The sequence below is a fragment of the Nonomuraea sp. SBT364 genome (assembly GCF_001083785.1).
GTDB lineage: Bacteria > Actinomycetota > Actinomycetes > Streptosporangiales > Streptosporangiaceae > Nonomuraea.
On the sequence record NZ_LAVL01000060.1, the window covers coordinates 1 to 47973 of the forward strand.

The following is a 47973-nucleotide window of genomic DNA, read 5'->3' on the forward strand; positions in this document are numbered from 1 at the left end:
CACCAGCAGATCGTCATCCCCGCACGCCTCACGCACCTGCGCCAGGGACACCAGCTCCCGCACACCCCCCGCCCCACGCAGAGCAGCGGGCGCCGGCAGCCCCGACGTCACAGGATCGCGCCCGGCCGGTAAGCCGCCGCCTCCGGATGAGCCGCCACCACCTCACCCACCTGCCGCACCACCGACGCCACCTGACCCGCCGCCGCACCCGTGAACGACACCCGGTCCGCCAGCAACCCCTCCAGCTCCGCCCGATCCAGCGGGAACCGCTCATCGGCCGCCAGCCGCGCCAGCAACTCGTTGGCCGCCCCCCGCGACCGCATCGCCAGCGCCGACGCCACCGCATGCTCCTTGATCAGCTCATGCGCCTGCTCACGCCCCACCCCGGCACGCACCGCCGCCATCAGCATCTTCGTCGTCGCCAGGAACGGCAGATACCGGTCCAGCTCCGCCGACACCACCGCCGGGAACGCCCCGAACTCCTCCAGCACCGTCAGCATCGTCTCCACCAGCCCGTCGAAGGCGAAGAACGCGTCCGGCAACGCCACCCGCCGCACCACCGAACACGACACGTCACCCTCGTTCCACTGGTCCCCCGCCAGCTCCCCCACCATCGACGCGTAACCGCGCAACACCACCGTCAGCCCGTTCACCCGCTCACACGAGCGCGTGTTCATCTTGTGCGGCATCGCCGAGGAGCCCACCTGCCCCTCCTTGAACCCCTCCGTCACCAGCTCGTGCCCCGCCATCAGCCGGATCGTCCTCGCCAGCGACGACGGCGCCGCCGCCAGCTGCACCAGCGCCGTCACCACCTCGAAATCCAGCGACCGCGGATAGACCTGCCCCACACTGGTGAACCGGTCGGCGAACCCCAGATGAGCCGCCACCCGCCCCTCCAGCTCCGCCAGCGCCCCCTCATCACCGCCCAGCAGATCCAGCATGTCCTGAGCCGTCCCCACCGGCCCCTTGATCCCCCGCAGCGGATAACGCGCCAGCAGCTCCTCCAACCGCCGATACGCCACCAGCAACTCATCGGCCGCCGACGCGAACCGCTTGCCCAGCGTCGTCGCCTGCGCCGCCACATTGTGCGAACGGCCCGCCATCACCGTCTCGTCATAGCGCGCCGCCAGCTCCGCCAGCCGCGCCAGCAACGCCACCACCCGGTCACGCACCAGCAGCAGGCTGTCACGCACCTGCAACTGCTCCACGTTCTCCGTCAGGTCACGCGAGGTCATCCCCTTGTGCACCTGCTCATGCCCCGCCAGCGCGTTGAACTCCTCGATCCGCGCCTTCACATCGTGCCGCGTCACCCGCTCACGCGCCGCGATCGAATCCAGATCCACCCGCTCGACGACCTTCTCGTAATCGGCCGCCGCCCCCTCCGGCACCGCCACGCCCAGCTCCGCCTGGGCCCGCAGCACCGCCAGCCACAGCCGGCGCTCCGCCACCACCTTGTACTCGGGAGACCACAGGCGCGTCAGCTCCGCGGAGGCGTAACGAGCGGCCAGAACGTCAGGGATGCGAGGCTTCGAAGTCACGTTGGACAAGTGTATTCACCCCGCTCAGCCCGCACCGCACCGAGGAGACCCACCACCCCGCAACGCCCGCGGGCGCCTCCCCGAGAAGGGAAGACGCCCGCCACGACCACACCGGAAGATCAGGCCGGCTCCAGCACCTTGCCCGCCTTCGGCTCCTGCGGCGTCCCCCGCAGCCGCTCCTTGGCCCGCTCCACCATCGTGTACAGCGTCGGCACCAGCACCAGCGTCAGCAACGTCGACGTGATCAACCCGCCGATCACCACGATCGCCAGCGGCTGCGAGATGAACCCGCCCGACCCCGTCACGCCCAGCGCCATCGGCGTCAGCGCGCAGATCGTCGCCACCGCCGTCATCAGGATCGGACGCAACCGCCGCCGGCCACCCTCGATGACCGCCTCCACCACACCCATCCCCTGATCCCGATACTGATTGATCAGGTCGATGAGCACGATCGCGTTCGTCACCACGATGCCGATCAGCATCAGCATGCCGATCAACGCCGGCACACCCATCGCCGTGTCCGTCGCCACCAGCAACCCCACCGCGCCCGTCGCCGCGAACGGCACCGACACCAGCAGGATCAACGGCTGCACGAAACTCCGGAACGTCGCCACCATGATCATGAACACGATCGCGATTGCCGCCAGCATCGCCAGCCCCAGATCCGCGAACGCCTCCTGCTGATCCGCCGACGCGCCCCCGATCTCGTACGACGCACCCGCCGACAACCCCAGACCGTCCAGCTTCTCCGTCAACGCCTGCGTCACACTGCCCAGATCCGCGGCAGTCGCCTTCGCCGACACCGTCGCCGACCGCTCCCCGTCGATCCGCGTCACCTGCGTCGGACCCGCGACCCGCTCCACCTCCGCCACCGACGACAACTTCACCAGCCCCGCCGCCGTCGGCAGCCGCAGACCCTCCACCGCCTTGACATCCTCCGGCGCGTCACCACCCCGCAGCACCAGATCACTCGCCCGGCCGTCCAGCGTCAGCTGACCCAGCGGCGCACCACGGAACGCCTGCGCCACCGCCTGACCCACCTGCGCCTCCGACAGGCCACGCTCGGCAGCCTCCTCCCGGTCGACCCGCACCTCGATCCGCGGCGCGCTCGACTCCAGGTTCGACGCCACATCACGCAACCCCGGAACCTGACCCATCGCCGACGCCACCGCGTCCGCCGCCGACCGCAACGCCTGCGAGTCCGGCGCCCGTACGATCACCTCGACCGAATCGGAGGAGAACCCGCCCGCGCCCGCGCCGCCGACCGTCACCTCACCGATCCCCGACAGATCCGCCAGCCGGTCACGCAACGCCCGCTCCACAGCCGGCGTGTCCGCACCCTCCGCCAGCGTCACCGAGTACGACGCCCGATCCGCGCCACCCCCGGCCCCGCCCATCATCGCGTTCCCGCCACCCACCGTCACCTGGTACGACTCCACGCCCTCCACACCGGAAAGCACGTCCTCCACCTTGGCCGCGGCCTCGTCCGTCGTCTCCAGATCCGTCCCGACCGGCATCCGCTGACTCAACGAGATCGAATTCTGCCCCGACGAATCCAGGAAGTTCGTCTGCAGACCGCCCGCCAGCCCCATCGTGCCGACGAACACCGCCACCCCGATCAGCACCGTCACCAGCTTGAAGCGGGTAGCGAACCGCAGAACCGGCAGATAAGCCCGCTGCAACGGACTGCGCAGCTCCTTGGCCTCCGCCTCCTCACGCTGCTTACGCGCCTCCTCCGGCGACAGCGCCGGCGCCTTCAGGAACCAGTACGCCATCACCGGCACCACCGTCAGCGACACCACCAGCGACGCCAGCAACGCCACCGACACCGTGATCGCGAACGGGCTGAACAACTCACCCACCATGCCGCCCACGACCGCGATCGGCACGAACACCGCCACCGTCGTCAACGTCGACGCCGTCACCGCCCCCGCCACCTCACGCACACCCGCGAGGATCGCCGACAGCTTCGCCTCCCCGTAGCCGAGATGACGCTTGATGTTCTCCAGCACCACGATCGAGTCGTCGACCACCCGCCCGACCGCGATCGTCAACGCGCCCAGCGTCAGCATGTTCAGCGAATAGTCGCCCGCCCACAGCACCAGCAGCGCGATCACCACCGACAGCGGGATCGACACCGCCGTCACGATCGTCGACCGCACCGACAGCAGGAACACCAGGATGACCAGCACCGCGAACGCCAGACCCAGCAGGCCCTCCGTCGTCAGGTTCTCGATCGACTCCTCCACGTAGGGAGCCTGGTCGAAGACCACCTCCACCGCCGTGTCCGAACTGTCGCCCAGCGCCCGCGTCAGCTCCGGCAGCTTGTCGCGCACCGCGTGCGAGATCGTCACCGCGTTGCCGTCCGGCGTCATCGTCACCGACACGCCCAGGCTCGTCCTGCCGTCCGTCCGCGTGATCGTCGTCGCGGCCGCCAGGCCACGCTCCACCGTCGCCACATCACCCAGCTGCACCGGCTTCAACGGCCGAGGCTGCACCACCGCCTGCGGCTGCCCCTGCGGCTGCTGCCCCTGAGGCCGGCCCTGCGGCTGAGCCTGGGCCTGGCCCGGACGCGCCTGACCGGACTGCGGCTGGCCCGGCTGCGCCTGCGGCTGAGCCGGCGTCAGATACAGGGCCTTCAACTCCGCCAGCGAATCGACCCGCGCACCCACCTGCACCGTCAGCGACTTACCGTCATCCACCAGCGTGCCCGCCGGGATCGGCGTCCCGTTCGCCTTCAGCACCTCGGGAATCTGCGCCGCCGACACCCCCGCCAGCGCCATCTTCTTCGCGTCCGGCGTGATCGTCACGACCTCGTCACGAGTGCCGGTGACCTCCGCCTCCCGCACCCCCTCGACCGACTGGATCTCCGGCACCATGATCTGACTCAGCTTGTCCGCCATCGCCCGCGGATCGCCGCCGTCACCCACCGCCAGCACCAGCACCGGCAGGTCATCGGTGTTACCCGCCACCACCTGCGGCTCCACGTCAGCCGGCAGCCGGCTCTGCACCCGGCTCACCGCCTGCTGCATCTTGCTCACCGACTGCTCGATGTCCGTCCCGAACGTGAAGGCCACCTGGATCTGCGCCAGGCCCTCCTTCGACGTCGACGTCATCGACTCCATCCCGGCCAGCCCCTGGAACGCATCCTCCAGCGGCTCGGTGACCTGCTCCTCCACGATCTCCGGCGAAGCCCCCGGATAAGGCGCCACCACGAACGCGCCGGGGAAGGACAAGGACGGCAGCAACTGCTGCTTCAGCTGCGGGATCGTGAACGCGCCGAAGGCGCTGAGCACGACCGCGATCAGTATCACAAGGCTGCGGTTGGCAAGGCTCAACCGGGCGAGTGCGGTCATGGAGGTCCCCTTCAAGAGTTCGCCCCGAGACTAACACTTCGCCTGATACGAATATTTAGCCCTACATGACTTTCCTGATAACCTTCTCAGGAACCGAGAGGTGCATGTGAACGACGAACGCGAAGACCTGATCCAACGGATCACCGAAACCCAGCGCGGCCTCGGCAGAGTCTTCGCCCAGCACAAATCCCCCCTCTTCACCTCCAACCTCACGATGCGCCAGCTCAAAGTCATCATGCTGGTCGCCGTCAACGGCTCCGCCACCGGCCAGGACCTCGCCCACCACCTCGGCGTCGCCCTCGCCACCGTCACCGGGCTCGTCGACCGCCTCGTCGCCCACGGCCTCGTCAGCCGCCACGAGGACCCCCACGACCGCCGCGTACGCCGCGTCGAACTCACCGATGCCGGCGCCAAGCTCGTCGAAGAGATCAACAACACCGGCCTGCAGCAGTACCGGCGCATCATGGAGCACCTCGACACCGAGACGCTGCGCTGCCTCGACCACGTCACCACCCGCCTGCGCCAGGTCGCCGACAAGCTGTACGGCGACTGAGGCTCTCCCGTCGGCGCTGGTTTTTCGGGCCGGGGCGATTCGATTGAATCGCCCCGGCCCGCCTCCTTTACTTTGTAGATTCATACGTGAGGGCGGACAGCACCTCGGGCAGGTCGCCCTCGTGGGCCACCGTGAGCCGCCGCGTCGCCCGCGTCATCGCCACGTACAGATCCCGCAGCCCCATCGGCGACTGCGCCGCGATGCCCGCCGGATCCACCACCACGACCGCGTCGAACTCCAGCCCCTTGGCCTCCGTCACCGTCAGCACCACCACCGGCGCGTCCAGGTCACCGCCCGGGAACAGCTCCCCGGCCCGCCCCCGCAGCCCGTCCGGCACCAGCACCCCGGCGCGGCCCTCGCCGATCGCCGCCAGCTCCTCCGCCACCAGCGCCGGCAGCTCCGCCAGGCCGCACCGCACCGCCCTCGGCGGCGCGTCGCCCTCACGCACCGACTCCGGCGGCGTCAGCCCCGGGTCGATCGCGCGCAGCACCCCGGCCGCCACCCGCATGATCTGCGCCGGCGTCCGGTAGTTCACCTCCAGCCGCTCCACCCGCCAGCGGCCCCGCAGATGCGGATCCAGCACCTCACCCCACGAACGCGCGCCCGCCGCCGACCCCGTCTGCGCGATGTCGCCCACCACCGTCAGCGACTTGGCCGGCACCCGCCGCATCACCAGCCGCCACGCCATCGCCGACAGCTCCTGCGCCTCGTCGACGATCACATGCCCGTACGCCCACGTCCGGTCCGCCGCCGCCCGATCCGCGGTCGTCAGGTCGTCACCGCCGCCGTCGTGCCGCTCGGCCAGCATCCCGGCCTCCTTGAAGACGCCCTCCTCCAGCAGGCCGGTCGTCGCCAGCACCTCGTAGGCGTACAGCTCCCGCTCACGCCGCTCCCGCTCGGCCAGGCGGCCCGCCGTCCGCTCGGCGGAGTCGTCGTGGCCCAGCAGCGCGGCCGCCCCGTCCAGCAACGGCACGTCGCCCACCGTCCACTCCGCGTCCCGAGCGCGCACCAGCGGCCGCCAGTCCAGCCCCGCCGGCGCCACCGCCTTCAGCGTCCGCGGCGAGGCCAGCAGCTCCGACACCAGCCGCTGCGGCGTCAGCTCCGGCCACAGCCCGTCGACCGCCCGCCGCACCGCAGGCTCGGCCCACAGCCGCTGCGACGCCAGCGCCACGTCGACCTCGTCCAGCTCGTCCTCCAGATCCAGCGGCTCACGCAGCTCCGGATCCTCCAGCTCCATCTCCGCCAGACGCAGCGCCGCCTCCAGCGCCCGCGCCTCCGCCAGGGCCAGCTCCTTCAGCAGCTCGGTCACGTACAGCTTGCGCGCCATGTTGTGCGGCAGCCGGACCGCGCGCGCCCGCTCGCGCAGCCGCTCGCACACCTCGCCCGGCACCCGCAGCGTCAGCCCGTCCGACACCACCTCCAGGTCGCCGCCCGGCACCCGCTGACGTTCGCGCACCGCCGCCGCGACCAGCTCCGCCATCCGCGCGTCACCCTTGACCATCGCGGTGCGCGGCGGGTCGGCCGCCGTCGCCACCACCCCGGGGAACAGCTCGCCGAGCGTCGCCATCACCACCTGCGTCTCGCCCAGCGCCGGCAGCACCTGGCCGATGTAGCGCAGGAACATCGCGTTCGGGCCCACCACCAGCACACCACGCCGCTCCAACGTGTCACGGTGGGTGTAGAGCAGGTAGGCGGCCCGGTGCAGCGCCGCGACCGTCTTGCCGGTGCCCGGGCCGCCCTGCACCACCAGCGCCCCCTGCAGCGAGGCGCGGATCACCCGGTCCTGCTCGGTCTGGATGGTCGCCACCACGTCACCCATCCGGCCCGTACGGCCGCGCCGGAGCGCCGCCAGCAGCGCCGCCTCGCCCACCAGCGAACGCCGGTCGCCGTCGCTCATCCCCTCCAGGTCGAACACCTCGTCGTCCAGCCCCACGACGGTACGCTCACGCGTGTGCAGATGACGGCGCCGCACCACAGCGCCCGGATCGGTCGCGGTCGCCACGTAGAACGGGCGGGCCGCCGGCGCCCGCCAGTCGATCAGCACCGACTCGTGCTCCTCGTCGCGCAGGCCGATCCGCCCCACGTACGTCGCGCGGCCCGCCCGGTCGTCGATCCGGCCGAAGCACAGGCCACGCTCGACCGCGTTCAGCTGCGCCAATCGGCGCGCCTGCTCGGCCGCCAGCACCTCCCGCTCCACCCGCGCCTGCCGCGAGCCGCCGGCGCCACCGGCGTGCAGGTCGCGCAACGTCCGCGCCGCCCGCTGCCGCGTTTCGTCCAGCCTGCCGTACAGCGCCGAGACGACACCCTGCTCGGTGTCAAGGGCCTCGGCAAGAGCATCTTGACGATTAGCCATTCTCTGATATACTCCTAATAGGAGGCTCTGTGGACTGCCGCTGATCTGCTGAGCAGTCGAGCCTACCTGTTCCCGCATCTGCCGCGCAACCGGCCTATGGGCAGCGCCGCGAACACCGGCCCGCTACAGCAGCGTTCCCCCAGAGGCGCCCAGCCAGTGGCCCGTCACCCAGCGGCTGTCGTCGGAAACCGGGTCGGCGGGCGACGGCCCACCTTCCCCCGGTCAACGCCACGGCGAAGGTGTCGTGCTAGCTTCATCGGCCATGTCCGACTACTTGCGTGAGCTGTTCTCCCTCGACGGCCGCCGGGCGCTGGTGACCGGCGGCAGCTCCGGCATCGGCTACGAGATGGCCGAAGCGCTCGGCCGGGCCGGCGCCGAGGTCGTCATCGTCGCCCGCAGGCAGGCCGAGCTGGACAAGGCCGTCGACCGGCTCACCGGGCACGGCGTCGGCGCCACCGCCATCAGCGCCGACCTCGGCGACCGCGCCGCCGTCAGGCGGGTGTGCGAGCAGGCCGGGCGGATCGACATCCTCGTCAACGACGCCGCCAACAACATCCGCAAGCCCATGGCCGAGCTCACCGAGGACGACTACGACCAGACCATCGCCGTCAACCTGACCGCCCCCTATCTGCTCGGCCAGCACTTCGGCCCCCGCATGGCCGAACGCGGCTGGGGCCGCGTCATCAACGTCGGCTCCCAGCAGACCATCAGCGCCTTCGGCGACAGCGGCGTGTACGGCGCGGCCAAGGCCGCCATCGGCGGGCTCACCCGCTCCCAGGCCGAAGCGTGGTCGGCGCGCGGCGTGTGCGTCAACACGATCATCCCCGGGTTCGTGCTCACCCCGCTCACCGAGCCGGTGAAGGCCGTCCCCGGCCGTGTCGAACAACTGGCCGCCCGCCACATGGCCGGCCGCAACGGCGTCCCGGCCGACTTCGCCGGTGCCGCCGTGTTTCTGGCCGGCGATGCCTCGGCGTTCGTCACCGGCCAGATGCTGTACGTGGACGGCGGATTCTCCGTCCACTGAGCGCCTTTACAATGTAGATCACTTACGCCGGACCTGGCGGACGCCCTTGCCCCGGTGCCACATGTCGATGACGAGCTCGTCGCCCTCCACCCGGGTCAGCACCACCTCCGCCACCTCGATCCTGAACAGGTGCGAATCGGTGCCGGGCAGCTCGAACGCGGCCAGCGTCGCCTCGTCGGTGACCTCGACCGCCCGCCCGGCCAGCTTCGCGTCACCCTCCCAGGCCCCGCCGCCCGGCGGCTCGGCAGGCGTGGTCACGTGCAGCGCCATGCGCGGGTCGCGGCGCAGGTCGAGCGCCTTGACGGCGCCCGCCATCGATCCCATCCACAGCTCGCCGTCGCGGAACTGCGACTCCGTGCCGCTCACCCTCGGCGACCCGTCCGCGCGCAGGGTCGCCAGCACCTTGTGCCGCTGCCCTTCCAGCAGCCGGCGCACGGTCGCGGCCAGCCCGGGGGCCTCGGCTTCGACGTCTTTCCATGAAGTCATGGACCACACATTAGTAAATGTATGCTCGTTTATAAACAGGGCGCGAAGGAGACGCATGGCCAGACCCCGTACGACCAGCGACGAAGCGATCCTCCGGGCCTCGGCGCGGGCGATCAGCCTGCACGGGCCGCAGGGTTTCACCCTGGCCGCCGCCGCCCGCGAGGCCGGGCTCGCCGCGGCCACGCTCGTGCAGCGGTTCGGCTCCAAACGCGGGCTGCTGCTCGCCGTCGCCGCCCACTCCGCCCGCACCGCCGGCGCCCCCTTCGAACAGGCCCGGTGCGAGCACGCCTCACCGCTGGCCGCCCTGCACGCGGCCCTCGCCTCGCTCGCCTCCGGCGTCTCCACCCCCCGCGAGCTGGCCGGCAGCCTCGGCTTCCTGCAGCTCGACCTGACTGATCCCGACTTCCGCGAGCACGCCGCCGAGCACACCCGCCGGATGCGGCAGGAGATCGCCGAACTGCTCGCCGACGGCGTCGCGGCAGGCGAGCTCGCGCCCGGCGCCGACGTGACGGCGCTGGCCCGCGCCGTGCAGATCACCTACAACGGGACGCTCATCGTGTGGGCCCTCAGCGGCGACGACACCCTGACGGCCGCCCTTCGCCACGACCTCGCCGAGACCCTGCGGCCCCACCTGGCGGCCGGCCGCACCGGGTCCCGGTCGTGACACGCGGTCAGGAGTGGCCGCAGGTCGCCCGGTAGGCGAGCTCCGGGATGTGCTGCCGCCACTCGGCGGGCGACAGGCCGCCGTCGCGGCGGCAGATCGTGGCCGTGGCCGCGCCCGGATCGACGGTGATCTCGCGCAGGGACCCGTCGGCGGAGGAGATGAGCAGCGCCGTCCGGTTGAAGGCCACGGCGGGCACGGACCGGGAGCCGTAGCTGATCGGCGCGGCGATCCGCTGGAACTCCCGCCAGTCCCACAGCTGGATGCCGTACTCGCCCTCGGCGGCGACGGTGGCGAGGAGTTCACCCCCGAGGTAGGGGACCAGAGCCTCGACCGAAGCCGCGTACGCGGTCTGCGGCGGGGCCAGCGGGCGGCGCAACATCCTGTCCCAGAAGGTCAGGCGCCCGTCCGTGCCGCCGATCGCGGCAGTGCCTCCCGTGACCCCCTCCCCGCTGTCCCCGCTGTCCCCCCTGAACAGGATCCGCCCCTTGGCGCGGGCGTCGGACGGGTGCGGGACCATCTCCCCGGTGGCCGTGTCGACCAGGACCCGTCCCTTGCCGGATCCGTCCACCAGCAGCCGGCGCCCGTCCGGCTCGAAGATCAGCACGCCCGATCCCACGCCGGGGACGGTCCGCATCCATCGCCCGCCTCCGGCGTCCCACAGCTCCAGGTCGTCGACGTGCAGGCCGCCGGTCGCCCGTCCGCCGCCCGGGCCCGCGCCGAGAGGGACGATCGCGATCGTCCGGCCGTCGGGGGAGAAGGCCGCGGTCAGGACCCCGGCGGCCCCCTGCCGCCGGGCACGCAGCGCGCCGAGGCCACGGCCGCTCGCGGCGTCCCACAGGGTCACCACGGGCGACGCGGAATGGGTCAGCGCCAGCGTGCGCCCGTCCGGGCTGAACACCGGGGAGTACGCCGTCTGCGCGGGATCGCTCCCGGGCGGGTCGCCGACGGGCAGCGGCCCGCCCACGGGCGCACGCGCGGCGACGTCCCAGATCCGCACCTCCGGCTCGCCCGCGCGCCGGCGCTCCGTCACCAGGAAACGGCCGTCCGGGCTGAGCAGCCGCCGGCCGCCGGCCGGGCCGAGCACCTCGGCGTGGGTGAAGGGGGAGATGTCCAGCACGTTCACCGTGCCGAACTGGCCGGCCACCCGCAGCGTCCGGGCGTCCGGCGAGAACCGGGGCCCGCCTTTCCCGCCGTCGGAAAGCAGCGAGAAGCCCAGCATCGGCGTGCCGTCGTCCACCCGCCACAGCGCCACCCAGCCTCCGGGCCGCACCCCGGCCAGGAACCGGCCGTCGGCGCTGAACTCCAGCCGCCGCGCGGGCGGGAGCAGCGGAGGCAGGACCTCCTCGCCCGAGGAGATCTCCCACAGCCGGATGCCCTCGCCGGTGGAGAGGGCCAGATGCCTCCCGTCCGGGCTGAACACGCCTTCCGTCGCGGTCCGCGGCAGCCAGGCAGCCCGGAGCGGCGCGCGCCGGCCGAGGTCCCAGAGCTCCACCCTGCCGCCGGAAGCCGGCGAGGCGGCCGCTCCCCCGGGCCTCGCCGTGATCACCAGGGCCAGCCGGCCGTCGGGACTGACGGCGCCGACCGGCTCGTCGAGCACGCGGGCCCGGTCCGCGATGCTCCACGCTTCACTCCTGCCCCCGCGAACCCCGATGAGCAGGCGGCCGTCCGGGCTGAACTCCGCCGGGGCGAGGCCGGGGAACGCCACGCCGAGCTCCGTCAGGCCCGCGGCGCCGACGGCCCACAGCTGGGCGTTGGCGCCGTCGTCCACCGCCAGCGTGCGGCCGTCGGGGCTCCACACCACGTTCGAGACCCGCTGCCCGCTCCAGGCCGCCCGGGCGACCTCCCTGTTCGTGGCCAGGTCGAGCACGCGCAGCGCACCCGGCCCGGCCCCCGTGCCGGGCGTGTGCGCGGCCAGCCGGGCGCCGTCCACGCTGAGCCAGTGCGCCAGATCGGTCCCGCCGTACGGGACGGTGACCACGTCCACCAGCGGAAACGTCATCGAGTCGATCAGCTCGCCCCTGGTCTCGGCAACCGGCGCGATGCGCCAGGCCGCGGCGCTCAGCCGGCGGGCCAGCTTCGGGTCGCTCATCCGCAGGGCGGCGGCACGCCTGGCGGCCAGCCGGGCCGTCGCCTCGGCCAGCCGGTCGTCGGCGAGGCCGGCCTGCCGGACGGCGACTCCCGCCGCGGCCATGGAGGCCACCAGCAGCACCACCAGGACGGCCGAGACGGCGACCCGCGCGCGGGAGGTGCGCCGGGCCAGCGCGGCGCTCGCGTCGGCGAAGTCGCGTTCCAGGGGCGTGAGGTCGGCCCGGTGCCCCGGCTCGGCGAACAGCCTGTCGGCGACGGTCAGGCGGACGCCCCGGTAGAGAAGCCCGGAGTCGCGGCCGTGCGCCTGCCACGCCTGGGCCGCCTCGGTCAGCTGCCGGTGGGCGCGCAGGCGGTCGCGGCCTTCGTCCACCCAGCCGCGCAGCCGTGGCCACGACTCGATCAGGGCCTCGTGCGTGAGCTCCACCGTGTCCCGGTGCAGCGTGACAAGCCTGGCCGCGGCCAGCCGCTCGATGACCGGCGCGGTGTCCGTCCCGCCGTACGGGTCCAGCTCCGCCCGGGCGGCGGGACGGCGCGTGTCCTGGGCCTGCTCGCCCGGGCTGATCAGCCTGAGCAGGATGCGCCGGGCGATCACCGCCTGCGCCGGTGACAGCCCGGCGTACAGCTGCTCCGCCGTGTGGCTGATCGCCCCGTGGACCCTGCCCACGCTCTCGTAGGCGGCCAGGGTCAGGGTCTTCCCGGTACGGCGGCGCCAGACCTCCCGCAGGGCGTGCGACATCAGCGGGAGCGCCGCGGGCTCGTCGGCGACGTCGGCGACGATCGCGGCCGTCAGCGCCCGCTCCACCGTCAGCCCCTCGGCCATGGCGGGCCGGACGATCGCCTCCCTGAGCTCCTCCTGGTGCATCGGCCCCACCAGCAGGTTGGCCCGGCGCAGGGCCGCGGTCAGCTCGCGGTGTTCGGCGCACCGCCCGTAGAAATCGGCGCGAACCGCTATGACCACCCGCGTCAGGCTGCCCGCCTGGCGCGCGGCGAGCAGCAGGTCGATGAACTGCGCGCGCTCGCGCGGGTCCCGGCAGAGCGTGAAGACCTCCTCGAACTGGTCGACCACGATCAGCGTGCCGGAGCCGCCCTCGCCGCCGGTGAGCCGGCCGGCGTGCCGCATCGGGTGAGCGCCGGGGGTGAGGACGCGGCTCTCCCCCAGGGGTTCGCCCGTTTCGCCGTCCGCCGCGGGCACCAGCCCGGCACGCAGCAGCGACGACTTGCCGCTGCCCGACGGGCCGAACACCGCGGCGAAACGATGCCGCCGGAGCAACTCGTACAACTCCCCGACGAGCCGGTCACGTCCGAAGAAGCGACCGCGGTCGTGGATGTCGTACGGGGCCAGGCCGAGGTACGGTCCGGCGGCGGCGTCCTCGTCCTGTCTCGCGCCGGCCAGTTCGTGGGCGATCTGATGCCATCGGCGCTCCCATGTTCCGGCGTCTCCGCCGCACGTCTCCACGAAGGCGAGGACGACGGGCAGCGATGCCAGCCGCTCACCGGCCGCCGCCTGAGACAGCGTGGTGACCGAGTAGCCCGCGCGCGCCGCCATGGCCCGGTAGGTGAGGCCGCCCGCCTCCTTGCGCAGCTGACGCAACTCGGAGGCGAAGCGGGCGACCGGCCCCGCCGCCGGATCCACCGGATTCTCACGACGACCCACCGCAGCGGCACTCCTTCCCCTGGACGACCAAGACCCTTCAGCCGCAAACCCGGTCCATTTTGCCGATAAATGCGTTGTTTGCCTGCTGGATGGGGGCTGCCGAACAATCGCGCCGCCCCGATCCTGGTGGCGCGGACCCGGCGGACGACGCGAAAGGACATCCATGCGCGCGGTTCCTCTGGCGGACCACCTGGCCGAGTGGTCGGCGCGGACCGGGATCACGGTGCGGGTCTGGGCCCTGCCGCGGGAGCCCCTTCCGGCCATGGCGGCCGGGCTCGCGCACGGCATGCTCCGTGACGTCCTGGAGGAGGTGGAGCGGCAGGGCTCGGCCCGTACCGTCTCCGTCGCCCTCACCCTGACGGCCGGCAGGCTTCGCCTGACCGTCAGCGACGACGGCTCGGGCACGTCGGCGGACGCCTTCGAGGCCGTGCTGCGCGACCGGCGGGCCACGATCGCGGGCCTGGGCGGCCGCCTGGCCGTCAACGGGGTACGCGGAGAAGGCACCACGATCAGCGCTGCCGTGCCCCTGACGTGAGACCCGACCGGCGTAGCCGGGTCAGGTGGCCGCCGGTCCGAACAGGCGGTCCAGGTAGTAGTCGATGATCTCGGTGGCGGCCGCGTGGCTGCGCTGACGGCTGAGGACACTGGAGGTCAGGCCGTTGGCGAGAGCCAGCAGACCGGCGACCTCGGTACGCGGGTCACGATCGGGGGCGATGTCCCCGGCCTGCCGCGCTGCGGCGAGCCGGGCGGTGAGGAAGTCCTCCAGCGCGTTGGGCAGGGTGACCCCGACCGCGGCGAGGGCCGGATCGGTGAGCGCGGCGCTGTAGTAGGCGGTCCAGGCCATGGAGTCCAGTTCGCTCTGCTCGTCGAAGGGCAGGATCGCGCCGAGCACGGCGGCGAGCACGCCCCGCGGCGTCAGCTCCCCCGAGGCGGCGGCCCGCTGCTTGACCCGGCGGTCCATGCGGGCGCCCAGTTCGGTGAGGCCGGATTCGAGCAGGGCCTGCTTGTTCGTGAAGTAGTACTGGACCACGCGCAGCGAGACCCCCGCCTCGGCGGCGATCTCCCGCATCGACACCGCCCGCAGACCGCGGGTACTGGCGATCCGCAGCAGCGCCTCGGTCAGCCGGCGTCGCCGCTCATCATGATCCACCTGTCGGGGCATGCCGCTTCCTATCCGTTCGTGCTGTGCTCAGGCGTCGCGGTCTCGGGCCGCGCCTGGCCGGGAAAGGTGAGGATACGGTCGACGACCAGGTCCGGAGCCTCGACGGGCAGCGAGTGCCCGGTCCCGGGCACGATCTCCACGCGCCACGACGGCACGACGGCGGCCAGCCGGGCGGCCAGCGTCTGAGCGTCGAGCAGCGCGCTGCGGGCGCCCAGCAGCACCTGCACGGGGACGGACGCCGCGCGTATCTGATCGTCGGTGTAGGTGGGCGGGATGGGCACCCGCCGCCGGAAGGACCAGCCGGCCCGCATCAGCTCCACCAGCGCGTCCTCGCGCAGCACCCCGTTGCTCACCACGCCGGCCATGCGGTGCCGCAACGTGCGGGGAAGCGTGGAGGCGAGGGCGCCGGCGAGGGCCCACCGGATGAACCGCCTGGGCAGCGGTGCGAAGCCGCCCGGGTCCACCAGCGTCAGCGCCGCGACCCGGCCGCCCCCGCCGAGGTGCTGCTCCATCGCGGCCCAGCCGCCGGCGGAGAACCCCGTCACGTGCGCACGCTCGGCTCCGGCCTCGGCCAGGACGTCGGTGATCCAGCCACCGACGTCGGCGCCGGTCGCGAGCGGCCGCCTCTGCACCGAACGGCCCGGCTCGCCGAGAGGGTCGACGACGAGGACCGGGCGCGTGCGCGCCAGCGGCTCGATGTAGCGGTACCAGGCCAGCGCGTTCGCGCCGGCACCGGCCACGAGGACCACCGGATCCCCCTCGGCGGGCCCGGCCCGGTGGACCCGCACCGTGCCCGCGCGGGTCTCCACGTCGACGGCGTCCACCGGCACCGGCCACAGCTCGCCGAGCACCCGGTCATAGACGGCGTAGTACTTGTCACGGGCGGAGTCACTGGTGAACGCCGACGGCTGGTCGGGTGTGCGCATGAGGGGCCCCTTCACCGGAATGGATACAGTCGTATCCTAACAGCGCCTTCGTCCTGCCGCGTCGCCCACGGAGAGCGTGCGGGCGTGGCCGTGATCATGCGCTGCGGGGCGCCGGCGCGCCGGCTTCGCGCGAACCGGAGAAAGGGCGATTGGCATTTCATGCTGTTTGCCGATAAAGCGGGATTTGCCGTGGCTGTCGATGATCCGGGAAGTAGGTGATTGTTACCTCCGGAACACTGTCGGTATGCCAATCCCGGGCTGGAAGCTTATCGCGCTTGCCGTAAAAGGGAGTGCATATGTCCCATAATGACGCTACCCGTCCTTGCCTGGTGGTCACCAGCCGCAGGATGGCGGGCGCGAGTTTTGAGATCTTCTCCGGGCGTACGGAAATCGGCAGCGCGCAAGGAGCCGGAATTCGGCTCGACATGGACGGGGTCAGCCGCCGCCACGCCTCCATCGACAGCGACGGCCGCCGCACCGTCATCAGCGATCTCGGGTCGCTCAACGGCACCTGGGTCAACGGCCGCAAACTCATCTCCGGCCATGTGCTGCGCGACGGCGACCAGGTGCGCATCGGCTTCGCCACGCTGCGGTTCATGCAGGCCGAGGAGCCCGAGCAGGAGTTCGGCTACCGGGTCGGCGACGTGGCCGGGCCGGTCAACGCCGGGCGCGGGCACATGAACGTCGGCGGCCACCAGCAGATCGCCGGGGGCGACATCTACGGCGACGAGATCCGCCTCACCGACGACTACGACCCGTGGGACGAGGTGTTCCAGGGGCGAGGACCCGGACGCGGCATCGCCGTACTCGGCGCGTGCGTCTCGCTCCTGGGGTTCGCCCTGTTCGCCAGCGTCATCTTCGGCGTGTTCTCGGGCGACCTCTCATCTGATCCGTTCCAGCGGGAATTGCTGGCCGGCATCCCGGCGGCGCCGGCCGGGTTCGCGCTTTTCCTGGGCGGCGGACTGCTCGCCGCCCTCGGCTTGTCCATGGCCAAAGCCGCTCGCAAAAGAGCGGAGACACGCAAAAGACGACGGAGATAGAAAGGCGGCGTTCCATGGCCGGGGAGAGTTTTCGTTTCGGCAACGTCAGCGGGCCGGTCAACGCCGGCAGCGGCAACCTCAACATGCACGGCCACCAGCAGGTGGCCGGGCGCGACCTGCACGCCGGCGCCGCCGACCCGGGCGTGCGAGCCGATCTCGACGTGCTCCGCCGGGCGCTGGGCGAGCTCCGGCTGACCTCGTCCGAACGCCACGGCGCCGAGAGCGAGCTGGCCGCCCTGGAGCAGGAGGCCGGGCAGCCCGAGCCCGACCGCGAACGGATGGGGCAGCACCTCGGCGCGTTCACCTCGGCGCTGGAGCGGGCCGGGGCCCTGGCCGGGGCGGGCGTCACGGTGATCCAGGCCATCGGCGGCATCGCCACCTGGCTCGGCCCGGCCGGTCGCCAGGTGCTCTCCTTCCTCGGCCTCTGACCACCCGGCCTGCCCATCCTGTTCGTGGGTGGGTCAGTGGCTGGACCCGGCTGGGGGCGCCGCGCGATCAGGTGTGGCACACGAACCGGATGTCGTGGCTCCCCTCCCCCGCGGCGGCGAAGCTCAGCAGACGGCCGCCCTCCGCAGTGACGGCGTCCTCGTCGGCCGGCCGCAGCGGCGCGAACAGCTTGATCGTCAGCGTGCCGCCGCGCAGGGACCAGAGCCCCCGGACGAAGCCGTCCACCGTCAGCGCCGCCTCGACGATCGTGTACGGCCGCTGCTCGGGGGTCATCAGCCGGGTACGGTCCGCGTACCCGAGAACGACGTTGTCCAGCGCGGCCAGGAACCGTGCGGGCGCGGGGACGGCGGGGTCCGGGCGCGGCGCGTCCGGCAGGTCGAACAGCTCCTGCCCGTCCTCGCCCCGGAACACCGCCGGCCCCGGCCGCAGCCCCGCCACGACCTCACGCAACCGCGTCAGCCCGCTCCACGCCTGCGCGTCCTTCACCGTGGCCGGTCCGAACGCCGCCAGATACCGCAGCACCAGCGCCTCGGCCGCCGTCCGCCCGGCGGCCGCGATGGCGGTCCCGCCGTTCTCCCCGGAGGGCGGCCCGAGGTCGCCGGGCGGAGTGGCTCCGGGTGGGAGTGACCAGGCGTCGGGGGCGAGGGGCTGGTCGAGGTAGTGGGCGGCGAGGGCGAAGGCCGCGACGCCGCCAGGTGCCGTCGGGCGGCGGGTGGACGATCGGGAGCAGCCCCTGCACCGAGCGGGCGAGCGCCACCGCGTCGTGTCCCGGCCAGCGGGCGGCCAGGGCTCTGCCGAGGTCGGGCCGGTTCAGCGGCCCCCGGCTCAGCAGGTCGTGGGCGGCGGCGGCCAGCTCGGCGGGGTCGATCCCGGCGGTGAGCCTGCCGAAGGAGGCCCGCTGCCACCGGGCGAGCATCGGCTCCAGCAGCGGGCGCAGCCACAGGTAGTCGCGGGCCGGCACGAGATGCTGCGTCCCCCGGAACAGGGTCGCGCGCACCATCTCGCGCCGCTCCAGCAACTCGGTGAGGTCGCCGAGCCGGAAACCATCGATCCTGCTCCACAGGCCGACGTAGGGCGGGTCCGGGTCCTGCGCCTGCAGTCCGACGAGGTGCCCGGCCAGGTCCAGCGCCGGCAGCCGGGTCCGGGTGAGGAGGTGCTGGCGGGCCAGGGTGGCGCGGTTGAGGTGGCGGGAGGTGAGAAGCGGCGCGGGCATCACAGGGTGCCGACGAAGGCGCGCAGGTCGCCGGCCACCAGGTCGGGCACCTCCAGGGCGGCGAAGTGGCCGCCCTGGTCCATCACGGTGTAGCGGGTGACGTCGAAGAAGCGCTCGGCGAACTCGCGGGGCGGGCACCCGATGTCCTTGGGGAACAGCGCCAGCCCGGTGGGCGCCGCGACGCGGCCGGGCGGATCGGCCTGCATGCCCTCGGCGTAGTAGCGGATCGACGACCGGATGGAGTTGCCGATCCAGTACAGCATCACGTTGGTGATCAGGTCGTCGTCGGCGGGCATCGTCTCCGACAGGGCGTGGAAGTGCTGGATGAGCCATGCGGCCAGCCCCGCGGGCGAGTCGGCGAGCCCGTAGGAGAGCGTCTGCGGTTTGGTGGACTGGATGGCGACATATCCGGTCTCGGTGGCCGCCCAGGTGTGCACGCCCTCCAGGAAGCGGCGCTCCGCCGGGGTCGCGGACTCCTCGTCCACCAGGAAGATGCTGGGGAACGGGACGTCCGTCAGGTGCAGTCCCATGACCCGCCCGGGGTGGAGCCGGGCGAGTTCCTGCGCCGTGGTGCTGCCCCAGTCGCCGCCGTGCACCACGTACCGGTCGTACCCGAGCGTCTCCATGACGCCCGCCACGGCTTCGGCCGCGAGCCCGGCCGTCATCGGCACGTCGTGCGGCTGCGCGGAGAACGCGAACCCGGGCAGCGAGGGCACCACCACGTCGAAGTCGCCGAGCCTGCCGATCAGGTGCGTGTACCGGTGGAAGGAGTCGGCCCACCCGTGCAGCAGCACCACGGGCACGCCCGCCCCGCCGGAAGCCCGTTCGTTCACGAAGTGAACGTCCATCCCGCGTACGGGAGTCGTGAAGTGGTTCAACCGGTTGAGGTCGGCTTCGACGGCGCGCCAGTCGTAGCCGTCGAGCCAGTGGCCGACCAGGCGGCGCATGAAGGAGGCCGGCGGCCCGGCGTCCCAGCCGGCCGGAGTGACGGTGTCCGGGATGACGGTGTCCGGGGTGACGGTGTCCGGGGTGACGGTGTCCGGCCAGCGGGTGTCGCGCAGGCGGCGGCGCAGGTCGTCGAGGTCGCGCTGAGGGAAGTCGATCGTGAACGGTCGCACGTTTCCTCCAAAGGTGAAGCGATGTCACGCGCCACCGTAGGGAGGTTCGCGGTCACCTTCCGTCCGCGAATGAACCGATCAGATGGTGTTCGAGCCAGCCGGTGACCTTGGTGATGTAGGCGACCCGGTTGGCGACCTGGCGGATCGTGTGGCCCTCGTCGTCGAACAGCAGGGCGTCGCAGGGCAGGCCGAGCGCGGCGGCGGCCTCCAGCATCTGCTCGGCCTGGTGGAAGGGGACGTTGGTGTCGTGGCGGCCGTGCACGACCAGGAGCGGGGCGCGGAGCCGGTCGAAGGAGCGCAGCGGCGACAGGGCGCGCAGCAGGTCCCGGTCGGTGTCCGGGTGGCCGTACTCGCGGACGGCCGCGGCCGCGACCCACGGGTCCGTACGGGCGTAGAAGGTGCCGAAGTCCGCCATGCCGCACACGTTGACGCCCGCCCGGAACAGGGCGGGATGGGTGACGAGCGCGGCGAGCGTGAGGTAGCCGCCGTACGACCAGCCCATGCAGGCGATCCGCGACGGGTCGGCGGCGCCCAGCCTGACGAGTTCGGCGACGCAGTCGGCCACGTCGTCGATGGCGCGGAAGCGGCGCTCGCGGTCGTCCGCCTCCCGGAAGGCGCGCCCGTAGCCGGCCGACCCGCGCACGTTCGGGGCGAACACGCCGATGCCGCAGGCGAGGAGATGCTGGTAGAGCGGGTTGAAGGTGGGGCGTTCCTGATCCTCGGGGCCGCCGTGCAGATGGACGAGGAACGGCGCGGGCCCCTGCGCCCGGGGCGGCCGGTAGAGCCAGGCGGCCAGTTCGAGGCCGTCGCGCGCCGCGAAGCGCACCGGCTCGGCCTCGACCGCCCCGGGCAGCCGGCCGGCGCCCGCGACGTGCTCGTAGGCGCCGCTCGCCAGGTTGCACACGTACACCTGGGACGGCTGGGCGGCGCCTTCGGCCGCCAGCACGGCGCGGGTGCCGTCCAGCGACACGCGGATGGAGGTCACGACGTCGGCCGGCAGGTGGGACAGCGGGGCCGTGACGCCGGTGCGCGGGTCGAGGAGCTCCAGGCGGGAGCGGCCCCGCTCGTTCCACACCAGGACGGCCCGCCGCCCGTCGGCGCTGAGCGCGAACTGGTCCAGCTCCGCCCCCTCCCGCTCGGCGAGCACCACCGGACCACCGCCGTGCGGCCCCCCGCGCCGGGCATGGGCCTCCAGAGGACCGCCTTCGCCCAGGTGGTTCGCCCCCGGGCCGTCGCCGGGCGGGCCGGGGCCGTCCCGGGGGCCGCCGCCGTACGCGGCCGGGCGGTCCGCCCACAGCTCGTCGCCGTGGACGGCCAGGAGGGCGGTGCGGTCGCGGCCGGCGTCGGTGACCAGGTAGGCGATGCGCCCGTCCGGGGACAGGATGCCGTAGTCGGTCGTCCCCGGCAGCCCCGGCAGCAGCTCGTGCTCGCCGCCCCCCACCCGGCGCACCGACATGCGGCGCGCGCCCCGGGGCCCGTGCCGCACGAGCACGGTGGCGTGGTCGCGGCTCACCGCCGCGGGCCGCAGCAGCGTCCCGGACGCGACGACCTGCCGGCCGCCGGTGGCGGCGTCCACCAGCACCGCGTCGGTGCGGCCACCGGCGTGGGTCTCGGCCACCAGGAGGTCCTCGCCGCGTTCGGTCCACCGGATGAACACCGCCGACCCGCCCGAGGGCGCCGCCAGGGGCCGCAGGTCGCCGCCGTCCGGCCGTACCGTCCAGACCTCGGTGTGCTCGCCGCCGCCGGGGGCGAGCAGGACGGCCAGCCGGGCGCCGGTCGGCGCCCAGTGCACGTCGACGACGGGATGCGGGCCGGTGGGGACGGGCCGGGACGCGCCGCGCGCCGGCTGGATCCAGGCGCGCGGCGTGCCGTCGTGGTCACTGCCGTGGACGACCGCCGAGCAGTCCGGCGCCAGAGCTGGCGCCCAGCACGACCACGGAAGGTGCGTCACATGCCGTGCGCTTGCAGCCATAGCTCCAGCAGCCCGACCTGCCACAGCGCGCTGACGCCGGTGGCGGCCCGGTCACGTTCGGGGCCGGCGAGCAGCCCGGCCACGTACTCCTGCCGGAACAGCCCGCGCGAGCGCGCCGCCGGGCTCGTCAGCGCGTCGCGTACGAGATCGAGGAGCGGCCCGTCCGGGTGCCGGACGGCGGGCACCGGGAAGTAGCCCTTGGGCCGGTCCACCACCTCGGCGGGCAGCAGCTTGCGGGCGGCGTCCTTGAGCACCCCCTTGCCGCCGCCGGCCAGCTTGAGCTCGGCGGGGCAGGCGGCGGCGAGCTCGACCAGCTCGTGGTCGAGGAACGGCGTGCGCGCCTCCAGCCCGTGCGCCATCGTCATGTTGTCGACGCGTTTGACCGGGTCGTCGACGAGCATCGCGGTGGTCTCCAGGCGCAGCACCGCGTCCAGCGCGGTCGCCGCGCCGGGCGCGGCCAGGTGCCGGCGCACGAACTCGCCGCTGACGTCGCGCTCCACCAGGTGCTCGGGCGCGAGGATGCGCGCCAGGTCGTCGTGCGGGCGGTCCCTGAACGCCGCGAGGTACGTGTCGGCCGCCCGGTCCCGCGCCACCCCGGCCAGCGGCGGGAACCAGTCGTAGCCGGCGAACACCTCGTCGGCGCCCTGCCCGGACTGCACGACCTTGACGTGCCCGGACACCTCGCCGGCCAGCAGGTGGAAGGCGACGCAGTCGTGGCTGACCATGGGCTCGCTCATCGCCAGCACCGCCTGCTCCACCCCGGACAGCAGCCGCGAGTCCGGCACGCGGATGCGGTGGTGGTCGGTGCCGAACCGCTGCGCGACCAGGTCGGAGTAGGCGAACTCGTCGCCGCGCTCGCCCCCGGCGGACTCGAAGCCGATGCTGAACGTGGCCAGCCCCGCCTGCCCCTCCTCGGCCAGCAGCGCGACGATGAGGCTGGAGTCCAGCCCGCCGGACAGCAACACGCCCACGGGCACGTCGGCGACCATCCGCCGGCGCACGGCGGTGCGCAGCGACTCCAGGACGGCCTCCCGCCACTCCCCCGCGTGCGCCGGGCGTTCGGCCGGCGTGTGCTCGGGCTCCCAGTAGCGCCGGTCGGTGGCGGTCCCGTCCGGTTCATAGGTCCGTACGGTGGCCGCCGGCAGCTTGCGGACCCCGGCCAGGATCGTGCGCTCGCCGGGCACCAGCGAGTGGAAGGTCATGTAGTGATGCAGCGCGGCCCGGTCGATGGCGGTGTCCACGCCGCCCGCGGCGAGCAGGGCGGGCAGCGTGGAGGCGAAGCGCAGCCGCCGGCCGTCGGCGGCCAGGTAGAGGGGCTTGACGCCGAGCCGGTCGCGGCCCAGAGTGAGCCGGCCGCCGGCGCGTTCGGAGACGGCGAAGGCGAACATGCCGGCGAAGTGGTCCACGCAGGCGGGACCCCACCGGTGGTAGGCCTTGACCAGGACCTCGGTGTCGGAGTCGGAGAAGAAGCGGTAACCGGCGCGGCGCAGCTCGTCGCGCAGCTCGCGGTAGTTGTACAGGCAGCCGTTGAAGACCGCCTCGAGGCCGAGTTCGGCGTCGACCATGGGCTGGGCGGCCTTCTCCGACAGGTCGATGATCTTCAGGCGGCGGTGGCCGAGCGCGATCGGGCCGCGCGACCACAGGCCGGAGCCGTCGGGGCCGCGCTCGTGCATGGCCTCGGTCATACGGCCCACGGCGCCGAGGTCGGCCTTGTGCCCGTCGAAGCGGATCTCGCCGCTCAGTCCGCACACCTCAGGCCGCCGACGGGTAGCCGCTGCCGGTGGTCAGGCCGCCCGGTCTGGTCTCGTCCAGGAGCAGGTCGACCACGTCGGCCAGGGAGCCTCGGCGGGCGAACGCGCGGCGCTGGCGCTCGGCCGAGCCGCCGCGGCCGAGCGCGTCCTCGGCCAGGGCGGAGACGAGCTCCCAGTCGCCGGCCTCCTCCAGGTGCGGGCGCAGCGCGCCGACCAGGCGGGCGACGACGTCGGCGGCCGGCGCGGGCGTGCCTTCGACGGGGTCGACGAGCTCGCCTTCCAGGCCGGAGCGGGCCGCCTGCCAGCGCGCGGCGCGTACCGGGTCGAGCGGCACCTCGCGGCCGGGGTCGTCGCGCAGCTCGGCCAGCTCCCTGGCCACCAGTGCCCGGAACAGGCCGGCGATCAGCACGATGTCGTCCACGCGCGGGCACGAGTCGCAGATGCGCAGCTCGACCGTGGGCACGTGGGCGGACGGGCGGATGTCGTAGTAGATCATGCCGGCGTCGCTGATCACCCCGGACCTGATGAGTTCCGCGATCATCTCCTCGTACTCGGCGGCCGAGCCGAAGCGGGCCATCGGACCGGTGGTGGGCCAGCGCTCCCACACCAGCGTCCGGTAGCTGGCGTAGCCGGTGTCGGCGCCGAGCCAGTACGGGGAGCTGGCGCTGAGCGCGAGCAGCGGCGGCAGCCAGGGCGCCAGCCGGTGCGCGACGGCGATCGCCAGGTCGCGGTCGGCGAGCTCGGCGTGCACCTGGGTGCCGCAGATGAGCTGCTCGCGGGTGAGCACCTGGTAGTCGTCGAGCATGCGCTCGTAGCGGGCCTCGGGTGAGATCTTCATCTGCTCCAGGTCGGCCAGCGGCACGCTGCCGGCGGCGACGATGCCCAGGCCGACCTCCTCGGCGGCGGTGATCGCGGTGCGGCGCATCGCGTTCAGGTCGCGGGCCAGGTCCGCCAGGTTGTGGCAGGGCCGGCTGTTGGCCTCCACGGTGGAGCGTTGCAACTCCTCGGTGAAGCGGTCGTCGGGCAGCATGTCGAGCAGGAGCACGGAGCGGGAGACGAGCTGCCGCGTGCGTGTGTCGACGATGTGGAACTCCTCCTCGACCCCGACCGCGATCCGCGCCTCCGGCATGGCCATCACTCCCTTGTCTCAATTCGCCTGACGGTCATCTCCCCAGAAATCGGGCTTTCGCACGTCAGGCGCCCATCCAGCCCTCCCGCTGCCGGTCGGTGGACGTTCCGGACATGAAGGCGCCGCCCTGCGTGCCGTCCTCGGTGGAGCCGGGGGTGTAGTAGCGGCGCAACCAGGCCGCCAGGCCGTCGAGGCCGGGCAGCAGCACCCGCTCGGTGACGCCGGCCTGGTCGAGGCGTTCGCGGACCTCCGCCTTGACCGGCGCCGGGATCGACCAGGCCCGCCACAGCCCGGGATGCTCGCCGAGCCACTCCTGCACCTGGTGGGTGGGCCGGGACATCGCCGACAGCACCGAGGACTGGTTGACCACGCGCTCGTCCAGCGACGGCGGCTCGAAGAAGACCAGGAACGGCTCCTCCGAAAGCCGGTCGAAGCTGGGCAGGTCCCCCGCGACCGCGGCCAGCATCTCGGTGGTGAACAGCAGCGCGCCCTCCCTGTCGAGCTCGGCGCGCATCGGCTCGGGCAGCAGCCGGTGCGCCGCGTGGCAGTCCACCCCCAGCAGCACCGCGTCGTCCTCCGGCCAGGACGCGGTGGCGAAGTGCAGCGCGACCAGCGGCGAGAACGTCCAGTCGAGCAGCCGGGTGGGCAGCCCGTGATGCTGGCCGAGCGCCAGCCAGTCCCACACGGTGGAGCCGGGCCGCCGGCAGTGGGCGTACTTGCGGAAGTTGCGCACCAGGTGCCGTTCCAGGGCGGCGTAGTCGCCGCGCAGCCGCGACAGGCTCGACACGTGCGTGTACGAGGCCCGCGCCAGGCCGCGGAAGACCATGGCGGAGTGCGCGTGCCCGGTGCCGCGCGGCTCGCTGGCCCGCGCGACCGCGTCGTCGAGGTCGCGCCAGGACGACACCTCATCGATCTTCATTCCCGCTCCGCTGCCCGCGCCCGCCCGGCCCACACCCGCCTACGGCTCGCCCTTGACCGGGCAGGTGCCCACCCGGCCGTGCCACTCGGTGAGCAGCACGGTCGCGTCGTCCTGCAACCGGCCGTCGTGGTGGTCCAGGACGTCCTTGATGAGGCGGCGCAGCGTCTCGGGCACCGGCAGGCGGGCGGCGCAGTGGCGCAGGATGAAGTCCACGAAGCGGGCGACGCCGAACTCCTGGCCCTGGGTGCTGCCCGCCTCGACGATGCCGTCGGTGTAGAGGAGCAGGCGGTCGCCGGGTTCGAGCTGCTCACGGCAGACGGTCACGGGCAGGCCGAGGCCCAGGCCGAGCGGCGGCGTGGGCGCGCACTCCAGGGAGGTGACCCAGCGCCCGCCCCGGATGAGCACGGGCGGGTGGTGGCCGCGGTTGACCCAGGTGAGCATGCCGGTGCGCAGGTCGAATTCGGCCATGATGGCGGTGACGAACCGGGCGGCCTCCCCGAACTCGCGCAGCAGCAGGTTCTCGATGCCCTCGCCGTTGCTCGCCAGGTCGGCGCCGTGGCGGCGCAGGTTGCGGCAGGTGGCCAGCGCCAGGTTGGCGGCCAGCCCGGCGGCCACGTCGTGGCCCATGGCGTCGAAGATGGCCAGGTGCACGATGTCGTCGGCGACCGCGTAGTCGAAGGCGTCGCCGCCGATCTCGTAGGCGGGCTCCAGCACCCCGGCGACCGTGACCTCGGCGTTGGCGAACGTCAGCGGCGGCATCAGGTGCCACAGCATCTCCGCGGCCACGTTCATCGGCCGCGAGCGCACCAGCCTCGGGTAGCAGTCGCTGTAGGTGCGCTTGCTGACCATCAGCAGCGCCACCATCGACGACAGCGCCGTGACGTCCGCCTCGTCGGCGGGGGTTCCGCCCATCAGGACGCGGAGCACGCCCAGGCGCTCGGCGCCGTTCAGCAGCGGCACCCACCAGCAGTCCAGCCCGCCCTCGCCGGGCTTGCGCAGGATGCGGACCTCCTGGAACGCCCGCCCGCCGTAGGTGGCGTCGATGCGCAGCTCGGCGGGCGGCTTGCCGTCGGGGCCTGGCCCGGCCACGCCGCCGTTCTCGGCGAGCAGGCGCAGCGTGCTCTGCTGCAAATCGGCCACGTAGATCAGGCACTGCCTGATGCCGGCCCGGCGGGCGTAGCGGTCCACCAGGCCGGGCAGGCGCTCCAGCGTCGCTTCCTGCCCGGCCTCCAGGAGACCGGCGAGCATGTCCCCGCGAGGGCTGTTCACAACATGTCATTATCGACGGCCAGGCCGTTCGAGCAGCTCAAGGCCGTACAAAACATTTCTTTACAGCACGGCCCCGGTCCCCTCGCGCGGGCGGGACCTGCGCGGTCCGGCCGGCTGGGGCGGCGGCTTGCGGTCGAACCGGCCCAGCGCGATCGCCAGCGGCCCGGCCACGAACGACGACGACAGCGTGCCCACGACGACGCCCGTCACCAGCGCGATCGCGAAGTCGCGCAGCGAGTCGCCGCCGAACACGGCCAGCGCCACCAGGATGAACAGCGCGCCGATGCCGGTGTTGACGGTACGTGGCATCGTCTGCAGGATCGCGCCGTTGACCGACTCGGCCAGCGGCGCCTTGCGGCTGGCCGCCCACAGCTCCCTGACCCGGTCGAAGACCACCACCTTGTCGTTGACGGAGTAGCCGACGACGGTGAGCATCGCGGCCAGGAACACGCCGTCGATCGGCTTGCCCATCCACGCGAACAGGCCGATCACCAGCGACACGTCCACCAGCAGCGCCAGCACCGCGGCGGTGCCGAACGTCCACCGGAAGCGGAACGCCAGGTAGGCGAGCTGCGCGGCCACGGCCACGGCCAGCGCGATGAGGGCGTTGCGGCGCAGCTCGTCGCCGAGGCTGGGCCCGATGAACTCGTCGCGCCGCTTGGTCACCTCGCCCGCCTGGCCCTCCAGCGCCGCCTCGATCCTGGCCACGTCGGAGATGCCCATCTGCCCGGCGCGGACGAGGACGCCGTCGCCGGACGACTGCACCACCGCCGACGGGAACCCGGCCCGCGCGACGGCCTCGCGCGCGGCGTCGGCGCCGATCTGCTTGGCAGTGGCGAACTCCACGACCCGGCCGCCGGTGAACTCCACGCCGAAGTTCAGCCCGCGCGCGAACAGCCCGGCCAGCGCCACCACGGCGAGCCCGCCCGCGATGGCCAGCCACAGCCTCCTGGCCGACATGAGCTGCGGATCGCGCTCGGTGAGCCAGGTGCGCACGCGGCCGATGGAGCCCAGGCCCGACACGCGCGGCCCCACCCGGCCGATGACCAGCTGGGTCAGCACCCGGGTGATGAGCATGGCCGACACCAGCGAGGCGAGCACGCCGACGCCGAGCGTCACGCCGAACCCCTTCACCGGCCCCGACGCCAGCCAGAACAGCAGCCCGGCGGCGATCAGCGTGGTGATGTTGGAGTCGGCGATCGCGCTCCAGGCGTTCTTGAAGCCCAGGGCGAGCGCCGGTTTCAGGCCACGCTGCGGCGCCTGCCCGTACTCCTCCCTGGCCCGCTCGAACACGAGCACGTTGGCGTCGACCGCCATGCCGATCGCCAGCACGAACCCGGCCAGCCCCGGCAGCGTGAACGTGGCGCCCATCGCCACCAGCGCCGCGTACGCGATCAGCCCGTAACAGGCCAGCGCGACGGCGGCGAGCAGCCCGACGAGCCGGTAGACGATGACGATGAACAGCGTCGTCATGATCAGGCCGGCGATCGCGGCCTTGGCGCTGGCCTCGATCGCGTCGGCGCCGAGCGTCGGGCCGACCGTGCGCTGCTCGACCAGCTCCAGCGGCACCGGCAGCGCGCCGCCCTTGATGAGCACCGACAGCTCGCGGGCCTCCTCGTGCGTGAACGAGCCGGTGATCTGGGTGGATCCGCCCGGGATGCCGATGTTGCACGGCACCGAGGGGTCGAGCTGCGGCGAGGAGATGATCTCCTTGTCGAGCACGATCGCGACCCGGCGCTTCGGGTCGCCCGCCGGGCTGCAGGCCGCCTGCCCGGTCAGCTTCTGCCAGGCGGCGGCGTCACGGAAGTCGACGGTGACGAACCAGCCGGGGCCGGTCTGCGGGTCGCTGCGCGCGGCCGCGTCGGTGACGCCGTCGCCGCTGATGGCGACGGGTCCGAGCTTGAGCAACTGCCCGCCCTCGTCGGGCAGCGCGTCCTTGTCGCCCTGCTCGGCGATCCCCTCCACCGGGTGGAAGGCGAGCTGGGCGGTGCGGCCGATGACGTCGGCCGCCTGCTGCGGGTCGAGCACGCCGGGCAGCTCGACGATGATCCGCTTCTCGCCGGAGCGGACCAGGGTGGGATCGACGACGCCGAGCGCGTCAGCGCGGCGGCGCAGCACGTCGAGCGCGCGGTCGGTGGCGTCGGAGTCGGCCTTGACGGTGGGCGAGTCCTTCGTCTCGAAGACGAGCTGGGTACCGCCGCGCAGGTCGAGCCCCAGGCGCGGCGCCGAGGTGATGGCCAGGACCATCGAGGTCGCGATGACGGCGAGCGCCGCCAGCGCACGCCACAAGGGCGCACGTGACATAGAAGCCTCCACAGGCTGGGAAAACGGGAAAGAGCCTTCTACAGCCGTGTGGAGGGAGGAGCCCGCGCGGGCGTGGCGGCCGGCCGGCGCGCCACGGGATCGGCGCCGCCGTGCCGGCGCACGGCACCGGCCCGCGCCTGCCCCGGCGCGTGCGCGCCCGAGGGCAGCACCGCCGGCCCGTTGCCGCCGGTCGCGTCGTACGAGGCCGTCCAGGAATGGGCGGTGGGCGGCAGGTAGGGGGAGCGCCGGGCACCCGGATGCCCTGCGGCACGCCAAGCCTCGGCGCGCCCCGCCGCGGGACCCTCGCCCGCGACGTGCCCGGCCGCGGGGTGCCCGCCCTCGGAGTCCTCGCCCGCGGCGTGCCCGGCCGCGGCGGTGGGCTGGAGGGCTGCTTGCGCGACACCGGCCGTGAGCTGCGCGTGGCCAGCCGTGGGCAGGAACCACGACAGCAGCAGGAGCAGCGCTGCGGGCAGTCTGGTCCGCACGGCACCCTCCTCTCCTGTGGTGGTGGCCCCCTCACCGTAGCCTGATCCGGCGCCCGGGGAGGGGAGGCGCGGTCGGGCCGGTGCCCTCCGCCGGAAAGTGGGCTATGGTCGGCCTCATGGCGACCTGGAGCACCACCCGTGGCTCCGCCGCGTTCAAGGCGGCGGTGGGCCTGGTGCTGCTCGCCATCCTCGTCGTCGCCGCGACCCCCACGTGGGCCTTCGCCTCACCGTCCCAGCACGACACCGTCACCGGCGTCGTGCCCCCGGGCGCGGAGGTGTCGGAGCTGGCCACGCCGCCGCAACCGCCCGTCCGGGCCGAACACCTGCCGCGCCCGTGGCCCGACCGCCACCGCGCCGAGGCGCCCGAGCCCCCGGCCCTGGTGTGGCCGCAGGCGGGGGCGGCCGCCATCCGGGGCCCCCAGCAGCCGGGCCACCGCGCCGCGGGCTCGCGCAGCCCGCCCTTCGCCTAGAGGTCCTCCCCCTCCCCTCGCCATGCCCGTGAGCCGGGCGGCACAGGGGAGCCGTCGGCATATCTCTGGCTAGGAGCGCCGCCTCATGGCTTCATTGCAGACACTCATGCAGGACTACACCCAGCACCTGGCTCGTCTCGAAGAGCTGCGCGAACTGCTGGAGGAACGGCTCGCCACCGCCCGCACGACCGAAGGGCCGCGTGCCCGGACGGTCGCCGCCCTCGAGGCCGCGATCGAACGGATGGACCGCGGCCTGTACGGCACCTGCCGGCGGTGCAGCGCCTTCATCCCGTTCGAGACTCTGCTGCGGTCGCCTCAGGAGCCGTACTGCGCGACCTGCGGCGGCGACTTCCACATACTCGAGGATCACCCATGACAGACAACACCATGCTCAGCGACGTCCAGGTCCAGGCCATCGCCCAGGACCTGCGGGCGCAGCTGATGTGGCGCACCTCCCGGCTGGACGAACTGCGGGAGCTGGTGGAGAGCACCGGCACCGACGACGGCTCCCGCCAGAGCGTGCTCGCCGACCTGGCCGCCACCGAGCGGACCATCGCCGGCATCCACGCCACGCTGGACCGGCTCGCCGACCACTCCTACGGCCGGTGCGACGGCTGCGGCACGGCGATCCCGTTCGAGCGGCTGAAGATCCGGCCGCTCACCCGGCACTGCGTGCCGTGCCGCCAGACACGCGAAACCCGCTGAATCAGCGCCGAATCAGCGCTGAACCAGCGCTGACCCGCGCTGATTCCGTGCACCGCTGAGGGCCGCGTGCCGGGCCTCCCGGCACGCGGCGCCCGTTTCCCGGCACGCGGCGCGCCCGGAAATGCTTGAATCTTGTTAACTATTGATGTTTCTATGGCCGATATCCCGGAGCGGCGGTGGGAGGGCTGTGCAGCGAGAGCGTAACGAGACCTCGCAGCGGGTGCTGCGCCGGCTGCCGTTCGCGGCGATGCTGGCCGTCGCCGTGATCGACGTGCTCGCCGGCCCGTCGCTGGGCTTCCTGCCGCTGCTCACCCTCGGCCCGACGTTCGCCTCCGTGTCGGGCAGCGTGCGCCGCACCGCGATGGTCGGCGTGGTCGCGCTCGTCATCTGCGTGCTGCTGTCGCTCTACAACGGCCTGCTGTTCAAACGCCAGAACCCGGTCACCGTCGCCACCATCGTCGGCGTCACCGCGGCCAGCATGCTCGCCAGCCACCTGCGGCTCGCCCGCGAGCGGGAACTGGCCAACGTGCGCATGGTGGCCGAGGCGGCGCAGCGGGTGCTGCTGCGCCCGGTGCCGCGCCGCGCCGCCGACCTGCGGGTGGCGCTGTCCTACACGTCGGCGGCGGCCGAGGCGCGCATCGGCGGCGACCTGTACGAGGTGGTGACGACGCCGCACGGGGTGCGGCTGCTGATCGGCGACGTCCAGGGCAAGGGGCTGGCCGCCGTGGAGACGGCCGCCTGGGTACTGGGCGCCTTCCGCGAGGCCGCCTACGACGAGGCCGAATTGGCCGGCGTCGGCGAGCGGCTGGAGGCGAGCCTGGCCCGGCATCTGAGCGGCGAGATGTTCGTGACCGCGATCCTGGCCGAGGTGCACGAGGCGGAGATCTCGCTGCTCAACTGCGGCCACCCGGCGCCGCTGCTGCTGGGCCGCGGCGGCCGCGTCACCGTGGCGGAGCCGCCGCAGGACGGGCTGCCGCTCGGGCTGGGCTCGCTGGCGGCCGACCGGCCCAAGCCGTACCGGGTGGAGTTCGGCGAGGGTGACCAGATCCTGCTGTTCACCGACGGGGTCGTGGAGGCGCGCAACGCCGCCGGCGAGTTCTACCCGCTGACCGAGCGGGCCGGGCTGCTGGCCGACGACGACCCGCAGGCCGCGCTCGACGCGCTGCGCGGCGACCTCATCGGGCACACCGGCGGGCCGTTGCTCGACGACGCCGCGATGCTGCTCATCCGGCGTCATCCCGGCTGACCGGTTCTGGAGTGTGCGCCGGGCCAGGATGCCCCGGCCCGGCGCCTTTACAAAGTAGATTCGTTAGCGGGAGAGCCGCAGCACGCCCCAGTGGCTGGTGTCCAGGTAGCTCCGGCCGGTGGCGTCGTGCCAGGTCGCGGCGCCGGTCCTGGCGGCGCCGGTGGCGTCGTTGACCTGCACGTCGAAGCCCAGCAGCGTGCCCTTGCGCAGCGGCACCGTGGGCAGCTTGATCGCGGCCTCCACGACGTAGCCGCCGGGCACGGCCCGGGCCGCGCCGGTCAGGTTGTCCTTGACGGCGAAGGCGTCGAACGTGCCGCCGACCGTCCGCGTGCCGGTGAAGCTGATCCGGTACTGGCCGTCGTCATCGTCGTAGCCCTTGGTCTTGTTGTTGCCGGGGTCGACGAAGATCTCGACGGAGTCCTGCTCCCACGGGTTCGGCGACTCCTCGCTCAGCTGGGCGTCGCTCACCTCGGCGAGCACGTACAGGGTGTCGCCGCGCCACAGCGAGCGGACCGTGGCGCTCGCGCCGGAGGCGCCCTCGATCCGGGTGCCGGTGCGCACGCGCGGCGCCCGCGCCCAGGCGGCGTCCACGACGCCGTCGAGCACGGGCTCGCCGCGGGCGGCGGTGGTGTGCTCGACCGCTGGGGTGAACGTCAGCCGGCCCGCCCACCTGGCCTCCCCCACCGCGACCTCGATGTCGCTCGCGCGCGAGGGCAGCAGCGCCTCGACGCGGTAGCCGTCGCGGGTGCGCCGGACGGCCGCGCGGAAGCCGTCGCCGGGCCGGCCGTCCCGCCACACGGTGTACGGGGTGCCGCCGAGCGTGAACGTCACCCGGTCGGCCCGGTCGCGGGTGGCGTCCTCGACCTCGGCCAACACGTACAGGCCGCGTTCCGACGAGCGGGCCTGCCAGCCGGCGGAGACGTCGCCGACGCGGGCGACGGGCGTGTCGGGCAGCAGGTCCCAGGCGAGCTCCCGTTCACCGTCGACCCTGGGCGAGGCGGCGGGCGCCTCCAGGCTCCGGACCAGGGCGGGCAGCTTCGACGGGTCGGCGATCCCCCAGTAGGCGGGCTTGGCCTGGAGGTCGTCGTCGAAGGGCAGCGGCGCGTTGAGCCGCGTGATGGGGAAGGAGCGCAACCAGCTCACGTCGTCGGACTTGCCCCAGATCGTCACCGAGCTGAGCCGGTCCGCCTGCCGCCGGAAGACGTCGAACAGCTCCTTGTAGCGGTGCCCCTGCGCGGCCAGCAGTTCCGGCGGGATCGTGTCGTAGGAGGAGACGAAGTCGGTGTAGACGCTCACGTCGAGCTCGGTGACATGCTGGTCGACGCCGAGGGCGGCGAAGCGCTCGACGGTGTCCTCGACCCAGGAGGCGGGCGGCTGCTCGACGTTGAGGTGCAGTTGGTGGCCGACTCCGTCGATCGGCACCCCCTCGGCGCGCAGCCGCTCGACCAGGTCGTACAGGGCTTCGCGCTTGCGGGGGAATTCGGTGTTGTAGTCGTTGATGAACAGTTCGGCGTCCGGGTCGGTCTCGCGGGCGACGCGGAAGGCCGTCCTGATGAAGTCCAGCCCGGCGATCTCGAACCACGGCGAGCGGCGCATCCCGTCCGGCTGGTTCTCGTCGATGACCTCGTTGACGACGTCCCAGGCGGCGATCCTGCCCTTGTAGCGGCCGACGACGGTGCGCACGTGGGTCTCCAGGCGGGCCAGCAGCGTCTGCTTGTCGGCGCCCTCGAACACCCAGGCGGGCGTCTGGCTGTGCCAGGCCAGCGTGTGACCGCGGACCGTCATGCCGTGCTCGGCCGCGAAGCCGACCAGGGCGTCGGCCTGCGCGAAGGCGAACTGCCCCTCGGCGGGCTGGACGGCGTCCCACTTGAGGTCGTTGCCGGGGGTGACGCCGTCGAAGTGCCTGGCCAGGAGCTTGGCGTGCTCGCCGAACGTCTCGGCGGGGGTGAAGGCGGTGCCCATGGTGAAGGGGACCACGTCCTTCAGCGCGGGGATGCCGGTCTCGATCGGCTTGGGCTCGACGTAGGCCAGCGTGAAGTCGTCGAGGTCGAAGGGCTCGGTGCCGGTCTCGGACTCGACGTACACGCTGAGGAAGTCGGCGTCGTGCGCGAGCGTGTAGGAGCCCTGGAGGCGCACCCACTCGCCCGCCTCGGCGGGGGCGACGACCCGCTCGTAGCTGATGGCGTCGCCGGCGCGCCGCTCGATCGACAGGCCGAGCTTGCCGGTGCCGCGCACCCAGACGGACAGGGCGTACTTGTCGCCCTTGGCCATCCGGCCGAGCACGTTGAGCGCGGGGCCGTCCCAGGAGGCGGACCTGCCGGTCACGGCCAGGCCGTGGGCGCCCGCGTGGGCGGACCCGGCGGTGGCGGTCAGCGTGGCGGCGCCGCGTGCGGCCCAGTCCTGGGCGGTGCCGTCCTCGAAGTCCGTGCTGATGGGCGTGCGCGCCGGGTCCGTCAGGGCGGTGAGTGCGATGTCGTCGAGGTAGAAGGCGGCGCTCTCGTCGGCGCTCTCGGCGTAGAGCTGCACGTCCGTGGAGGAGGGGGCGAGGGTGTAGGTGCCCGACAGCCGCGTCCAGCCGGTGTCGGTGACGGTGGCGGAGGCCACCCGCTCGTACGTGGCCTCGCCGCCCGCGGGAGTGCGCTGGACGGTGAGCGCCACGGTGGCGGGCCCGCCGCTCACCAGCCGGGCGTAGGCGGTCACCGTGTACTGGACGCCGGGCTCGAACGGGCCTGGCAGCGAGGCGCCGTGCCAGTTCGCCGTCCGGCCGGCGACGTGCAGCGCGGCGGCGCCCGTGTGCGCGGCGGCGGCGGTCGCGGTGACGGTGACGCCGTCGCCGCGCGGCTGCCAGCCCTGGGCGGTGCCGTCCTCGAAGCCGTAGGCGGCGTCCGCCGCGAGGGCGGGGACCGGTGTCAGGGCGACGAGCAGGCATAAGAGTGCGGCGATGACGCTGCGCATGGGGGCTCCTCGATCCCGTCCCCCGACGAAAGTTTCGGCATTGTGCCGATAGTGTCACCGGGACTATAGAGGGACCCGGGCGGCGGTTCAACCCTTGCGATCTTCGCCCAGGTTCATGCGGAGCCGCAGCCGCGAGCGCCCCTGCGGATGGTCGAGGGTGACGCCGTCGCACAGCCGCTGGATCAGCCACAGACCGATGCCGCGCGAGCGCGTCGGGATCCCGGACCGGGCGGCGGACAGGTGCCGCGGCGCCAGCACGCCGGCCGTGTCGACGATCTCGACGATGATGCCGGAGCCTTCGCGGGCGGCGGTCACCACACCCGCGCCGCCGCCGTGGTCGAGCACGTTGGTGACGGCCTCGTTCACCGCCAGGACCAGGTCGTTGAGCCGGTCGCCGTCGAGCCCGGCCCGCCGGGCGTAGCCTCGGACGCGCTCGCGGATCCCGCCCAGGTCGTAGCTGATGGCGCAGTGCAGGCGCGACCCCACGCTCATGGCTCTCCCCCATCGACAACGGGCGGTGTTCTGCGCCAGATCGTAGACCCTGCTCACCCGGCCGCTCCCCCTCGGCCTTGCGCGTGCGCCAGGTCCGCCTCCATCCTGGCGGCGGTCTCGGTGAGAGCGGGCAGCAGGTCGCGTACCAGGTCGGCGGGGGTGGCGCGGCTGGCGTGGGTGGCGACGTTGACCGCCGCGACGACCCGGCCGTCCCGGCCGCGCACCGGCACCGCGATCGACCTCACCCCCTCCTCCAGCTCCTGGTCGACGAGGGCGTAGCCGTCCTTGGCCGCCCGGCGCACGGCCTCCGCCAGTTCCTCCGGGGAGCCGACGGTGTGCCGGGTCAGCGGCCTCGGCGCGATCCCGGCCAGCCGCTCCTCCGGCAACCCGGCCAGCAGCACCCGGCCCATCGAGGTCGCGTACGCCGGGAAGCGGGTGCCGACGGTGATGTCCACGCTCATGATGCTCACCGTGGGCACCCGCGCCACGTACAGGACGTCGTCGCCCGACAGCACCGCGACGGACGCCGACTGGCGCACGCGCGCCACCAGGTCGGCCAGGTGCGGCTGGACGATCTCGCCGAACGTGCGCCCGGACAGCTGCGCGTACCCCAGCTCCAGCACCTTCGGCAGCGGCGCGAACCGGCCCTCGCGCTCGGCGGCGTAGCCGAGGCGTTGCAGCGTCAGCAGCGCCCGGCGGGCGGTGGCGCGGGGCAGCCCGGTGATCCTGGCGACGGCGGCCAGGCTCAGCCCGCCGGGCCCCGACCCGAACGCCGCCAGCACGGCCAGCCCGCGCGCCAGCGACTGCAGGTAGCCCGCGCCCAGCTCGCCCTTGACCGCCCGCGTCGGATCGGCCCCGCCCACCGGCGGGCCGGCCGCCAGCGACCCACCCGGCAGCGGCCGCCCCGGCGCCGTGTCGATCGGCGCGCGCATCGGCGCCTCCGACCGCGCCTCCATCCGCGCCTCCATCCGCGCCACGGTCGCCCGCATGCTCGGCAGGGCGTGTTCGGCCAGCCCGGCGGCGGTGTGCCTGCTGGTGTGGCTGACCACGCTGAGCGCGCACGCCACCGCGCCGTCCGGGCCGCGCACGGGCATCGCGACCGCGATCAGCCCCGGCTCGATGAGCTGGTCGTCCACCGTGTACGGCGCGGCCGGGTCGAGGAAGACCAGCCCGGCGGCGCAGCGGCCGGCGGGCAGCAGGTCGCCGACGCGGAAGGCGACCGACATCGTGCGCCGCCGGGTGTACTGCCCGACGAAGCGCACCCCGTCGCCGTCCGGCACCGACAGCGACACCGACTCCTCCAGCTCACCGGCCAGCCGTTCGGCGTGCGGGCCGAGCGCGGCCGGCAGCCCGCTCGCGGTCAGGTACGCCTCACCCAGCTCCATCAGCGGCGGGGCGAGCAGCACGTCACGCTCCTCCATCCGCACGTAGCCGAGGCGGGCCAGCGTGGACAGCACGCGGTCGACCGTGGAGCGGGCCAGGCCGGTGGCGCGCACCAGGTCCGTGGCGCGCAGCCGGCGCCCCGGCTCGGCGGCCAGCGCGCGCAGCACGGCGAGCCCGCGTTCCAGGGTTCCAGCCGGTTCCATCCGCTTCTCCTCGGTCGTTGGAGGCACTTTGACAGGAGCGCCCCCGGATGCGCATACTCGTCCACGATAGTGAACTAAAGTTCACCTAGCGAACACCCCCGAACGGAGTCCCGTGCGGAGAGACAAGGTGATCGCCACGGCCGGGGAGGCGCTGGCCGGCGCGCGCGACGGCGCGTCGTTCGCGGTCGGCGGCTTCGGCCTCAGCGGCATCCCCAACGTGCTGATCCAGGCCCTCTACGATTCCGGTGTGACCGGCGTCAGCGTGGTGTCGAACAACTGCGGCGTCGACGGCGGCGGCCTGGGCCTGCTGCTCGCGGCCCGGCGCATCGCCCGCGTCACCGCCTCCTACATCGGCGACAACAAGGAGTTCGCCCGCCAGTACCTGGCCGGCGAGCTGGAGGTGGAGCTGACCCCGCAGGGCAGCCTGGCCGAGCGGTTGCGCGCCGGCGGTGCCGGCATCCCCGCCTTCTACACCCCGGCCGGCGTCGGCACGCCGATCGCCGACGGCGGGCTGCCGCTGCGCCACGCCCCCGACGGGTCGGTGGCGCTCGCCTCGCCGCCCAAGGAGGTCCGCGACTTCGACGGCGTCCCGTACGTTCTGGAACGCGCGATCACCACCGACTACGCGCTGGTGCGCGCCGCCAAGGGCGACCGCTACGGCAACCTGGTGTTCGCCAAGGCCGCGCGCAACTTCAACCCGCTGGCCGCGATGGCCGGCCGGATCACGATCGCCGAGGTCGAGGAGCTGACCGACCTCGACCCCGACGAGGTGCACCTGCCGGGCGTCTTCGTCCAGCGGGTCGTGCCGCTCACCCGCGAGCAGGCCGCCGACAAGGCCATCGAGAGGCGGACGATCACCCCATGAGCTGGAGCCGCGACGAGATGGTCGCCCGGGCGGCGGCCGAGCTGCGCGACGGCGACTACGTCAACCTCGGCATCGGGCTGCCCACCCGCATCCCCTCGTTCCTGCCGCCCGACGTGGACGTGGTCCTGCATTCGGAGAACGGCGTCCTCGGCGTCGGCCCCTATCCGGCCGCCGACGCCGTCGACCCCGACCTGATCAACGCGGGCAAGGAGACGGTGACCGTGCTGCCCGGCGCGTCGTTCTTCGACTCCGCGCTGTCGTTCGGCATGATCCGCGGCGGCCACATCGACGTGGCGGTGCTCGGCGCCATGCAGGTGTCGGCCCGCGGCGACCTGGCCAACTGGATGGTGCCCGGCAAGCTCGTCAAGGGCATGGGCGGGGCGATGGACCTGGTGCACGGCGCCCGCAAGGTCATCGTCATCATGGACCACACGGCCAAGGACGGCTCGCCGAAGATCGTCGCCGAGTGCTCGCTGCCGCTCACCGGCAGCCGCTGCGTGCACCGGATCATCACCGACCTGGGCGTCCTCGACGTGACCGCGGACGGGCTGGCGCTGGTGGAGACCGCGCCCGGCGTGAGCGTGGCCGGCCTGCTGGAACGTACGGACGCGGAGGTGCGCGTATGAGGACCGTCTACGTCGTGGACGCCGTCCGCACGCCGTTCGGGCGCTACGGCGGCGCGCTGGCCGGGGTGCGCCCCGACGACCTGGCCGCGCACGCCGTCAGGGCGCTGGCCGAACGGACCGGGCAGGACAGCGCCGACGAGGTGGTGCTCGGCAACGCCAACGGCGCCGGCGAGGAGAACCGCAACGTCGCCCGGATGGCCGCGCTGCTGGCCGGGCTGCCGGTGACCACGCCCGGCGTGACGGTGAACCGGCTGTGCGGCTCCGGCATGGAGGCGATCGTCCAGGCGTACCGGATGATCGCACTCGGCGACGCGTCCGCGGTGATCGCGGGCGGCGTCGAGTCGATGACCCGCGCCCCGTGGGTGCTGCCCAAGCCGGAACGGGCGTTCCCGGCCGGCCCGCAGGAGCTGGTGTCGACCACGCTCGGCTGGCGGCTGGTCAACCCGGCCATGCCCGCCGAGCACACCGCCCCGCTCGGCGAGGGCGCCGAGCTCATCGCCGCCGAGCACGGCATCGGCCGCGCCGAGCAGGACGCGTTCGCGCTGGCCAGCCACCAGAAGGCGGCCAAGGCGTCGTTCGAGCGCGAGATCGTGCCCATCGCCGGGCTGGAACGCGACGAGGGCATCCGGGAGGACACCTCGCCCGAGGCGCTCGCCCGGCTCAAGCCCGCCTTCCGCGCGGGCGGCACCGTCACCGCCGGCAACTCCTCCCCGCTCAGCGACGGCGCGGCGGCGCTGCTGCTCACCGACGAGACCGGGCTGCGCGGGCGGGAACCGCTCGCCCGCATCACCGCCACCGCCGCCAGCGCGCTCGAACCCCGCTACTTCGGCCTCGGCCCCGTCGAAGCCACCCGCCGGGCGCTGGCCAAGGCCGGCAAGGACGCCGCCGAGCTGGCCACCGCCGAGCTGAACGAGGCGTTCGCCGCCCAGGCGCTCGGCTGCCTGGCGCTCCTGCCGGACCTCGACCCGGACATCGTCAACCCGTCCGGCGGCGCCATCGCCCTCGGTCACCCCCTCGGCGCCTCCGGCGCCCGCGTCACCGGCGCCGTCGCCCACCGGCTGGCCGCCGCCGGGTCCGGCACCGGCCTGGCCACCCTCTGCATCGGCGTCGGCCAGGGCCTGGCCGTCGTCCTCGAAAGGTGAGCGACATGTCCCGACCCCCCACACAGGCCGACATCGACCGCGAGCTCCGCGAGCTCCGGGAGGCCGCCGCCGGGACGGCCGGCGGGCACCCCTCCCGCGACTTCCCCCCCTACCGCAGCAGCGTGCTGCGCCACCCCAAGCAGCCGCTGATCTCCGTCAAGGACCCGGAGGCGGCCGAGCTGACCGGGCCGGTGTTCGGCGTCACCGACATCACCGCCCACGACGCCGACCTGACCAGGCAGCACCCGGGCGAGCCGCTCGGCGAACGCATCACCGTCGAGGGCCGGGTACTCGACCGCGACGACCGGCCCGTGCGCGGCCAGCTCGTCGAGGTGTGGCAGGCCAACGCCTCCGGCCGCTACCCGCACCAGCGCGACGACCACCCCGCGCCGCTCGACCCCAACTTCACCGGCGTCGGCCGCTGCCTGACCGACGACGAGGGCCGCTACAGGTTCACCACGATCAAGCCCGGCGCCTACCCGTGGCGCAACCACGTCAACGCCTGGCGGCCGGCGCACATCCACTTCTCGCTGTTCGGCGCCGCGTTCACGCAGCGGCTGGTCACGCAGATGTACTTCCCCGGCGACCCGCTGTTCCCGTACGACCCGATCCTGAACTCGGTGACCGACGAACGCGCCCGGCAGCGGCTCGTCGCGGCCTACGCGCACGAGCTGTCCCAGCCGGAGTGGTCACTCGGCTACCGGTGGGACATCGTGCTCGACGGGCCCGCCGCCACCTGGACGGAGGAAGGCCGATGAACCCCACCCCCTCGCAGACGGTCGGCCCGTTCTACGGCTACGCGCTGCCCTTCGCCGGCGGCGGCGACCTCGCCGCCGCGTCCGATCCGGCCGCGATCACCGTCCACGGGTACGTCCACGACGGCGCCGGAGACCCGGTGCCCGACGCGCTGCTGGAGTTCTGGCAGGCCGACGCGACCGGCGGACTGCGCGGCGCGCCCGGCACGCTGCGGCGCGACCCGGTCGACGGGACCGTCATCGGCAGGCACGGCGTCGACTTCACCGGCTTCGGCCGCGTCCCCACCGACGCCGACGGCCGCTGGACGCTGCGCACCGTCATGCCCGGCAACGGCTACATCAGCGTGTGCGTGTTCGCCCGCGGGCTGATGCACCACCTGTTCACCAGGATCTATTTCGGGCAGGACCCGTTCCTGGACACGCTGCCCCCGCAGCGGCGGCAGACGCTGGTGGCGGCCCGGGAGCGCGAGGGCGTCCACCGGTTCGACATCCACCTGCAGGGCGAGAAGGAGACGGTCTTCCTTGACTTCGGGTGACGGGGGGACTTCGGGCGCCGACCTCGGGCTGCTGGCGCCCATGCGGGCGGCGGCCGAGGCCACCGGCGACGTGGCGCTGCTGCAGGCCATGCTCGACGCCGAGGCCGCGCTGACCCGGGCGCAGGCCGCGCTCGGGCTGGCTCCCGCCCCGGCGGCCGCCGCCATCACCGCCGCCGCCCGCGCCGCCGCGTTCGACCTGCCCGCACTGGTCGTACGCGCCCGGTCCGGCGGCAACCCCGTCATCCCGCTCGTCGAGGACCTGCGCCGGGCCGCGCACCCGTACGGCGAGCACGTCCACCGGGGCGCCACCAGCCAGGACATCCTCGACACCGCCCTCATGCTGACCGCCCACCGCGCGCTCGGGCCGGCGCTGGCCGACGTCGAGCGGGTGATCGCCGGGCTCGGCGGGCTGGCGGCCGCGCACCGCGACACGGTCATGGCCGCGCGCACCCTCACCCAGCAGGCGGTGCCCACCACGTTCGGGCTCAAGGCGGCCGGCTGGCGCAAGCTCGCGGCCGACGCCCGCGACCGGCTGCGGGCCGTCCACCGGACCCTGCCGGCCCAGCTCGGCGGCGCCGCCGGCACCCTGGCCGCCTTCCACCCCGCTCACTTCCCCACCGACGCCCCGGGCGTCGCCGGGCGGCCGGGGCCGGGGGCGGACGCCGGGTTGCTGCTGGTGGCGCGGTTCGCCGGTGAGGTGGGGCTGGCCGAGCCGGCGCTGCCCTGGCACGTGCTGCGGACGCCGGTCGCCGACCTGGCCGGGGCGCTGGCGTTCACGGCGGGGGCGCTCGGCAAGATCGCGGCGGACGTGCTGGTGCTGTCGCGTACGGAGATCGGCGAGCTGTCGGAGGGCGTGGGCGGCGGCTCGTCGTCCATGCCGCACAAGCACAACCCGGTCCGCGCCACCATGATCGCCGCCGCGTCACGGCAGGCGCCCGCCCTGGCGTCGATCCTGTACGGCTCGCTGGCCGCCGAGGACGAGCGCCCCGCCGGGGCCTGGCACGCCGAATGGCAGCCGCTGCGCGAGACGCTGCGCCTGGTGGCCGGCGCCGCCCGCGACGCCGCCGAACTGGTCGCCGGCCTGCGCGTGCACCCGGACCGCATGCGCGCCAACCTCCGCGTACCCGGCGCCCCCGCCGACCGGGACGCGCCCGTACGACTCCCGCGACAGGCGACCGGGTCGGCCGGTGCGCTGGTCGACAGGGCGCTGGAAGAGGAGTGACCTTGCTGCAGTACACGCTGGACGGCCCGGAAAGTGGCGAGCCGCTGGTGCTCGGCCCGTCGCTGGGCACCTCGGCGAAGGTGTGGCGGCCGCAGGTGGCCGCTCTGGCGCGCACCTTCCGGGTGCTCAGGTACGAGCTGCCGGGGCACGGCGGCGCTCCCCGCCAGGACGTCCGCACGATGGACGACCTGGCCGCGCTCGTCCTGGCGGCGACCGGCGCCCAGGGGTGGGAGAGCTTCCACTACGCGGGCGTCTCCATCGGCGGGGCGATCGGGGCGACGCTGGCGATCGGCCATCCCGGCCGGGTGCGGTCGCTGGCGATGGTGTGCTCGTCGGCGCGGTTCGGGGAGCCGCGGGGCTGGCGGGAGCGGGCTGCGCTGGTGCGGGAGAAGGGCACCGGGCCGCTGCTGGAGGCGACCGCCGCGCGCTGGTTCGCCGGGCCCGCCGACCAGGAGCTGCTCGACGACCTGGCCGGCGCAGACCCCGAGGGGTACGCGGCCTGCTGTGACGCGCTGGCCGGCTACGACGTGCGCGGCGAGCTCGGCCGGATCGCGGTCCCGGCGCTGGTCCTGGCCGGGCGGCAGGACCCGGCCACGCCGCCGGCGCACGCCAGGGCGCTCGCCGACGGCATCCCGGACGCCACGCTGGTGGAAGTCCCTGGCGCGGCCCACCTGGCCAGCCCCGACCGGCCCGAGGCGGTCACCGCCGCGCTGCTCGCCCACCTGCCCGCCGTGCCGGGCATGCGGGTGCGGCGCGAGGTGCTCGGCGACGCGCACGTGGACCGGGCGATCGCCCGCACCACCGGCTTCACCCGGGACTTCCAGGACCTGATCACCCGCTACGCGTGGGGCGAGATCTGGACGCGCCCCGGCCTCGACCGGCGCACCCGCAGCTGCGTCACCCTCACCGCGCTCGTCGCCCACGGCCATCTGGAGGAGCTGGCGATGCACGTACGGGCGGCGCTGCGCAACGGGCTCACCCCGGACGAGATCGGCGAGGTGCTGCTGCAGACGGCGATCTACTGCGGCGTGCCGGCCGCCAACGCCGCCTTCGCCGTCGCCCAGCGCGTCCTCTCCGAACCCGCCTGACCCGCGGGTCGCTACAGGGCCGGCTCGGCGCAGAACGCGAGGCCGTCGACATGGGCGACGGCCTCGCCCCCGGCGGCCGGGAGGAACGCCGACCCACCCGCGCCCAGCCGCTGCTCCCCCACCGTCACGGAACCGGCCGTGCACAGCAGGATGCGCGGGGAACCGCCCGCGAGCCGCCACTCGCCGCCGGTGAGCTGCCGCAGCCGGAACTCCTCCGCCGAGGTGGCGTAGACGCCGTCCGCGCCCGCCTCCAGGGGACGCGGCACCCGGGCCGGATCGGTGATGTGGAGCAGCTCCGGCACGTTGAGCGGCTTGGACGTCAGCCCGGCGCGCATGACGTTGTCGGAGCTGCCCATGATCTCCACCCCGAACCCCCGCAGGTAGCAGTGCAGCACGCCCGCCTCCAGGAACAGCGCCTGCCCGGTCGTGAGCTCGTGCCGTTGCAGCAGCAGCGGCGCCAGGCAGGCCGGGTCGCCGGGATAGAGCCGCGCCAGCCGCGCCACCAGCGCGTAGTCGGGCTGGTGCACCGCCGAGGCCGACCAGCCGGCCTGCTCGGCCACGTCGCCCGCGGCCAGCAGCGCGGCCAGCGCCTCCAGCGGCGACCCGGCGGCCAGCAGCGCCACCACGTCCGTCAGCGCGCGCACGCCCAGCCGGTCGATGAGCATCGCCGCCTGGTCGCTGTCGCGGAACCCGGCCAGCGCGGTGAACGGCGTCAGCGCCCGGATCAGCTCCGGCTTCGGCCACGGGTCGCCGTAGACCCCGCGGGCGTGCCCGTCGGCCGCCTGCGCCGCCGACGGGTGCACCTGCAGCGACAGCGGCGCCTCGACGGCGATGAGCTTCATCAGGTAGGGCAGCCGCTCCCCGAAGCGGTCCAGCGCCGCCTCGCCGAGCTGGCCCGCCGGGTCGGCGGCGACCGCGTCGGCCAGGCTCCGCCCGTCGCCCGCCAGGATCGACGGGCCCGAGGGATGGGCGCCGAGCCACATCTCCGCCTCGGGACCGGGAGAGGGCACGGGCCTGCCGGTGAGAGCGGCGAGGTCGGTGCGGGATCCCCAGGGGTAGTCCTTGACGGGGTTGGTCAGCAAGTACACGCGAACTCCTCGGGCGGTGCCGGCTCGTGCGCGCGCCCGTGCTCGCCCGGACGCGCGCGAGGTCCACAGGGACCGTATCGCGCCCCCGCCGCCCGCGCGCCGCGGGGTCAGGAGCACTCGGTGACGATCTCGCTGATCCGCCCGCGGGCGGCGAGGCCGGCGCTCAGGCGGCTCCGCGCCCCGCTCGGCGCCCGGCTCGGCGAGGTCGTCGACGCCCGCCTGGACCCGCGCCTGCAGCTCCTCACGATCGGCTCCCGCTTCCCCGGAGACCCCGGCCGTACCGCGGCGCGCCGACGGGCAGCCGGCATCATAGGAGTGACCCGGCCACCTTCAGGGCCTCCCGCCCCCGGCCGAACGAACTAGCCTGAACCATTGTGAACAGGAACAACGCGCTCGGTGAGTTCCTCCGGGCCCGCCGCGAGCTGGTGTCGCCCGGGGAGCTGGGCCTGCCGGCCGGCCCCCGGCGCCGGGTCGCGGGCCTGCGCCGGGAAGAGGTCGCCCTGCTGGCCGGTGTGAGCAACGACTACTACGTACGGCTGGAGCAGGGCCGTGAGCGGCACCCGTCGCCGCAGGTGGCCGACGCGCTGGCCCAGGCGCTGGCGCTGGACGAGGAGGCCGCGGCCCACCTGCGGCGGCTCGCCGCCGCAGGTGGGCGCCGCCGCCCGGCCGCGGTGCCGGAGCGGGTCGGTACGAACCTGCCGCTGATGATGGCCGCCTGGCCGGCCACCCCCGCCGTGGTGCTGGGCCGCCGCCTGAACGTGCTGGCCGCCAACACGCTCGGGCGCGCCCTGTTCGACGGTCACCTCCACGGCGACGACCTGGCCCGGCTGGTCTTCCTCGACCCGGACGCCCGGCGCTTCTACCCGGACTGGGAGCGCGTGGCGGTCAACACCGTCGGCGGGCTGCGCGCCGCGACCGGCGACGGCGGCGACGACCCGGCGCTCACGGCGACGATCGAGGAGCTGTCGGCGCGGAGCGCGGCGTTCCGGGCGCTGTGGGCGCGGCACGACATCCGGCAGAAGACCCGTGAGACCAAGCGGTTCCGGCACCGCCTGGTCGGCGAGCTGACGCTGACGTACGAGGCGCTGACCGTGAACAGCGATCCCGGGCAGCAGCTCGTCGTCTATCAGGCGGAGCCGGGCAGCCCGTCGGAGCAGGCGCTGGCGCTGCTCGGCAGCCTCGCCGCCGACCGGGTGCGCGTCTCGGAATGAACCCGCGCGCCGGGCGGTGCGGGGTCCGTCATGCCATGAAAATTCGTCCTATCATCCTATGGAGTTTCGCGTGGAATCCACCAAGGTCATCCTCGTCACCGGCGCCAGCAGCGGGATCGGGCAGGCGACGGCGTCGCGGCTCGCCCGCGAGGGGCATCACGTGGTGATCGGCGCCCGGCGCGAGGACCGCCTCGCCGCCCTCGCCTCGGCCATCCGGGCGGAGGGCGGCAGCGTCGACTGCCGCCGCCTGGACGTCACCGACCGGGCCGGCGTCGCCGCGTTCGCCGACGCCGCCGCGCGCGAGCACGGCCGGATCGACGTGATCGTCAACAACGCGGGCGTGATGCCGCTGTCGCGGCTCGACTCCCTCCTGGTCGACGAGTGGGATCGCATGATCGACGTCAACGTGCGCGGCCTGCTGCACGGGATCGCCGCCGCGCTGCCGCACTTCCAGCGGCAGGGCGGCGGGCACTTCGTGACGGTCGCCTCCATCGGCGCCCACGAGGTGGTGCCGACCGGCGCGGTCTACTGCGCGACCAAGTACGCGGCGTGGGCGATCACCGAAGGTCTCCGGCAGGAGGTGGACCCGAGCATCCGCGTCACCACCGTCTCCCCCGGCGTGGTCGAGTCGGAGCTCGCCGGCACCATCACCGAGCCGGGCGCCAAGGAGGCCATGCGCACCTACCGGGCGGACTCCATCCCGCCGGACGCCATCGCCGAGGCGATCTCGTACGCCATCGGCCAGCCCGCCGGCGTGGACGTCAACGAGATGGTGATCCGGCCGGCCCGCCAGCGCTGATCGTAGCGGCGCCGCCCGGGCCGGCGCATCGGACCACGGGTGTACTACCTGGGTCTGCCGGCGCTCCCCCGGAATGGACCCACGGTCCGATGTGGCGGGGTGCCGGTCTGCGGCAACGTCGAAGGCGTGATCGACCTCAACAGGATGCGCCGCCCCCTGCTGTCCGCGCTCGTCGCCGCCGCCGTGGCGGTGCCGGTGCCGGCCGCCGCCCGGCCCGCCGCCGTGCCCGCGCCCGCGCCGGTCGCGTCGCCGCCACTGGTGGCGGCCCCCGCCGCGCTGTCGGCGCGCTACGCCGCGGGGCGTGCGGGCGTCCTGGCGGCCGAACGGGTGGCCGCCGCCCACGGCGACCTGCGGCGGGCCGCCATGCTGCGCGCCCTGGCGGATCCGGCGCGGCGCCTGCTGTCCTTCGACGGGCGCGACGGCGGCCGGGTCGTCGAGGTGTTCGGCGACCTGGCCGCCGCCCGGCGGATCGCGGTGCTGGTGCCCGGCGCCGACACCAGCATCGACAAGTACGGCCTGCTGCGCGGCGGCGCGATCCGGCTGGCGCGGGCGCTCGGCGACGGCTCGGCCGTGGTCACGTGGCTCGGATACGCGACGCCGCGCACGCTGAGCCTCGACGCGCTGAGCGCGGGCCTGGCCGACGGGGCCGCGCCGGCGCTGCGCGCGTTCGTGCGCGAACTGGCCGGGGCCAAGCCCGGCGCGGCGATCTCCCTGCTGTGCCACTCTTACGGCGCCGTGGTGTGCGGACGCGCCTCGCCCGGGCTGGAGGTCGCGCACCTCGTCCTCTACGGCAGTCCGGGCGCCGGCGTCGACGACGTCGCCGGGCTGCGCACCCGGGCCGCCGTGTGGGCGGGCCGGGGCGGCGGCGACTGGATCGGCCGCGTGCCGCACCTGCCCGTGCCGTTCGGGTTCGGCCCCGACCCGGTGTCGCCGGAGTTCGGCGCCCGCGTGTTCGCGGCGGGCGGCGGCGGCCACAGCGACTACCTGCAGGCCGGGTCCGTGTCACTGGCGAGCATCGCCGGGATCGTCTCCGGCGGGGCGCCCGATGCGTGACCTGCCCCCCGCCGTCGAATCGCCCCCGGCAGGCCGGCGTCACCTCGCACGACGGGCCGGGGAGGCACTCGGCCGGCGGGCGCGCGGGTTCGCCCGGCGGGTCGCCGGGGCCACGCCCCCCGGCCGCGACCGGGGCGTCGACGCGCTGCGCGCGCTGGCGATCCTGGGGGTGGTGCTCGGGCACTGGCTGGTGACCGCCGTGGTCGCCGACAGCGGGACGCTGCGGGTGACGAGCCCGCTCAAGCACGTCCCGGAGCTCGCCCCCGTGTCCTGGGTGCTGCAGACGCTGGCGGTGTTCTTCCTGGTGGCGGGCCGGGTGAGCGCCCAGGGTCACGCGCGGGCGCGCGCCGGGGGCGTGACGTACGGGGCCTGGCTCCGGCCCCGGCTGGCGCGGCTGTTCCGGCCGGTGGCCGCCGTGGCGGCGGTGTGGGCGGCGGTGGCGGTATCGACGCTCGCCGCCGGTGCCGACCAGGACACCGTGTGGGCGCTGGTCAAGCTGGTGCTGTCGCCGCTGTGGTTCCTGCTGGTCCTCGCGGCGCTGACCGCTCTGACGCCGCTGGCGGCCCGGCTCAGCCCGCTGTGGCCGCTCGCCGCCGTCGCCCTCGGCGACCTCGTCCGTCACGGCCTCGACGGCCCCGCGCCGGCCGGGAGCGCCCTGGCGGCCGGCGCGGCAGGGGTGGGGG

The 47973-nt window shown here is 73.9% G+C and carries 43 protein-coding genes; 22 read left to right on the plus strand and 21 right to left on the minus strand.

Annotated elements, in window-relative coordinates; all coding sequences use genetic code 11:
• Window positions 1-107: 107 nt before the first annotated feature.
• Both purB and ADY59_RS24835 read right to left on the minus strand, forming a co-directional pair.
• On the minus strand, window positions 108-1538 hold the full coding sequence (gene purB, locus ADY59_RS24830; protein ID WP_049566321.1) for an adenylosuccinate lyase: 1431 nt from the start codon (window positions 1536-1538) through the stop codon (window positions 108-110).
• A 119-nt stretch (window positions 1539-1657) separates the two neighbouring features.
• A complete protein-coding gene (locus ADY59_RS24835) occupies window positions 1658-4894 on the minus strand; it encodes an efflux RND transporter permease subunit (RefSeq protein WP_049566240.1) in 3237 nt (1078 codons plus the stop codon).
• A gap of 106 nt (window positions 4895-5000) precedes the next feature.
• On the opposite strand from ADY59_RS24835, the gene ADY59_RS24840 reads away from it, so the two are divergent.
• A complete protein-coding gene (locus ADY59_RS24840; protein WP_049566243.1) occupies window positions 5001-5447 on the plus strand; it encodes a MarR family winged helix-turn-helix transcriptional regulator in 447 nt (148 codons plus the stop codon).
• 67 nt (window positions 5448-5514) lie between these two features.
• Here the strand turns inward: ADY59_RS24840 and ADY59_RS24845 are convergent, their stop codons facing one another.
• Window positions 5515-7800: a HelD family protein gene (locus ADY59_RS24845; protein ID WP_049566244.1), complete on the minus strand. Its 2286-nt coding sequence runs from the start codon at window positions 7798-7800 to the stop codon at window positions 5515-5517.
• A gap of 262 nt (window positions 7801-8062) precedes the next feature.
• On the opposite strand from ADY59_RS24845, the gene ADY59_RS24850 reads away from it, so the two are divergent.
• Complete coding sequence (locus ADY59_RS24850) at window positions 8063-8824, plus strand: SDR family NAD(P)-dependent oxidoreductase (protein WP_049566246.1); 762 nt, start codon at window positions 8063-8065, stop codon at window positions 8822-8824.
• Between the two features lie 18 nt (window positions 8825-8842).
• Here the strand turns inward: ADY59_RS24850 and ADY59_RS24855 are convergent, their stop codons facing one another.
• Entirely contained in the window at window positions 8843-9310 is a 468-nt protein-coding gene (locus ADY59_RS24855) for a pyridoxamine 5'-phosphate oxidase family protein (protein WP_049566249.1), read from the minus strand.
• Window positions 9311-9365: 55 nt separating this feature from the next.
• Between ADY59_RS24855 and ADY59_RS24860 the strand changes: the two genes are divergently transcribed.
• Window positions 9366-9974 (plus strand): TetR family transcriptional regulator C-terminal domain-containing protein, encoded by a 609-nt coding sequence (locus ADY59_RS24860; RefSeq protein WP_063780772.1) that lies wholly within the window; start codon window positions 9366-9368, stop codon window positions 9972-9974.
• Window positions 9975-9981: 7 nt separating this feature from the next.
• Here the strand turns inward: ADY59_RS24860 and ADY59_RS24865 are convergent, their stop codons facing one another.
• A complete protein-coding gene (locus ADY59_RS24865; protein WP_063780773.1) occupies window positions 9982-13716 on the minus strand; it encodes an nSTAND1 domain-containing NTPase in 3735 nt (1244 codons plus the stop codon).
• Between the two features lie 163 nt (window positions 13717-13879).
• Here ADY59_RS24865 and ADY59_RS24870 point away from each other — a divergent pair, with 163 nt between their 5' ends.
• A complete protein-coding gene (locus ADY59_RS24870; RefSeq protein WP_049566253.1) occupies window positions 13880-14251 on the plus strand; it encodes an ATP-binding protein in 372 nt (123 codons plus the stop codon).
• A 21-nt stretch (window positions 14252-14272) separates the two neighbouring features.
• Here the strand turns inward: ADY59_RS24870 and ADY59_RS24875 are convergent, their stop codons facing one another.
• On the minus strand, window positions 14273-14878 hold the full coding sequence (locus ADY59_RS24875; protein ID WP_049566254.1) for a TetR/AcrR family transcriptional regulator: 606 nt from the start codon (window positions 14876-14878) through the stop codon (window positions 14273-14275).
• Window positions 14879-14886: 8 nt separating this feature from the next.
• Entirely contained in the window at window positions 14887-15804 is a 918-nt protein-coding gene (locus tag ADY59_RS24880) for an alpha/beta fold hydrolase (RefSeq protein ID WP_049566257.1), read from the minus strand.
• A gap of 296 nt (window positions 15805-16100) precedes the next feature.
• On the opposite strand from ADY59_RS24880, the gene ADY59_RS24885 reads away from it, so the two are divergent.
• Both ADY59_RS24885 and ADY59_RS24890 read left to right on the plus strand, forming a co-directional pair.
• A complete protein-coding gene (locus tag ADY59_RS24885; RefSeq protein ID WP_082310376.1) occupies window positions 16101-16844 on the plus strand; it encodes an FHA domain-containing protein in 744 nt (247 codons plus the stop codon).
• A 14-nt stretch (window positions 16845-16858) separates the two neighbouring features.
• On the plus strand, window positions 16859-17272 hold the full coding sequence (locus tag ADY59_RS24890; RefSeq protein WP_049566260.1) for a DUF5955 family protein: 414 nt from the start codon (window positions 16859-16861) through the stop codon (window positions 17270-17272).
• A 67-nt stretch (window positions 17273-17339) separates the two neighbouring features.
• Here ADY59_RS24890 and ADY59_RS52705 read toward each other — a convergent pair whose 3' ends face one another.
• From ADY59_RS52705 to ADY59_RS50265, 10 genes are read right to left on the minus strand one after another with little or no spacing between them, the layout of a single operon-like run.
• Window positions 17340-17849, minus strand: a complete 510-nt coding sequence (locus ADY59_RS52705; RefSeq protein WP_331459512.1) for a DNA glycosylase AlkZ-like family protein — start codon at window positions 17847-17849, stop codon at window positions 17340-17342.
• On the minus strand, window positions 17734-18504 hold the full coding sequence (locus ADY59_RS52710) for a DNA glycosylase AlkZ-like family protein (protein ID WP_331459509.1): 771 nt from the start codon (window positions 18502-18504) through the stop codon (window positions 17734-17736). The genes ADY59_RS52705 and ADY59_RS52710 overlap by 116 nt, the downstream gene beginning before the upstream one ends.
• On the minus strand, window positions 18504-19622 hold the full coding sequence (locus tag ADY59_RS24900; protein ID WP_049566262.1) for an epoxide hydrolase family protein: 1119 nt from the start codon (window positions 19620-19622) through the stop codon (window positions 18504-18506). Before ADY59_RS24900 ends, ADY59_RS52710 begins: the two co-directional genes overlap by 1 nt.
• A 52-nt stretch (window positions 19623-19674) precedes the next feature.
• Window positions 19675-21573 carry a S9 family peptidase gene (locus tag ADY59_RS24905; protein ID WP_231618867.1) on the minus strand — a complete coding sequence of 633 codons (1899 nt, stop codon included), beginning with the start codon at window positions 21571-21573 and terminating at the stop codon, window positions 19675-19677.
• Complete coding sequence (locus ADY59_RS24910) at window positions 21570-23345, minus strand: N-acetylglutaminylglutamine amidotransferase (protein WP_049566266.1); 1776 nt, start codon at window positions 23343-23345, stop codon at window positions 21570-21572. Before ADY59_RS24910 ends, ADY59_RS24905 begins: the two co-directional genes overlap by 4 nt.
• A gap of 1 nt (window position 23346) precedes the next feature.
• Window positions 23347-24480, minus strand: a complete 1134-nt coding sequence (locus ADY59_RS24915; RefSeq protein ID WP_053175122.1) for a carboxylate-amine ligase — start codon at window positions 24478-24480, stop codon at window positions 23347-23349.
• 58 nt (window positions 24481-24538) lie between these two features.
• Window positions 24539-25393, minus strand: a complete 855-nt coding sequence (locus ADY59_RS24920; RefSeq protein WP_063780775.1) for an FRG domain-containing protein — start codon at window positions 25391-25393, stop codon at window positions 24539-24541.
• A gap of 39 nt (window positions 25394-25432) precedes the next feature.
• On the minus strand, window positions 25433-26662 hold the full coding sequence (locus ADY59_RS24925) for a PP2C family protein-serine/threonine phosphatase (protein ID WP_231618868.1): 1230 nt from the start codon (window positions 26660-26662) through the stop codon (window positions 25433-25435).
• Window positions 26663-26722: 60 nt separating this feature from the next.
• Complete coding sequence (secD, locus tag ADY59_RS24930; RefSeq protein ID WP_049566270.1) at window positions 26723-28966, minus strand: protein translocase subunit SecD; 2244 nt, start codon at window positions 28964-28966, stop codon at window positions 26723-26725.
• Window positions 28967-29004: 38 nt separating this feature from the next.
• Window positions 29005-29451, minus strand: a complete 447-nt coding sequence (locus tag ADY59_RS50265) for a hypothetical protein (protein WP_049566272.1) — start codon at window positions 29449-29451, stop codon at window positions 29005-29007.
• A 116-nt stretch (window positions 29452-29567) separates the two neighbouring features.
• On the opposite strand from ADY59_RS50265, the gene ADY59_RS24940 reads away from it, so the two are divergent.
• The 4 genes from ADY59_RS24940 (at window position 29568) to ADY59_RS24955 (ending at window position 31872) form a co-directional block, all read left to right on the plus strand.
• Entirely contained in the window at window positions 29568-29921 is a 354-nt protein-coding gene (locus ADY59_RS24940) for a hypothetical protein (protein ID WP_156325715.1), read from the plus strand.
• 85 nt (window positions 29922-30006) lie between these two features.
• Window positions 30007-30297 (plus strand): hypothetical protein, encoded by a 291-nt coding sequence (locus ADY59_RS24945; RefSeq protein WP_156325716.1) that lies wholly within the window; start codon window positions 30007-30009, stop codon window positions 30295-30297.
• On the plus strand, window positions 30294-30626 hold the full coding sequence (locus tag ADY59_RS24950) for a TraR/DksA family transcriptional regulator (protein ID WP_049566280.1): 333 nt from the start codon (window positions 30294-30296) through the stop codon (window positions 30624-30626). The genes ADY59_RS24945 and ADY59_RS24950 overlap by 4 nt, the downstream gene beginning before the upstream one ends.
• A 187-nt stretch (window positions 30627-30813) precedes the next feature.
• On the plus strand, window positions 30814-31872 hold the full coding sequence (locus tag ADY59_RS24955) for a PP2C family protein-serine/threonine phosphatase (RefSeq protein WP_231618869.1): 1059 nt from the start codon (window positions 30814-30816) through the stop codon (window positions 31870-31872).
• 63 nt (window positions 31873-31935) lie between these two features.
• Here ADY59_RS24955 and ADY59_RS24960 read toward each other — a convergent pair whose 3' ends face one another.
• From ADY59_RS24960 to ADY59_RS53745, 3 genes are all read right to left on the minus strand, one after another.
• Window positions 31936-34827, minus strand: coding sequence for an endo-1,4-beta-xylanase (locus ADY59_RS24960; RefSeq protein ID WP_049566282.1), 2892 nt, complete (start codon window positions 34825-34827; stop codon window positions 31936-31938).
• 87 nt (window positions 34828-34914) lie between these two features.
• Window positions 34915-35319 (minus strand): ATP-binding protein, encoded by a 405-nt coding sequence (locus tag ADY59_RS24965; protein ID WP_049566285.1) that lies wholly within the window; start codon window positions 35317-35319, stop codon window positions 34915-34917.
• A gap of 53 nt (window positions 35320-35372) precedes the next feature.
• Window positions 35373-36905: an IclR family transcriptional regulator domain-containing protein gene (locus ADY59_RS53745; RefSeq protein WP_049566287.1), complete on the minus strand. Its 1533-nt coding sequence runs from the start codon at window positions 36903-36905 to the stop codon at window positions 35373-35375.
• A gap of 112 nt (window positions 36906-37017) precedes the next feature.
• Between ADY59_RS53745 and ADY59_RS24975 the strand changes: the two genes are divergently transcribed.
• Genes ADY59_RS24975 through pcaDC form a run of 7 tightly spaced genes read left to right on the plus strand, consistent with a single transcriptional unit; the run spans window position 37018 to window position 43139 of the window.
• Window positions 37018-37770: a CoA transferase subunit A gene (locus tag ADY59_RS24975; RefSeq protein WP_049566290.1), complete on the plus strand. Its 753-nt coding sequence runs from the start codon at window positions 37018-37020 to the stop codon at window positions 37768-37770.
• Window positions 37767-38396, plus strand: coding sequence for a CoA transferase subunit B (locus tag ADY59_RS24980; RefSeq protein WP_049566292.1), 630 nt, complete (start codon window positions 37767-37769; stop codon window positions 38394-38396). Before ADY59_RS24975 ends, ADY59_RS24980 begins: the two co-directional genes overlap by 4 nt.
• A complete protein-coding gene (locus tag ADY59_RS24985; protein ID WP_049566295.1) occupies window positions 38393-39538 on the plus strand; it encodes a thiolase family protein in 1146 nt (381 codons plus the stop codon). The genes ADY59_RS24980 and ADY59_RS24985 overlap by 4 nt, the downstream gene beginning before the upstream one ends.
• A 5-nt stretch (window positions 39539-39543) precedes the next feature.
• The gene (gene pcaH / locus ADY59_RS24990) at window positions 39544-40296 is read left to right on the plus strand and encodes a protocatechuate 3,4-dioxygenase subunit beta (RefSeq protein WP_049566298.1); all 753 of its coding nucleotides are present in this window, start codon (window positions 39544-39546) and stop codon (window positions 40294-40296) included.
• Window positions 40293-40829 carry a protocatechuate 3,4-dioxygenase subunit alpha gene (gene pcaG, locus ADY59_RS24995; RefSeq protein WP_049566301.1) on the plus strand — a complete coding sequence of 179 codons (537 nt, stop codon included), beginning with the start codon at window positions 40293-40295 and terminating at the stop codon, window positions 40827-40829. Before pcaH ends, pcaG begins: the two co-directional genes overlap by 4 nt.
• Entirely contained in the window at window positions 40816-42051 is a 1236-nt protein-coding gene (gene pcaB / locus ADY59_RS25000) for a 3-carboxy-cis,cis-muconate cycloisomerase (RefSeq protein ID WP_231618870.1), read from the plus strand. The genes pcaG and pcaB overlap by 14 nt, the downstream gene beginning before the upstream one ends.
• A gap of 2 nt (window positions 42052-42053) precedes the next feature.
• The gene (gene pcaDC / locus ADY59_RS25005) at window positions 42054-43139 is read left to right on the plus strand and encodes a bifunctional 3-oxoadipate enol-lactonase/4-carboxymuconolactone decarboxylase PcaDC (protein ID WP_049566307.1); all 1086 of its coding nucleotides are present in this window, start codon (window positions 42054-42056) and stop codon (window positions 43137-43139) included.
• Window positions 43140-43150: 11 nt separating this feature from the next.
• Here the strand turns inward: pcaDC and manA are convergent, their stop codons facing one another.
• Window positions 43151-44227 (minus strand): mannose-6-phosphate isomerase, class I, encoded by a 1077-nt coding sequence (gene manA, locus ADY59_RS25010; RefSeq protein WP_049566310.1) that lies wholly within the window; start codon window positions 44225-44227, stop codon window positions 43151-43153.
• A gap of 120 nt (window positions 44228-44347) precedes the next feature.
• Between manA and ADY59_RS50270 the strand changes: the two genes are divergently transcribed.
• From ADY59_RS50270 to ADY59_RS25030, 5 genes are all read left to right on the plus strand, one after another.
• A complete protein-coding gene (locus ADY59_RS50270; RefSeq protein ID WP_156325717.1) occupies window positions 44348-44590 on the plus strand; it encodes a hypothetical protein in 243 nt (80 codons plus the stop codon).
• An 11-nt stretch (window positions 44591-44601) separates the two neighbouring features.
• Complete coding sequence (locus ADY59_RS25015; protein ID WP_049566312.1) at window positions 44602-45438, plus strand: helix-turn-helix domain-containing protein; 837 nt, start codon at window positions 44602-44604, stop codon at window positions 45436-45438.
• Between the two features lie 70 nt (window positions 45439-45508).
• Entirely contained in the window at window positions 45509-46237 is a 729-nt protein-coding gene (locus ADY59_RS25020; RefSeq protein WP_231618871.1) for an SDR family oxidoreductase, read from the plus strand.
• 126 nt (window positions 46238-46363) lie between these two features.
• Window positions 46364-47290 carry an alpha/beta hydrolase gene (locus ADY59_RS25025; protein WP_231618872.1) on the plus strand — a complete coding sequence of 309 codons (927 nt, stop codon included), beginning with the start codon at window positions 46364-46366 and terminating at the stop codon, window positions 47288-47290.
• The coding region (locus tag ADY59_RS25030) for an acyltransferase family protein (protein WP_049566318.1) at window positions 47283-47973 on the plus strand (691 nt) is incomplete at its 3' end. The genes ADY59_RS25025 and ADY59_RS25030, both read left to right, overlap by 8 nt.

Bases quoted from the DNA above. Each gene is read 5' to 3' on its own strand.
- ADY59_RS24835 (WP_049566240.1), bottom strand. From the start codon at position 4,894: ATGACCGCACTCGCCCGGTTGAGCCTTGCCAACCGCAGCCTTGTGATA.
- ADY59_RS24845 (WP_049566244.1), bottom strand. From the start codon at position 7,800: ATGGCTAATCGTCAAGATGCTCTTGCCGAGGCCCTTGACACCGAGCAG.
- ADY59_RS24850 (WP_049566246.1), top strand. From the start codon at position 8,063: ATGTCCGACTACTTGCGTGAGCTGTTCTCCCTCGACGGCCGCCGGGCG.
- ADY59_RS24855 (WP_049566249.1), bottom strand. From the start codon at position 9,310: ATGACTTCATGGAAAGACGTCGAAGCCGAGGCCCCCGGGCTGGCCGCG.
- ADY59_RS24860 (WP_063780772.1), top strand. From the start codon at position 9,366: ATGGCCAGACCCCGTACGACCAGCGACGAAGCGATCCTCCGGGCCTCG.
- ADY59_RS24870 (WP_049566253.1), top strand. From the start codon at position 13,880: ATGCGCGCGGTTCCTCTGGCGGACCACCTGGCCGAGTGGTCGGCGCGG.
- ADY59_RS24875 (WP_049566254.1), bottom strand. From the start codon at position 14,878: ATGCCCCGACAGGTGGATCATGATGAGCGGCGACGCCGGCTGACCGAG.
- ADY59_RS24880 (WP_049566257.1), bottom strand. From the start codon at position 15,804: ATGCGCACACCCGACCAGCCGTCGGCGTTCACCAGTGACTCCGCCCGT.
- ADY59_RS24885 (WP_082310376.1), top strand. From the start codon at position 16,101: ATGTCCCATAATGACGCTACCCGTCCTTGCCTGGTGGTCACCAGCCGC.
- ADY59_RS24890 (WP_049566260.1), top strand. From the start codon at position 16,859: ATGGCCGGGGAGAGTTTTCGTTTCGGCAACGTCAGCGGGCCGGTCAAC.
- ADY59_RS52710 (WP_331459509.1), bottom strand. From the start codon at position 18,504: ATGCCCGCGCCGCTTCTCACCTCCCGCCACCTCAACCGCGCCACCCTG.
- ADY59_RS24915 (WP_053175122.1), bottom strand. From the start codon at position 24,480: ATGGCCATGCCGGAGGCGCGGATCGCGGTCGGGGTCGAGGAGGAGTTC.
- ADY59_RS24920 (WP_063780775.1), bottom strand. From the start codon at position 25,393: ATGAAGATCGATGAGGTGTCGTCCTGGCGCGACCTCGACGACGCGGTC.
- secD (WP_049566270.1), bottom strand. From the start codon at position 28,966: ATGTCACGTGCGCCCTTGTGGCGTGCGCTGGCGGCGCTCGCCGTCATC.
- ADY59_RS24940 (WP_156325715.1), top strand. From the start codon at position 29,568: ATGGCGACCTGGAGCACCACCCGTGGCTCCGCCGCGTTCAAGGCGGCG.
- ADY59_RS24945 (WP_156325716.1), top strand. From the start codon at position 30,007: ATGGCTTCATTGCAGACACTCATGCAGGACTACACCCAGCACCTGGCT.
- ADY59_RS24950 (WP_049566280.1), top strand. From the start codon at position 30,294: ATGACAGACAACACCATGCTCAGCGACGTCCAGGTCCAGGCCATCGCC.
- ADY59_RS24960 (WP_049566282.1), bottom strand. From the start codon at position 34,827: ATGCGCAGCGTCATCGCCGCACTCTTATGCCTGCTCGTCGCCCTGACA.
- ADY59_RS24965 (WP_049566285.1), bottom strand. From the start codon at position 35,319: ATGAGCGTGGGGTCGCGCCTGCACTGCGCCATCAGCTACGACCTGGGC.
- ADY59_RS53745 (WP_049566287.1), bottom strand. From the start codon at position 36,905: ATGGAACCGGCTGGAACCCTGGAACGCGGGCTCGCCGTGCTGCGCGCG.
- ADY59_RS24980 (WP_049566292.1), top strand. From the start codon at position 37,767: ATGAGCTGGAGCCGCGACGAGATGGTCGCCCGGGCGGCGGCCGAGCTG.
- ADY59_RS24985 (WP_049566295.1), top strand. From the start codon at position 38,393: ATGAGGACCGTCTACGTCGTGGACGCCGTCCGCACGCCGTTCGGGCGC.
- pcaH (WP_049566298.1), top strand. From the start codon at position 39,544: ATGTCCCGACCCCCCACACAGGCCGACATCGACCGCGAGCTCCGCGAG.
- pcaG (WP_049566301.1), top strand. From the start codon at position 40,293: ATGAACCCCACCCCCTCGCAGACGGTCGGCCCGTTCTACGGCTACGCG.